This is a genomic window from Nocardia sp. NPDC005998 (genome assembly GCF_040614395.1).
Taxonomy (GTDB): Bacteria; Actinomycetota; Actinomycetes; order Mycobacteriales; family Mycobacteriaceae; genus Nocardia.
Genome location: NZ_JBEXUI010000004.1, coordinates 57,350 through 115,020, shown reverse-complemented (window position 1 = coordinate 115,020; position 57,671 = coordinate 57,350). Strand labels below are relative to the sequence as shown.

The 57,671-nt window shown below is 66.2% G+C and carries 50 protein-coding genes, 1 pseudogene and 1 riboswitch (2 of these 52 running past the window's edge); of the genes and pseudogenes, 35 read left to right on the top strand and 16 right to left on the bottom strand.

What is annotated here, in order from left to right:
• The 9 genes and pseudogenes from ABZ293_RS08910 to ABZ293_RS08870 form a co-directional block, all read left to right on the top strand.
• A pseudogene (locus tag ABZ293_RS08910) lies at positions 1 to 1,232 on the top strand (DEAD/DEAH box helicase) (its annotated part extends 133 nt beyond the left edge of the window); the annotation flags it as partial.
• A gap of 541 nt (positions 1,233 to 1,773) precedes the next feature.
• Positions 1,774 to 2,619, top strand: a complete 846-nt coding sequence (locus ABZ293_RS08905) for a DMT family transporter (protein WP_355178745.1) — start codon at positions 1,774 to 1,776, stop codon at positions 2,617 to 2,619.
• Positions 2,620 to 2,784: 165 nt separating this feature from the next.
• Entirely contained in the window at positions 2,785 to 4,221 is a 1,437-nt protein-coding gene (locus ABZ293_RS08900; protein WP_355178743.1) for a GuaB1 family IMP dehydrogenase-related protein, read from the top strand.
• Positions 4,222 to 4,766: 545 nt separating this feature from the next.
• On the top strand, positions 4,767 to 6,305 hold the full coding sequence (locus ABZ293_RS08895) for a hemolysin family protein (RefSeq protein ID WP_355178741.1): 1,539 nt from the start codon (positions 4,767 to 4,769) through the stop codon (positions 6,303 to 6,305).
• Positions 6,298 to 7,362 carry a hemolysin family protein gene (locus ABZ293_RS08890; protein WP_355178740.1) on the top strand — a complete coding sequence of 355 codons (1,065 nt, stop codon included), beginning with the start codon at positions 6,298 to 6,300 and terminating at the stop codon, positions 7,360 to 7,362. Before ABZ293_RS08895 ends, ABZ293_RS08890 begins: the two co-directional genes overlap by 8 nt.
• On the top strand, positions 7,359 to 8,291 hold the full coding sequence (locus ABZ293_RS08885) for a 3-methyladenine DNA glycosylase (RefSeq protein ID WP_355178738.1): 933 nt from the start codon (positions 7,359 to 7,361) through the stop codon (positions 8,289 to 8,291). Before ABZ293_RS08890 ends, ABZ293_RS08885 begins: the two co-directional genes overlap by 4 nt.
• Positions 8,292 to 8,435: 144 nt before the next feature.
• Positions 8,436 to 10,010 carry a hypothetical protein gene (locus ABZ293_RS08880; protein ID WP_355178736.1) on the top strand — a complete coding sequence of 525 codons (1,575 nt, stop codon included), beginning with the start codon at positions 8,436 to 8,438 and terminating at the stop codon, positions 10,008 to 10,010.
• Entirely contained in the window at positions 10,007 to 10,660 is a 654-nt protein-coding gene (locus ABZ293_RS08875) for a DUF305 domain-containing protein (protein ID WP_355178734.1), read from the top strand. Before ABZ293_RS08880 ends, ABZ293_RS08875 begins: the two co-directional genes overlap by 4 nt.
• 143 nt (positions 10,661 to 10,803) lie before the next feature.
• Positions 10,804 to 11,520 carry a hypothetical protein gene (locus ABZ293_RS08870; protein WP_355178733.1) on the top strand — a complete coding sequence of 239 codons (717 nt, stop codon included), beginning with the start codon at positions 10,804 to 10,806 and terminating at the stop codon, positions 11,518 to 11,520.
• Between the two features lie 17 nt (positions 11,521 to 11,537).
• On the opposite strand, the gene ABZ293_RS08865 is transcribed toward ABZ293_RS08870, so the two are convergent.
• Both ABZ293_RS08865 and ABZ293_RS08860 read right to left on the bottom strand, forming a co-directional pair.
• Positions 11,538 to 12,095: a hypothetical protein gene (locus tag ABZ293_RS08865; RefSeq protein ID WP_355178731.1), complete on the bottom strand. Its 558-nt coding sequence runs from the start codon at positions 12,093 to 12,095 to the stop codon at positions 11,538 to 11,540.
• 419 nt (positions 12,096 to 12,514) lie between these two features.
• Positions 12,515 to 14,698, bottom strand: a complete 2,184-nt coding sequence (locus ABZ293_RS08860) for a malate synthase G (RefSeq protein WP_355178729.1) — start codon at positions 14,696 to 14,698, stop codon at positions 12,515 to 12,517.
• 263 nt (positions 14,699 to 14,961) lie between these two features.
• On the opposite strand from ABZ293_RS08860, the gene ABZ293_RS08855 reads away from it, so the two are divergent.
• From ABZ293_RS08855 to ABZ293_RS08840, 4 genes are all read left to right on the top strand, one after another.
• Positions 14,962 to 15,711 (top strand): glucose 1-dehydrogenase, encoded by a 750-nt coding sequence (locus ABZ293_RS08855; RefSeq protein WP_354956537.1) that lies wholly within the window; start codon positions 14,962 to 14,964, stop codon positions 15,709 to 15,711.
• On the top strand, positions 15,708 to 16,757 hold the full coding sequence (locus ABZ293_RS08850) for an alcohol dehydrogenase catalytic domain-containing protein (protein ID WP_355178727.1): 1,050 nt from the start codon (positions 15,708 to 15,710) through the stop codon (positions 16,755 to 16,757). The genes ABZ293_RS08855 and ABZ293_RS08850 overlap by 4 nt, the downstream gene beginning before the upstream one ends.
• Positions 16,758 to 16,864: 107 nt before the next feature.
• Positions 16,865 to 17,491 carry a TetR/AcrR family transcriptional regulator gene (locus ABZ293_RS08845; protein WP_355179111.1) on the top strand — a complete coding sequence of 209 codons (627 nt, stop codon included), beginning with the start codon at positions 16,865 to 16,867 and terminating at the stop codon, positions 17,489 to 17,491.
• Positions 17,492 to 17,493: 2 nt separating this feature from the next.
• Entirely contained in the window at positions 17,494 to 18,783 is a 1,290-nt protein-coding gene (locus ABZ293_RS08840) for an acyl-CoA dehydrogenase family protein (RefSeq protein ID WP_355178725.1), read from the top strand.
• 5 nt (positions 18,784 to 18,788) lie between these two features.
• On the opposite strand, the gene ABZ293_RS08835 is transcribed toward ABZ293_RS08840, so the two are convergent.
• Positions 18,789 to 19,466 (bottom strand): DUF4232 domain-containing protein, encoded by a 678-nt coding sequence (locus ABZ293_RS08835; protein ID WP_355178723.1) that lies wholly within the window; start codon positions 19,464 to 19,466, stop codon positions 18,789 to 18,791.
• A 231-nt stretch (positions 19,467 to 19,697) separates the two neighbouring features.
• On the opposite strand from ABZ293_RS08835, the gene ABZ293_RS08830 reads away from it, so the two are divergent.
• Positions 19,698 to 19,916 (top strand): hypothetical protein, encoded by a 219-nt coding sequence (locus ABZ293_RS08830; protein ID WP_355178721.1) that lies wholly within the window; start codon positions 19,698 to 19,700, stop codon positions 19,914 to 19,916.
• A gap of 202 nt (positions 19,917 to 20,118) precedes the next feature.
• Here the strand turns inward: ABZ293_RS08830 and ABZ293_RS08825 are convergent, their stop codons facing one another.
• The gene (locus ABZ293_RS08825) at positions 20,119 to 20,817 is read right to left on the bottom strand and encodes a winged helix-turn-helix transcriptional regulator (RefSeq protein WP_355178719.1); all 699 of its coding nucleotides are present in this window, start codon (positions 20,815 to 20,817) and stop codon (positions 20,119 to 20,121) included.
• Between the two features lie 91 nt (positions 20,818 to 20,908).
• On the opposite strand from ABZ293_RS08825, the gene ABZ293_RS08820 reads away from it, so the two are divergent.
• The 5 genes from ABZ293_RS08820 to ABZ293_RS08800 all read left to right on the top strand — a co-directional run bounded on the left by ABZ293_RS08820 (position 20,909) and on the right by ABZ293_RS08800 (position 26,215).
• Positions 20,909 to 22,048, top strand: a complete 1,140-nt coding sequence (locus tag ABZ293_RS08820; RefSeq protein WP_355178717.1) for an acyl-CoA dehydrogenase family protein — start codon at positions 20,909 to 20,911, stop codon at positions 22,046 to 22,048.
• 403 nt (positions 22,049 to 22,451) lie between these two features.
• Positions 22,452 to 23,348: a cutinase family protein gene (locus ABZ293_RS08815; protein WP_355179110.1), complete on the top strand. Its 897-nt coding sequence runs from the start codon at positions 22,452 to 22,454 to the stop codon at positions 23,346 to 23,348.
• A gap of 239 nt (positions 23,349 to 23,587) precedes the next feature.
• Positions 23,588 to 24,133 carry an HNH endonuclease gene (locus tag ABZ293_RS08810; protein WP_355178715.1) on the top strand — a complete coding sequence of 182 codons (546 nt, stop codon included), beginning with the start codon at positions 23,588 to 23,590 and terminating at the stop codon, positions 24,131 to 24,133.
• A 27-nt stretch (positions 24,134 to 24,160) separates the two neighbouring features.
• Positions 24,161 to 24,430 (top strand): WhiB family transcriptional regulator, encoded by a 270-nt coding sequence (locus ABZ293_RS08805; RefSeq protein ID WP_355178713.1) that lies wholly within the window; start codon positions 24,161 to 24,163, stop codon positions 24,428 to 24,430.
• 120 nt (positions 24,431 to 24,550) lie between these two features.
• Complete coding sequence (locus ABZ293_RS08800) at positions 24,551 to 26,215, top strand: VWA domain-containing protein (protein ID WP_355178711.1); 1,665 nt, start codon at positions 24,551 to 24,553, stop codon at positions 26,213 to 26,215.
• Between the two features lie 102 nt (positions 26,216 to 26,317).
• Here ABZ293_RS08800 and ABZ293_RS08795 read toward each other — a convergent pair whose 3' ends face one another.
• Positions 26,318 to 27,148: a virginiamycin B lyase gene (locus tag ABZ293_RS08795; RefSeq protein ID WP_355178709.1), complete on the bottom strand. Its 831-nt coding sequence runs from the start codon at positions 27,146 to 27,148 to the stop codon at positions 26,318 to 26,320.
• Positions 27,141 to 28,628 carry an ABC-F family ATP-binding cassette domain-containing protein gene (locus ABZ293_RS08790; protein WP_355178707.1) on the bottom strand — a complete coding sequence of 496 codons (1,488 nt, stop codon included), beginning with the start codon at positions 28,626 to 28,628 and terminating at the stop codon, positions 27,141 to 27,143. Before ABZ293_RS08790 ends, ABZ293_RS08795 begins: the two co-directional genes overlap by 8 nt.
• A gap of 60 nt (positions 28,629 to 28,688) precedes the next feature.
• On the opposite strand from ABZ293_RS08790, the gene ABZ293_RS08785 reads away from it, so the two are divergent.
• The 4 genes from ABZ293_RS08785 (at position 28,689) to ABZ293_RS08770 (ending at position 31,298) form a co-directional block, all read left to right on the top strand.
• Positions 28,689 to 29,276 carry a TetR/AcrR family transcriptional regulator gene (locus ABZ293_RS08785; protein WP_355178705.1) on the top strand — a complete coding sequence of 196 codons (588 nt, stop codon included), beginning with the start codon at positions 28,689 to 28,691 and terminating at the stop codon, positions 29,274 to 29,276.
• A gap of 48 nt (positions 29,277 to 29,324) precedes the next feature.
• The gene (locus tag ABZ293_RS08780) at positions 29,325 to 30,005 is read left to right on the top strand and encodes a hypothetical protein (protein ID WP_355178703.1); all 681 of its coding nucleotides are present in this window, start codon (positions 29,325 to 29,327) and stop codon (positions 30,003 to 30,005) included.
• A 478-nt stretch (positions 30,006 to 30,483) separates the two neighbouring features.
• Positions 30,484 to 30,819: a metalloregulator ArsR/SmtB family transcription factor gene (locus ABZ293_RS08775; RefSeq protein ID WP_355178701.1), complete on the top strand. Its 336-nt coding sequence runs from the start codon at positions 30,484 to 30,486 to the stop codon at positions 30,817 to 30,819.
• Positions 30,816 to 31,298, top strand: a complete 483-nt coding sequence (locus ABZ293_RS08770; protein WP_355178699.1) for an SRPBCC family protein — start codon at positions 30,816 to 30,818, stop codon at positions 31,296 to 31,298. The genes ABZ293_RS08775 and ABZ293_RS08770 overlap by 4 nt, the downstream gene beginning before the upstream one ends.
• Before the next feature lie 53 nt (positions 31,299 to 31,351).
• On the opposite strand, the gene gcvP is transcribed toward ABZ293_RS08770, so the two are convergent.
• The 7 genes from gcvP to ABZ293_RS08735 form a co-directional block, all read right to left on the bottom strand.
• On the bottom strand, positions 31,352 to 34,156 hold the full coding sequence (gene gcvP / locus ABZ293_RS08765) for an aminomethyl-transferring glycine dehydrogenase (RefSeq protein WP_355178697.1): 2,805 nt from the start codon (positions 34,154 to 34,156) through the stop codon (positions 31,352 to 31,354).
• A 172-nt stretch (positions 34,157 to 34,328) separates the two neighbouring features.
• Positions 34,329 to 34,429: riboswitch (glycine riboswitch) on the bottom strand.
• 133 nt (positions 34,430 to 34,562) lie between these two features.
• Positions 34,563 to 35,162, bottom strand: a complete 600-nt coding sequence (locus tag ABZ293_RS08760; RefSeq protein WP_330254661.1) for a MerR family transcriptional regulator — start codon at positions 35,160 to 35,162, stop codon at positions 34,563 to 34,565.
• A 187-nt stretch (positions 35,163 to 35,349) separates the two neighbouring features.
• Positions 35,350 to 35,823, bottom strand: coding sequence for a bifunctional nuclease family protein (locus ABZ293_RS08755; protein WP_062985690.1), 474 nt, complete (start codon positions 35,821 to 35,823; stop codon positions 35,350 to 35,352).
• Between the two features lie 160 nt (positions 35,824 to 35,983).
• Positions 35,984 to 36,820, bottom strand: coding sequence for a MerR family transcriptional regulator (locus ABZ293_RS08750; protein WP_354956480.1), 837 nt, complete (start codon positions 36,818 to 36,820; stop codon positions 35,984 to 35,986).
• A 73-nt stretch (positions 36,821 to 36,893) separates the two neighbouring features.
• Positions 36,894 to 37,379 (bottom strand): FHA domain-containing protein, encoded by a 486-nt coding sequence (locus ABZ293_RS08745; protein WP_354956478.1) that lies wholly within the window; start codon positions 37,377 to 37,379, stop codon positions 36,894 to 36,896.
• Positions 37,380 to 37,549: 170 nt separating this feature from the next.
• Positions 37,550 to 37,948: a glycine cleavage system protein GcvH gene (gene gcvH / locus ABZ293_RS08740; RefSeq protein WP_354956476.1), complete on the bottom strand. Its 399-nt coding sequence runs from the start codon at positions 37,946 to 37,948 to the stop codon at positions 37,550 to 37,552.
• A gap of 116 nt (positions 37,949 to 38,064) precedes the next feature.
• A complete protein-coding gene (locus ABZ293_RS08735; RefSeq protein WP_354956535.1) occupies positions 38,065 to 38,649 on the bottom strand; it encodes a CDP-alcohol phosphatidyltransferase family protein in 585 nt (194 codons plus the stop codon).
• A gap of 293 nt (positions 38,650 to 38,942) precedes the next feature.
• Here ABZ293_RS08735 and ABZ293_RS08730 point away from each other — a divergent pair, with 293 nt between their 5' ends.
• The 5 genes from ABZ293_RS08730 to ABZ293_RS08710 all read left to right on the top strand — a co-directional run bounded on the left by ABZ293_RS08730 (position 38,943) and on the right by ABZ293_RS08710 (position 44,152).
• On the top strand, positions 38,943 to 40,637 hold the full coding sequence (locus tag ABZ293_RS08730; RefSeq protein WP_355178694.1) for a GMC family oxidoreductase: 1,695 nt from the start codon (positions 38,943 to 38,945) through the stop codon (positions 40,635 to 40,637).
• 186 nt (positions 40,638 to 40,823) lie between these two features.
• A complete protein-coding gene (locus ABZ293_RS08725; protein WP_355178692.1) occupies positions 40,824 to 42,272 on the top strand; it encodes a DUF2252 domain-containing protein in 1,449 nt (482 codons plus the stop codon).
• Positions 42,273 to 42,362: 90 nt separating this feature from the next.
• Complete coding sequence (locus ABZ293_RS08720; RefSeq protein ID WP_355178690.1) at positions 42,363 to 43,265, top strand: NERD domain-containing protein; 903 nt, start codon at positions 42,363 to 42,365, stop codon at positions 43,263 to 43,265.
• Positions 43,266 to 43,483: 218 nt separating this feature from the next.
• The gene (locus tag ABZ293_RS08715) at positions 43,484 to 43,825 is read left to right on the top strand and encodes a hypothetical protein (RefSeq protein WP_355178688.1); all 342 of its coding nucleotides are present in this window, start codon (positions 43,484 to 43,486) and stop codon (positions 43,823 to 43,825) included.
• Positions 43,826 to 44,152, top strand: coding sequence for a phosphatase PAP2 family protein (locus ABZ293_RS08710; RefSeq protein ID WP_355178686.1), 327 nt, complete (start codon positions 43,826 to 43,828; stop codon positions 44,150 to 44,152).
• Positions 44,153 to 44,170: 18 nt separating this feature from the next.
• Here the strand turns inward: ABZ293_RS08710 and ABZ293_RS08705 are convergent, their stop codons facing one another.
• Complete coding sequence (locus tag ABZ293_RS08705; RefSeq protein ID WP_355179109.1) at positions 44,171 to 46,108, bottom strand: acyl-CoA dehydrogenase; 1,938 nt, start codon at positions 46,106 to 46,108, stop codon at positions 44,171 to 44,173.
• Between the two features lie 246 nt (positions 46,109 to 46,354).
• On the opposite strand from ABZ293_RS08705, the gene ABZ293_RS08700 reads away from it, so the two are divergent.
• The 4 genes from ABZ293_RS08700 (at position 46,355) to ABZ293_RS08685 (ending at position 51,655) form a co-directional block, all read left to right on the top strand.
• A complete protein-coding gene (locus ABZ293_RS08700; protein WP_355178684.1) occupies positions 46,355 to 46,990 on the top strand; it encodes a TetR family transcriptional regulator in 636 nt (211 codons plus the stop codon).
• Positions 46,990 to 47,922, top strand: a complete 933-nt coding sequence (locus ABZ293_RS08695) for an ABC transporter ATP-binding protein (RefSeq protein WP_355178682.1) — start codon at positions 46,990 to 46,992, stop codon at positions 47,920 to 47,922. The genes ABZ293_RS08700 and ABZ293_RS08695 overlap by 1 nt, the downstream gene beginning before the upstream one ends.
• Complete coding sequence (locus ABZ293_RS08690; protein WP_355178680.1) at positions 47,919 to 49,556, top strand: ABC transporter permease; 1,638 nt, start codon at positions 47,919 to 47,921, stop codon at positions 49,554 to 49,556. The genes ABZ293_RS08695 and ABZ293_RS08690 overlap by 4 nt, the downstream gene beginning before the upstream one ends.
• Positions 49,557 to 49,732: 176 nt before the next feature.
• Positions 49,733 to 51,655 carry a VWA domain-containing protein gene (locus tag ABZ293_RS08685; protein ID WP_355178678.1) on the top strand — a complete coding sequence of 641 codons (1,923 nt, stop codon included), beginning with the start codon at positions 49,733 to 49,735 and terminating at the stop codon, positions 51,653 to 51,655.
• Between the two features lie 55 nt (positions 51,656 to 51,710).
• Here ABZ293_RS08685 and ABZ293_RS08680 read toward each other — a convergent pair whose 3' ends face one another.
• Positions 51,711 to 52,565, bottom strand: a complete 855-nt coding sequence (locus tag ABZ293_RS08680; protein ID WP_355178676.1) for a TIGR03619 family F420-dependent LLM class oxidoreductase — start codon at positions 52,563 to 52,565, stop codon at positions 51,711 to 51,713.
• Between the two features lie 178 nt (positions 52,566 to 52,743).
• On the opposite strand from ABZ293_RS08680, the gene ABZ293_RS08675 reads away from it, so the two are divergent.
• Together ABZ293_RS08675 and ABZ293_RS08670 are read left to right on the top strand one after the other, a co-directional pair.
• Entirely contained in the window at positions 52,744 to 54,306 is a 1,563-nt protein-coding gene (locus tag ABZ293_RS08675) for a threonine/serine exporter family protein (protein WP_355178674.1), read from the top strand.
• A 66-nt stretch (positions 54,307 to 54,372) separates the two neighbouring features.
• Complete coding sequence (locus tag ABZ293_RS08670; protein ID WP_355178672.1) at positions 54,373 to 55,035, top strand: biliverdin-producing heme oxygenase; 663 nt, start codon at positions 54,373 to 54,375, stop codon at positions 55,033 to 55,035.
• Positions 55,036 to 55,078: 43 nt separating this feature from the next.
• Here the strand turns inward: ABZ293_RS08670 and ABZ293_RS08665 are convergent, their stop codons facing one another.
• A complete protein-coding gene (locus ABZ293_RS08665; RefSeq protein ID WP_355178670.1) occupies positions 55,079 to 56,590 on the bottom strand; it encodes a sugar transferase in 1,512 nt (503 codons plus the stop codon).
• Positions 56,591 to 57,077: 487 nt separating this feature from the next.
• Between ABZ293_RS08665 and ABZ293_RS08660 the strand changes: the two genes are divergently transcribed.
• Positions 57,078 to 57,671, top strand: the beginning of a protein-coding gene (locus ABZ293_RS08660; RefSeq protein WP_355178668.1) for a class I SAM-dependent methyltransferase. Its footprint extends 675 nt past the window's final position; 594 of the gene's 1,269 nt are visible here — the first part of the coding sequence; the start codon lies at positions 57,078 to 57,080; its stop codon lies off the right edge, out of view.

The window sequence follows — 57,671 nt, the reverse complement described above, 5'->3', positions numbered from 1 at the left end:
GCAAGGACGTGCTCGGGCGCGGACCGACCGGCTCCGGCAAGACCCTGGCCTTCGGGCTGCCGATGCTCGCGCTGCTCACCGGTGCCCAGGCCAAGCCGGGCAAACCGCGCGGTCTGGTGCTGGTGCCGACCAGGGAACTGGCGGCCCAGATCGAGAAGGCGCTGGACAATGCGGCGTTATCGCTGGGGTTGCGGGTGGCCTCGGTGGTCGGCGGCGCACCGATCAAGCGGCAGGCCGATCGGCTCGCGCGCGGTGTCGATCTGCTCATCGCCACGCCGGGGCGCCTCGAAGATCTGATCAACCAGCGCTCCGCCGATCTGTCCGAGGTGCGGATCACCGCACTCGACGAGGCCGACCACATGGCCGATATGGGCTTCCTGCCCCAGGTCACCAAGCTGCTCGACCGAACGCCGAAAGACGGTCAGCGACTGCTGTTCTCGGCCACCCTCGACGGTGAGGTCGACAAGCTGGTCAAGCGCTACCTGCGCGCCCCGGTCACGCATTCGACCGCACCGCCGTCGGCCTCGGTCGCCACCATGTCGCACCACCTGCTGTTCCTGCGCAAGGCGGATAAGCGCGAGATCACCGCGCAGATCGCGGCGCGCGACGGGCTGACCATCATGTTCGTGCGCACCAAGCACGGTGCCGACCGGCTCGCGAAGCAGTTGCGCGGGTCCGGAATCGCCGCGGGCGCGCTGCATGGCGGTAAGGCGCAGAACAATCGCGTGCGAACCCTCGCCGCATTCGCCGACGGCACCACACCGGTGCTGGTGACCACCGATGTGGCCGCGCGCGGCATCCACATCGACGGGATTTCCCTTGTCGTACATGTCGATCCGCCCGCCGAACCGAAGGCGTATCTGCATCGCGCCGGCCGCACCGCCCGCGCCGGTGAGGACGGCGTCGTCGTCACGCTGGTCACCGAAGAGGAACGCGCCGACGTCGAGAAGATGACCCGCAAGGCGGGCGTCGATGTCGACGGCGTGCAGGTTCGTCCGGGTGATCGGCGCCTGATCCAGATCACCGGCGCAAAGCAGCCCTCGGGCGTACCGATCGTCGCGGCGAGCTCGGCGGTGACGGTGGGTGACGAAGGCGAGTTGAAGGTCGGCGCTGGTCGGCGCGGCGGGTCGAACCGCAGGTCGGGCGGTGCTGGTCGCGGTGCGGGGTCGGGTCGCGCCGGTCGTGGCGCAGGTTCCGGCGGCGCCGGTCGAAATGCGTCCGGTAACGGTCGCGGTGCGGGATCGGGTGCTGCCGGTCGCAATGCCGGGGCCGGTGGCGCCGGTCGGGGTGCAGGTGCCGGCAGTGCCGACGGTCGGGGCGCCGGTGTGGGTGGTGCGAAGAAGTCTTCGGGTCATTCGCCGAGTTCCACCGCGACGTCGAGTCGGCGTGGTGCCGGAACTTCGGGTCGAGCCGCGGGTGGGTCGACGGCCGCTTCGACCACGGGTCGGGCCGCAGGTGCGGCAACTGCGGCGCCGGGCCGCGGCGCGGGATCGGCGCGGACGGCTCCCGGACGGGCCGTGAACTCGGCATCGGCCGCGCCGGGTCGTTCCGCCGGGTCGGCGAAGGCGGGCACGGCCCGTGCCGCCGGATCGGGCTCGGCCGCGCGCGGCGTATCGGCCCATGGTGCCGGGGCGACTTCCGGTCGCGGTGTCGGCGCAGGCGGAGCGGACCGCACCGCCGCGACCAGCGGCGACACGCCCGGGCGGACACGTCGACGCGCCGGACGGCCGCAGGGGGTGCCGGCGAGCCGCAATCGCGGGGCAAACTGATCGGGTGTCGAATAACGAGGTGGGCGCGGTTGCCTGCGCCTTGATCGGGGCGCTGCTGTTCGCGCTGGCTGCGGTGGCGCAGCAGCATGCCGCCGCAGCGGTCCCGGAAGGGCAGTCGCTGATGGGTTCGCTGGTGCGCAGTCCGCGCTGGTGGGCCGGAATCGTCGGGGACGCGGGCGGTTACGCGATGCAGGTCGCGGCGCTGGCCCTGGGCCCGGTCCTGCTCGTGCAACCGATGCTGGTCAGCATGCTGATCTTTGCCCTTCCCCTCTCCGCCCGACTCAACAAACGCCGGATCGCCCCGCGCACCTGGGCGACCGCGATCGCCCTCGCGGTGGCGCTGGCGGTTTTCTTGATCGTCGGCGACCCCACCAAGGGCAATACCACTGCGCCCCTGCGGGATTGGATTCCGCCGCTGACCGCGCTACTGGCCGCGCTCGCGGTCGCGCTCGCCGTTGGTGTCAAGTCCGCCGACCCGACCCGTCGCGCCCTACTTTTCGGCGTCGTCGGCGGTGCCCTTTTCGGCCTCGCCGCCGCACTCACCTCCTACGTAACGGAATTGTTCGACGATGGCCTCGGCCATGTGCTCAGCAGCTGGCAGACCTGGGCGCTGATCGCATCCGGCGTGATCGGCCTCTATCTCCAGCAACGCGCCTACCAAGCTGGCCCGCTGGTCGCCTCCCTCCCAGCCGTCACCATCGCCGAACCCCTGGCCGCCGCCTTCATCGGCATCACCGTCCTCGACGAACGCCTCCGCACCGACAATTTGGGCCTACTCGCCATCGCCATCGCGGTAATCACCATGTGCGCGACCACAATCCAACTCTCCCGCGTCGAAGCGGCGGCCTGACACCGAAACCGAGATCGGGTCGAAGCTGTGGCGACATCTACCGAAAAGCCCGGCCACCAGCCCCATCTGATCTTGATCCCGGCGACGCGACCACGACTCGCGCATGGCGCGGCCGAATGCTGGGCGATTGCACGCGATAACGGCGCACCGGTTAGAATCGGTTAAGTGCAGTTTCTCCCTGGTCATCAGCCGCCGTACGACCTGACCTACGACGACCTCTTCCTCGTCCCGAATCGGACGGATGTCGCGTCACGGTTCGACGTGGATCTATCGACCGCAGACGGGTCCGGCACCACCATTCCCATTGTTGTCGCGAATATGACCGCGGTCGCCGGACGCCGGATGGCCGAAACGGTCGCCCGCCGCGGCGGCATCGTTGTCCTGCCCCAGGATCTCCCGATCGCTGCGGCCGCCGACACCATCGCCTTTGTGAAGAGCCGTTCGCTCACCGCCGACACTCCGGTCACTCTGGATCCGGAGCGTTCGGTGTCCGAGGCCGTCGCCCTGATGCACAAGCGCGCCCACGGCGCGGTCGTTGTCGTCGACGGCGGCAAACCGGTCGGCGTGATCACCGAGGCCTCCTGCACCGATGTCGACCGCTTCGCCCGGCTGCGCGATGTCGCGATCACCGATTTCGTCAAGGCGCCGGCCAGCACCTCGCCGCGCGATATCTTCGACCTGCTCGAGGCCGAGCACGCGCAGCTCGCCGTGCTCATCGCCGAGGACGGCGGCCTCGCGGGCGTGATGACCCGCACCGGGGCCATTCGCACCGGCATCTACCAGCCCAATGTCGATGCCGACAATAAGCTGCGGGTGGCCGCCGCGGTCGGCATCAACGGTGATGTGGCCGCCAAGGCCAAGGCACTGGTCGACTCGGGTGCGGACCTGCTCGTCATCGACACCGCGCACGGACACCAGGCCAAGATGCTCGAAACCCTCAGCGCCATTCGCGATCTCGGCCTCGGTGTGCCGCTGGTCGCGGGCAATGTGGTCTCCGCGCAGGGCACCCGGGATCTGGCCGCGGCGGGCGCGGACATCATCAAGGTCGGTGTCGGCCCCGGTGCCATGTGCACCACCAGGATGATGACCGGTGTCGGCCGTCCGCAGTTCTCCGCGGTGGCCGAATGCGCCACCGCCGCAAAGGAACTCGGCGTACACATCTGGGCCGACGGCGGCGTCCGGCACCCGCGCGATGTTGCGCTGGCATTGGCCGCTGGCGCGGCCAATGTGATGATCGGCTCCTGGTTCGCTGGCACCTACGAATCCCCCGGCGACCTGCGTGTCGATCGTGACGGCAATGCGTACAAGGAGAGCTTCGGCATGGCCTCCAAGCGTGCCGTCGCCGCCCGCACCGCGACCGACAGCGGTTTCGACCGCGCACGCAAGGCGCTGTTCGAGGAGGGCATCTCCAGCTCGCGGATGCGCCTGGATCCGGAACGCCCCAGCGTCGAGGACCTGCTCGACCACATCTGCTCCGGCGTCCGCAGCGCCTGCACCTACGCCGGTGCGCGCACCCTGCCCGATTTCCACGACAAGGCGGTGCTCGGCGTGCAGTCGGCAGCCGGATTCGCCGAGGGCCGCCCTCTTCCCAGTGGCTGGTAAACCTGCGACAACTGCACATAGCGAGAGACACCCAACGCAACCACCACGGGGCAAGGCGGTGCTCGGCGTGCAGTCGGCAGCCGGATTCGCCGAGGGCCGGCCTCTTGCCAGTGACTGGTGGACCTGCGACAACTCCAGATAGCGAGAGACACGCCCAAGACGACCATCACGGAGCGAGTCTTACGAGCGACCGTTCGCGGCCCGTCTCGCGTCCGAGCCGTCGAAGCGCATGCGACGCAGTCGCGAGTCTCGACGGCTCGGACGCGAGACACCCGGGGGCCGCGAACACGCCGCGCCGCAGGCGCGGCAAATTCAACACAGCCACCGGCCCACGCGGGCACGCGCGTGGGCCGGTAGCATAGGGGTTGCCGGTTTCCGGCACGACAAACCCCATTTGCCGAGAGGAACAAGTTGTCACCCGCGTCCGAGGGCGCCGCACAGGAGGGCTCCTCTACCGAGCCGGGTGACAAACCCGGCGCTCTCCTTCCCCCAGCAGCCCGATCCGATTCAGCTCATCGTCGTGTTTCTCGCAGGTGGTGCTGACGATGTCCGTCGTGCTCACCGTGCTCAGCCTGGTCGGGTTCATCGCCCTCACCCTTGGCACGGCACTGTTCGTCGCCGCCGAATTCTCCCTCACCGCGCTGGAACGCAGCACCGTCGAATCGCATGTGCGCACCGTCGGCGACGCCCGCTCGCGCATGGTCCGGCAGGCCCACACCACCCTGTCGTTCCAACTCTCCGGCGCTCAGCTCGGTATCACTATCACCACTCTGATCACCGGCTATATCGCCGAACCGGTGCTGGCCCGGCTGCTAACGCCGCTATTGACCGGGTTCGGCCTGGGCACGGGTGCGGCGCAGGGCATCTCACTCACAGTGGCACTCGTGCTGGCCACCTCGCTGTCGATGATCTATGGCGAACTCGTCCCGAAGAACATCGCGATCTCCAAGCCGCTCGGCACCGCGCGGGCGACCGCGGGGCCGATGATCGCCTTCTCGGTGGTGTTCAAGTGGATGATCCACTTCCTCAACGGCACGGCTAACTGGGTGGTCCGCCGCTTGGGCGTGGAACCTGCCGAGGAATTGCGCTCGGCGCGCTCCCCGCAGGAACTCGGCTCGCTGGTGCGCACGTCCGCGCTGCGCGGCGCCCTCGACCACCGCACGGCGCAGTTGGTGGACCGCTCGCTGCAATTCGGCGAGCGCAGCGCCGAAGAACTGATGACACCCCGGGTCAAGATCGAATCACTGGACCGGTCCGATACCATCGGTGACCTCATCGCGGCTGCCAGCCGCACCGGCTACTCCCGCTTCCCGGTCATCGACGGCGATCTGGACAACACCCTCGGCGTCGTGCACATCAAGCAGGCCTTCACCCATCCGGCGAATGTCCGCAAGACCATCCCGCTGTATCAGCTCGCGCGCCCGGTGCCGATCGTGCCCGCCAGCCTCGACGGTGACGAGGTACTCGAACGCGTGCGTGCCCATGGCATGCAGGTCGCCCTGGTGGTCGACGAATACGGCGGCACCGCGGGCATCGTCACCATGGAGGACCTCATCGAGGAGATCCTCGGCGATGTCCGCGACGAACACGACGAGGAAGAACGCGATGTCCGCCGGGTCGCCGACGGCTGGGACTGTTCGGGTCTGCTGCGCATCGATGAGGTCTCCCGCGCCACCGGATACGACGCCCCGGAGGGCGAGTACGAAACGCTCGGCGGTCTGGTGCTCACCCGGCTCGGCCGCATCCCGGTCACCGGTGATGAGGTGATCCTGCCGAATCCGCGTTCCTCGCACCGCCATCTGGACGACGAGGAGGGCGGCTGGATCGCCAAGGTCGAGCGGATGGACGGGCGGCGCATCGACCGGATCCGGCTGGTCCCGGTGGCTGCCGCAGCGCTCACCGCACACAATGCAGCCGCGCACAATGCCGCCGTGCAGGATGCCGCCGTGCAGGATGCCGCCGTGCAGGATGCCGCCACGCACAATGCCACTGCACACAATGCCGCCACGCACAATGCCGCTGTGCAGGATGCCGCCGCGGACAACGCCACCGTGCACAATGCCAAGGAGAACAGCCATGGGTGATCTCCTCGGTGTCCTGCTCACGGTGGTGCTGCTGGCGTGCAACGCCTTCTTCGTCGCCGCCGAATTCGCGCTGATATCGGCCCGCCGCGACCGTCTCGAGGCGCTGGCCGCACAGGGAAAGCGCCAGGCCGAAACGGTGATCCGGGCGGGTGAGAACCTGTCCATGATGCTGGCCGCTGCGCAACTCGGCATCACCATCTGCTCGATCCTGCTCGGCCGAATCGGCGAACCCGCGGTCGCGCATCTGCTGGAGGGGCCGTTCGGTCTGGTCGGCCTGCCCGAACAGCTGTTGCATCCGATCGCATTCGCCGTCGCCCTGACGATCGTGGTGATCCTGCACATCCTGTTCGGCGAGATGATTCCGAAGAATATCGCGCTGGCCGGACCGGAACGCAGTGCGCTGCTGCTGGTTCCGGTGCATCTGCAGTGGTTGCGGTTGGCGCGTCCGGTAATCGCGCTCTACAACCTGGCCGCGAACCTGTCGTTGCGCATGCTGCGGGTCGAACCCAAGGATGAACTGGATGCCACGGTCTCCAGTGTGGAGCTCGCCGAAATGATCGGTGAATCCCGTTCGGAGGGACTGCTGGACGAGGAGGAGCACCGACGCCTCACCCAGGCGCTCGGCACCTCCGATCGCGTCGTCGGCGATGTGATGGTGCCGCTGGCCACGACCCGTTCGGTGCCATTGCGCGGCAATGGCACCGAGCTCGGCGATATCGAAACCGCCGTCGCGGAAACCGGCTTCTCCCGGTACCCGGTGCGCGCGAGCGACGGTTCGCTGGTCGGCTATCTGCATGTCAAGGATGTGCTCGACAAGGTCGCCGATGAGAGCGCCGGGCCGAATACGCCCATCCCGCGCACCGATATCCGCCCGTTGCCGACCGTTGGCTCCGGCACCCCGCTGTACGAGGCGCTGGCTCGGTTGCGCCGCACCAATTCGCATCTGGGCCGGGTCGTCGACAATCGCGGCAATACGGTCGGCATTGTGGCGCTGGAGGATCTGGTGGAAGAGTTCGTCGGCACCGTGCGTGACGGGACGCACCGGGTGATCGAATGATCGTGCTGGCCGAGTCCGAGTGGCGGGCCAGGGCGGCCGTGCACCGGGCTCGGCTGGACGAACTCGTCGGGCCATATCTCGAACGCCGCGCGGCGGGTTCATCACACCCGGTGATCGACTTCCTGTTCACCTACTACGGACACAAGCCCGCGCAGCTGCGGCGGTGGCACCCGGGATTCGGCGTCGCATTGGCCGGGGCCCGAGAATACGACGGTGGCCGCGGATATCACTGCATCGAGGTACCCGAGGCACGCGTAGTCGCGGAAGGGTCCGTGGTCGAGTGGACGCTCGGGGCATCCGCATACACCGCGGACCCCGCATACCTGGCGCGACGCCGTGACACCATCGCGTTCATCGCGGACCTGTTGCGCGCCACGGCATCTCGACCCGCCCAGCTGTCCTGCTTCGGACTGCACGAATGGGCCATGGTGTACAAGACCGACGAGGTCCGCCACCAACAGGTCCCACTCCGCCTCGGCGGTACCGGCACCGATGCGGTCGTCGAATCAATGTCATTGCGCTGCACCCACTTCGACGCCTTCCGCTTCTTCACCCCGGACGCCGTCGGCCGCAATGCGGAGCCCCTCACCCGGGCCGACCAGGTCGCCCGCGAACAGCCCGGCTGCCTGCACGCCAATATGGACCTCTACAAATGGGGTTTCAAACTCACCCCGCTCCTGTCCTCCGATCTGCTCCTCGACTACTTCGAGTTCGCCTGCGCCGCGCGCGAGCTCGATATGCGCGCCAGTCCGTACGACCTCACCGCATACGGTTACGAACCGGTCCGCATCGAAACCCCGTCCGGCCGCGCCGAATACGTCCGGGCGCAGTCGGCACTTGCGGAGCGATCAACGAGACTCAGACAGTCCCTCCTCGACGTCTGCACAGCTCTGCTGGCGTACGACACTGCCGCACTCACCGCCGGCTGAGCACTACCCTGAAACACGCTGCCTACCTGCGATTTCCGCCAAACTTCCGCATCAAGTTATCGCCTGTTACTACCATTCAGTCAGTCATATTCCGTCTGAGTCGGCGCGGCCTGTGCCCATGATGAGGAAAGTTGGGATGCAACGATGCACCCGAAGCTGACACTGCGCCGTACCAGGCCGTTGGCGCTGCTCGCCACGGCGGTCGTCACCGCGATGATGCTGCCTAGCAGCGCGTCGGCCGATCTACAGTCCGATATCGCCACCGCGGTCCAGGAATTTCTCGATATCGGCCGCACCTCGGTGCCGCGGTCGGACTGCGGACCGGGATCGATGCCGGAAACCGGGCTGCAGGGCGATGTTCCGGCCGCCGACCGTGACAGTCGGCGCAGCACCCAGGGCTATGCCTGCAATATGTCGATGGTCGGCAACTACGCCGGGCGCGGGGCTGGCATCACCTCGACCAGCTTCGACCACTGCGCATATATGGGTTCATTCTTCCCCGGCGATCTGATCAGCGAGGGCCGCGGCGTCCAGGTACTGGATGTCTCCGATCCGGCGCATCCACGGCCGACGGTCACCCTGACCGAACCCGCGATGCTGGCGGGCACCTGGGAAAGCCTCAAGGTCAATGTCGAGCGTAAACTGCTGGTCGGTACTGGTGTGCCGATCGGCGAAGGCGTCGGCTACCTGTCGGTCTACGACATCTCCGATTGCGCGTATCCGAAGCTGCTCAATCCGGGTCCCGGCTCGAATCTGGCTATGCCGCTGCCGATTACCACGCACGAGGGCGGCTGGTCCCCGGATGGCCGCACCTACTGGGCCTCGGGTATCGCGCCCGGCTTCGTCAGCGCTGTCGATCTCACCGATCCGGCTGATCCGCACGTCATCTGGCAGGGCCTGACCGGTATCGAGGCACACGGCTTCGGAATCAGCCCCGACGGCAATCGGATGTATCTGTCCGCACTGGGCGGATTCACGGTGCTCGATATCAGTTCGGTCCAGCGCCGCGACCTCAACCCGCAGGTCACCCATATCGGCCGCACCTTCTGGACCGACGGATGGGCCACCCAGCACAGTGTGCCGGTGACCTATGGCGGCAAGCCGTACCTCTACACCATCGACGAAGGTGGTTCCGGCGGTGTGAAACTCATCGATATCTCCGATGACACCACCCCGAAGGTCGCCGGGAAGATCAAGCTGGAGATCAATCTGCTGCAGCATATCGACAGCAATATCGGCAGCTCCATGGGTGGTTCGGCGTTCGCCTACGAATCGCACTACTGTGCCGCGGACCGCCCGGACGATCCCACCGCGCTCGCCTGCGGCTGGATCTCCTCCGGCATCAGGGTTTTCGATATCCGCGATCCGCACAGCATCCGCGAGATCGCCTACTTCAACCCGCCCGCCCGCACCGGGCAGAACCTGAGCCTCTGGAACTCTCCGCACGCCCTCGCCTCGATCATCGGCGTGCCGTTCATGAGCGCACTTCCGGCCGCACGCGCGGTGCTCGAGGGGCAGTTCGATCCGTCGGATGCACTCACTTCGCGCACCGGCAACCTCGCCTTCGGAGATGTCTCCACCGACTGGTGCTTCTCGCCTCCGGAATGGCGCGGCGACCAGTTGTATGTCGCCTGCTCCGATAACGGATTCATGGTGCTGCAGCTCGAGAACGACGTATACACCGCACCGGCGGATCAGCGATCGACCGTCGGGTCGTGACCGTGTCCCGGTGGATCCGCGCCGCCACGTTCGCCGCACTCGCCTTCGCCCTGGTGGTGATCGGTGCGGCGCTGCGGCCGCTGGTGCTACCCGAAGCCCACCCGGCCGCACCGGTTCTCAATGCGGTGGAGATCGGATTCGCACAGGATATGACGGCACATCATCAGCAGGCGCTGATCATGGTGCAGCGCTTGGATCGCGGCGTCGAGCCGACGGTACTGCGTCTGGCACAGCAGCTCTCGGACGCACAGCGCATCGAGATCGGCACGATGCTGGGGTGGCTGCGGTTGGCCGACGCGTCACCGTTATCGCCACACCCGATGGCCTGGATGCACGCCCAGGCGGCTGCATCCCACCATCATTCGACCGCTGTTGCCGATCAGCCGAGCGGGGATGCGATGCCCGGCATGGCGAGCACCGCCGAACTCGACGTGCTCGCCGCCGCCCGCGGCCACGATGCGGAAATCCTGTTCCTGCAATTGATGTTCCGCCACCATCAGGGCGGACTCGCCATGGCCCGCGCCGCGGATCAGCTACTGATCTCCGGCCCGGTCAAGGAAGCGGCGCGGTCGATGTTCCAGAGCCAGAGCCAGGAGGTGGGCGTCATGGGTGTGCTGCTCACCCAACTCGGCGGACGACCACTGCAATAGCCGATATCACTGACGCTCGAGCCGACCCCTGCCCGATGCGGGTCGGCGGCGCGGCGCTATCTCAGAGCGGGCGTATTCCTCCGGGTCCGGACCCGGAGGTATGGTCGATCTAGATCGACAGCACAGGAAGGGCTGAGCGACACGTGATCCGGACCGAGGCAGTCACCGTCCCCGAACACGTGCACGGGTATCCCGACGTTGCCTTCGGCGGATATGTGGCGGGTCTGCTCGCCGGGCGCTGCGAGGCCGCCGAGGTGCGTGTCGACTTCCGCGCCAAGGTCCCGCTCGAGGCCCCGATGTCATTGCGACCCACCAGATCCGGTGGCCACACGCTGACCGACGCCGACGGCGCACTGCTCGCCGAATCCACACCAGCGGTGCTCACCATCGATCCCCCGCCCGCGCCGACCTGGGCCGAGGCCAAGGCGGTCACCGACGCGGCCATGGTCTCGCGCCGCATCACCGACTGCTACGGCTGCGGCGCAGCCTGCGCACCCGGCCGCGGCCTGCGCCTACTCACCTGGGACACACCGGAGCACGACCTCATTATCGCCGCTTGGACCCCCGACGCCGGGCTCGCCGACGAATCCGGCCAGCTCCCACCGGAAGTCGTCTGGTCCGCCCTCGACTGCCCGGGCGGCTGGGCCGCCATCCGCAAACAGGGCATGCGCATGGGCGGAGTAACCGCCGCCCTCACCGCGACCCAACTCCACCCCATCTACCCCGACTCCCCTTACATCTCCTACGCCTGGCCCATCACCCATCAGGGCCGCAAACACACCGTCGGCATCGCCCTCGCCACCCCGTCCGGCGACCCCTGCGCCCTGGCCGAAGCCCTCTGGATCGCACCGAAATCCTGAACCGACACAGGTAACTGTCAGGTGTTTTCGACGAAGCGGTACCACGGACCGTGGAAGGGTTCGTAGCCGATCGCACCCGGTCCGGGTGGGCCGATACTGGGGGCGCTGTCCGGGAAGTAGGCGAGGCCCTCGGAATTCGTCGCTCCGCCGGCGATGTAGAACAGGCAGCCGCCGTCGCGGCGGGTGATATAGGTGACGGCGTAGATGCCGAGGCGGGTGCGGTGGCCGGGGTTGGCGCAGGCGGCGGCCTGGTCCTCCAGGATGGGGCGAGACAGGCGCCAACCTGCGGATTCGGGGACCTCGTACCAGACAAGGGCGGCGAGGGTGGCGATGAGGATCGGGGCGGCCAGGCTGACGAGGATGGCGTGGTAGCGGATCAGGCCCAGGATCCCGAAGCACACGGCGACCCCGCCGACGACCGAAAGCCCCACCCACAGCAGCACTTTGGTCGGGAAGCTGCCCTGCGCGGCGATCTCCCAGCACAGCGCCACGCAGAGTAGCGCGATAACGGTGGTGATGACGCCCATCCAGAGCTCGAACCAGAGCGGTATCCGTCCGGGGCCGCCGCTGCTCATGTCAAGAAGATACGTCGGCGGTCCGCATTCCCGAAGGGAATCGGCGCGGCGGCCCAGAGGTCATCCCCGGGCAAAGGGAAAACCCCCGGCCGCGGCATCCGCTGTGGAGCCATGACCGGGGGTTGGTCGCACAAGATGTCAGTTCGCCGATTACAGCGGCGGGAAACCGGCCGAACCGGTGGCCATCCAGTTCCAGAACTGCGCTACACGATTGACGAGCAGGGCGACCACATCAAGGACAACGCTTCCCATAAAACTTCCTCACGTCCGACTATCCATGCAGCGCCCAGGGTAACGGACCGTTATCTGAGCCGAAACCGGTCGGCTGCCTCGCCGGGGGCCGCCCATGTGGTAAAGGAATCCCCTGCCCGGCGAGTGCCGGAGCAGGGGATTCACGAGTTATTCGGACGCGCAGCGACTTACACGCAAGCCAGCGCCTTGGCCTCGCGCCGACGCCGGTGCAGGATCGGCTCGGTGTAGCCGTTGGGCTGCTTGGTGCCTTCGAGCACCAGCTCCTTCGCGGCCTGGAACGCAATGCTGCTGGCGAAGTCCGGCGCCATCGGCCGGTAGTTCGGGTCGCCCGCATTCTGCTTGTCGACCACCGGCGCCATCCGCTCCATGCTGGCCACCACCTCATCGGCGGTAACCACACCGTGGCGCAGCCAGTTCGCCATCAGCTGGCTCGAAATACGCAGGGTCGCGCGGTCTTCCATGAGACCGATATCGCGGATATCGGGCACCTTGGAGCAGCCGACACCCTGGTCGATCCAGCGCACCACGTAGCCGAGAATGCCCTGGGAGTTATTGTCCAACTCCTGCTGCTTCTCCTCGGCTGTCCAGTTCGGATTCGCCGCGAGCGGGATCTCCAGGATCTGGTCGACGGTGGCGCGGCGGCCACCGGCGGCGATCTCCTGCTGCCGCTCGAACACGTCGACCTGGTGGTAGTGCGTCGCGTGCAGGGTGGCGGCGGTCGGCGAGGGCACCCACGCGGTATTGGCGCCAGCGCGCGGGTGGCCGATCTTCTGCTCGAGCATGTCGTGCATCAGATCTGGCATGGCCCACATGCCCTTACCGATCTGCGCCTTGCCGGGCAGGCCGGTGGCCAGACCCGTATCGACGTTCCAATCCTCGTAGGACAGGATCCACTGCTGGGTCTTCATCTCGGCCTTGCGGACCATCGGCCCGGCTTCCATGGAGGTGTGGATCTCATCGCCGGTGCGGTCCAGGAAGCCGGTGTTGATGAACACCACGCGCTCGGACGTGGCCTGGATGCAGGCGGCGAGGTTGACCGTGGTGCGGCGCTCCTCGTCCATGATGCCGACCTTGAGGGTGTTGCGGGTCAGCCCGAGCACATCCTCGATCCGGCCGAACAGCTCGTTGGTAAAGGCAACCTCGTCGGGGCCGTGCATCTTCGGCTTCACGATGTAGACCGAACCGGTGCGGCTGTTCTTCAGTTGCGTATCGCCGAGCAGGCTGTGCTTGGCGATCAGCGAGGTGATCAGGCCGTCCATGATGCCCTCGGGCACCTCATTGCCCTCGGCGTCGATGATCGCGTCGGAGGTCATCAGATGACCGACATTGCGCACGAACAGCAGCGAACGGCCGTGCAGCACCAGTTCACCGCCGCCGACCGCGGTGTAGACGCGGTCCGGGTTCATGGTGCGGGTGAAGGTCTTATCGCCCTTGGTGACCTTCTCCGCCAGCTCACCCTTCATCAGGCCGAGCCAGTTGTGGTAGCAGAGCACCTTGTCCTCGGCGTCCACCGCCGCGACCGAATCCTCGAAGTCCATGATCGTGGTGACCGCGGACTCCAGCACCACATCCTTGACACCCGCCGGATCGGTCTTGCCGATCGGCGAGGCGGGGTCGATCTGGATGTCGACGTGCAAACCGTTGTGCTGCAACAGGATCGAGGTCGGCGAGGCCGGATCACCCAGGTAGCCGACCAGTTCCGCACCATCGGCGGCCAGGGTGGTGACCTCGTCGTTGCTCAGCGTGACGGCCAGCTTGCCGCCATCGATCGCGTATTGCGTCGAGGCCAGATGCGAGCCATTGGCCAGCGGGGCCGCAGTATCGAGGAACTTGCGCGCGAATTCGATCACGCGACCGCCACGGACCGGGTTGTAGCCGGTGCCCTTCTCGCCGCCATCGGCCTCGGAGATGGCGTCGGTGCCGTAGAGCGCGTCGTAGAGCGAGCCCCAGCGCGCATTCGCGGCATTGATCGCAAAGCGGGCGTTCATCACCGGCACCACCAGCTGCGGGCCCGCGGTGGTGGCGATTTCGGCGTCCACGTTCTGGGTGGCAATCTTGAAGTCGGCCGGTGCCGCGCGCAGATAGCCGATATCGCCCAGGAAGCTCTTGTAGGCGGCCTTGTCGTAGTTCGCGCCGGGGTGTTCGGCGTGCCAGGCATCGAGCTTGCCCTGGATCTCGTCGCGTTCGGCCAGCAGGGCGCGGTTGCGCGGGGCGAGGTCATTGATGACCTGCTCGGCTCCGGCCCAGAACGCGGCGGAATCTACGCCGGTTCCGGGGAGCGCCTCGTTCTCGATGAACTCGTGGAGAACGCTCGCCACCTGGAGCCCGCCGACCTGAATCCGCTCTGTCATCTACTGCCTCACTTTTGAGAAAGCCGGGTGGGAAAAATCGCAACCAATGTTACCCGTCGGTAGTGATGTGACGGTGCGTCGGGTCGATCGCCGCGCGGCTCCGTTGTCTGCCGCCGCGCCGAACCTTGGATGCCGGTTCGTCAGCGAGTCGCGATGGGTGTCGTATGGGGATCGCCCGGACCCCTTGATTGTATCGGTCGGTCCAATTAATGTACTGACTGGAACATTTATTCGCACCGGGACCAATGGAGTGCACCGTGGCATTGCCAGAACAGCCGTTAGCGAACAAGGTCGTGCTGGTCACCGGCGGCAGCCGGGGACTCGGCCGGGAGATGGTGCGCGCCTTCGCCGCGGCCGGAGCGGATGTGGTGATCGCCAGCCGCAAACTCGACGGCTGCGTCGAACTCGCCGATGAGGTGAAGAACACATACGGGCGGCGCGCGCTGCCGGTGGCATGCAATGTCAGCGAGTGGGCCCAGTGCGACGCACTGACCGAGGCCGCATACGCGGAATTCGGCCGGGTCGATGTGCTGGTCAACAATGCCGGAATGTCGCTGCTGTATCCGAGCCTGGACCAGGTGAGCGAGGCAATGTTCGACAAGGTGATCGCGGTCAATCTCAAGGGCCCGTTCCGGCTGTCGACCTCGATCGGCACCCGGATGGCCGCCGCCGGTGGCGGCTCGATCATCAATATCTCCTCACTCGAGGCGGTGCGACCGGAACCGCTCGCGGTCCCCTATGCGGCCGCCAAGGCCGGATTGTCCAATCTCACCGGCGGTCTCGCGCAGAGCTTCGGGCCAACAGTGCGGGTCAATACGATCCAGTGCGGTCCGTTTGCCACGGATATCTCCAAGGCGTGGCCCGATGAGTTGCGGGCGGAGCTGACCCGGCATGTGGCGCTGAGGCGGGTCGGACAGCCGGAGGAGATCGTTGGCGCGGCACTGTTCTTCGCGACGGACGCCTCGGCCTATTGCACCGGCGCCACCCTGGCCCTGGACGGAGGATGGCGATGAAGGCACTGACTTACGCTGGCCCGCAACAGATCTCGTACACCGACGTACCCGATCCGGTGCTACCCGGCCGGGACGCGGCGATTGTCCGAGTATCCGCGGCCGGGATCTGCGGCAGCGATCTGCACATCTACGCCGGGCACGGCTTCACCAATGGCACCGGGTACAGCGTCGGGCACGAGGCGGTCGGGGAAATCGTCGAATTGGGTTCGGATGTTCAGGGATTCACACTTGGTGACCGGGTACTGGTATCCGCCTCGGTCGGCTGCAATCGCTGTGCGAAGTGCAAGGCCGGCATCGTGGCGGCCTGCGAACGGCATCCGCTGCCGGTCGACGCCTGCTACGGCCTCGGTGGATCCCTGGCGGGTGCACAGGCCGAATATCTCGCGGTCCCGCACGCCGAGGGAAATCTGGTGCGACTGCCCGATACGGTCAGCGACGAGGCCGCGATCGTGCTCACCGACAATGCGCCGACCGCCTGGTACGGCGCGCGCCGTGCCCGCATCGCACCCGGTGAGACGGTGGTGGTGATCGGGCTCGGACCGGTCGGGCTGATGGCCGTGCAGTCGGCGTTCGCCATGGGTGCGTCGCGGGTGCTCGGGGTGGATCTGGTCGCCGAGCGCCGCAAGCGCGCCGTCGAATTGGGTGCGGAGGTGGTCGAATCCGATGAGCCCAAGACCGTGATTCGCGAATTGCTGAGCGGCGGTGCGGATGTCGCGATCGAGGCGGTCGGTGCGGATGAGACCATCAAGCTGGCCATCAGCGCGGTCGGACATCGGGGGCGAGTCAGCGTCGTCGGCGTCAGCCATAACCGCGCCTTCCCATTCCATATGCAGCTGGCACAGGTCAAGGAACTCGAATTCCATATCGGACTGTGCTCGATCCAATACGAGTTGCCCGCGCTGCTGCGGCTCACCGCCGCCGGCCGGATGCGGCCCGAAGCCGTTGTCACACACCGGTTCCCGATGTCGGAGGGGGCACACGCCTACCGTATGTTCGCCGATCGGGCCGACGGGGTGTCCAAAGTCGTCCTGGATCCCCAAAAATGACAGCATCGCGCAGCGATTCGATGGGGGGTGGCGGCCGGGAGACGGGTGGGCCAGCATCGCGCAGCGATTCGATGGGGGGTGGCGGCCGGGAGACGGGCGGGCCCGAGATGGTTTCGCCCCGACGCCGCGGCCGTCCACCGGCCGCGGAGACCACAGCCGAAGCAACCCGAGGACGCATCGTGGCGGCCGCGGTGGAACTTTTCGCGGAGAAGGGTTTCCACGGCACTGGCGTTGCCGAAATCGGAGACCGGGCCGGGGTGCAGCGCGGCGCGCTGTACTACCACATCGGATCCAAGGAAGAACTCCTCTGGCAGATCCTGCGCGATTACATCCACTTGATGCTCACCGACGCGCAGCGGATCGCCCGCGGCACCGACGACCCGATCAGCAAGCTGCGCAAGCTGATCCACAGTCACGTCGGCTTGATCATCGAGCACCGCCGCGAGGTCGCCATCCAATTGCGCGATGTGACCGCGCTGACCGGCGACCGCGGCGAGGAGTTGCAGGAGATGCGCGACGGGGTGCAGGAGTGCTGGCAGCGCGTCATCGATGCGGGCCACGCAATGGGCGTGCTGCGCATGAACGACCACGTGGTCACCAATAGCGTGCTCGGCATGCTCAATATGGTGACCTTCTGGTATCGCCCGCACGGCGGCCACTCCCCCAGCGAGATCGCCGACATCCTCGCATCCACCGTTCTCGACGGCATCGTGACCACGACAACGAAAGGCTGACCATGGCTTGGGATTTCGAAACCGATCCGGAATATCAGCGCAAACTCGACTGGGCGGCGGAGTTCGTCCGCAGTGAGGTGGAGCCGCTCGACCTGCTCTACCCGAATCCCTATGACCGCACCAATACCGAGGCGATGGCGCTGATGCGGCCGCTGAAAGAGAAGGTGAAGGAGCAGGGGCTGTGGGCCTGCCATTTGGGACCCGAACTCGGCGGCCCCGGATATGGGCAGTTGAAACTCGCGCTGCTCAACGAGGTGCTCGGCACGTCGGTCTGGGCACCGTCGGTATTCGGTTGCCAGGCACCGGATTCCGGTAATGCGGAGATCCTTGCCCATTACGGTACGCCGGAGCAGAAGGCCAAGTACCTGGCGCCATTGCTGGCCGGTGAGATCGGCTCCTGTTATGTGATGACCGAACCGACCGGCGGCTCGGATCCGACGCTGTTCAAGACCCGGGCGGTGCGCGATGGCGACTCCTGGGTCATCAATGGCGAGAAGTGGTTCAACTCGAACGCGCAGTTCGCCAGCTTCCACATCGTCATGGTGGTCACGAATCCGGATGTCAGCCCGTATCAGGGCATGTCGATGTTCATCGTGCCCGCCGACACCCCCGGCCTGGAGATCGTCAAGAACTTCCATGTACACGGCTTCAGCGAGCACGAGGGGCACCTGCGCTTCACCGATGTCCGGGTGCCCGCCGACCATCTGCTCGGCCAGGAAGGTATGGGCTTCATCGTGGCGCAGACCCGCCTCGGTGGCGGTCGCGTACACCACGCCATGCGCACAGTCGCATTGGTACGCAAGGCCTTCGACATGATGGCCGAACGTGCCGTCTCGCGGCCCATGCGCAAGGGACCGCTCGCGGGACTGCAGATGACTCAGGAACGCATCGCGGACAGCTGGATCGAGATGGAACAGTTCCGCCTGCTCGTTTTGCGCACCGCTTGGCGCATCGATAAAGAGCAGGACTATCTGAAGGTGCGCAAGGACATTGCCGCCATCAAGGTCGCCATGCCGAAGGTCATGCACGATATCGCCCAGCGCGCACTGCATCTGCACGGCGCCATCGGCGTCAGCCAGGACCTGCCCTTCGTCGACATGATGAACTACGCCGAGGTCATGGCCATTGCCGACGGCCCGACCGAGGTGCACAAGATCACCCTCGCCAAGGAAGTCCTGAAGGACTACACCCCGGGCGACCCGGTGTATCCCAGCGGTTACCGCCCAGCGCTGCGCGAACAGGCACGCGAACTCGTCGCCCGCCGCCTGGAGCACATCGTCGGGAACCTGTAGTCCACTCAGGCTGTCGGCTCAGTGACCGGGTGGACCTGCAGTTCGCAGGTGTCGATCGTGGTCACCAGCCGAACCGTCGCGGTGGTGTTCGGCGGGGTGACCTGCAGATCGGTGTAGGTCGGGCACGGGTTCCCCGCGGCGTCGAACGCGACACCCTCGACGACCGCTTCCGCATTGTGATCGCGATCGAGCACGACGGTGGGCGGGGTGTCGGCGCCGCTCGGGAGGCCGCCCAGATAGCCACGCGGGGTTCGGGTCGCGTGCGTCAGCGGCCCGCCCGCTCCGGTATCGACGCCGGGGTATCCGGTGAGCGTGCACGGGCCGCTGGCGGTGGGGACCCAGAAGTGCAAGCGGACGCCACGGTGACCGAGCCCCGGCGACATCGGATCCGCGCCCAGGAGAACCTGGCCGTCGACGCAGGGCGGGGCGATCTGTTGGCCGCTCGTCGGCTCGCCGCTCGAGGGCCCGCCGGTCGTAGGTCGAGTTGCGGTCGAGCCGCCGGTCGACGACTGGCCCGTCGGCGGCTGACCGATTGTCGTTCGGCTGCTCGTGGGCTGGTTCGCCGACGACATCGGTGTGTGATCGCCTGCGGACTGGTTCGTGCATCCGACGAGTGCGAGCACGCCGCAGATGAACAGCAGGATGCACCGCCGTATCAGTTTCGATGCTGTCCGTTTCGACATGAAACACTTCCTTGTGCTGTCGGCCGAGGCAGCGCCGCAACAGTATTCGGTGCGGTGCCCCGATGGATATCTCCGATCGACACGCACGACCCCCCGGCCGGACGAGCTTGTCGAGCTGTTTATCGCCCACTGCCGCAGCGCGTTATCGCCACGCCCCACAACCAGCACGCGAGAGCTACCGCAATCCGATCGAGCCGGGCGGCTTACCCTGAATTATCCGGAGGTGATCGAGTGAACGTCTACGAGGTACGAAAGGTGCACAGCTGCGAGTTCTGCGGCACCGAAGACGAGACCCTCACCACCCGAACAACATTGGACGAAGCGAAGACCGCCGCCGAACACGACGCCGGTCTGGCGTTGACGTGGGAAGTCTCCGCCGACGGCAGGGGCCCGCTGTGGGCCGATCGCGAAGACGGCGTCTACCGCTACTACATCTACCAATGGTCCTGACGGTCCGCCACCCTCACCGGCGGCGGTGACGCCCCCGGGAGTCGACCGCCGCACCACACCCCCGCAACCTGCGTGGCCCGCTGCCGCACCCGCTCAACTCGAGCTGGTATCGGTGCCCGCGACGGGTACAGAGGCTCCACCCTGGACACGGCAGCGCGGCGGCGCCACGGTCCGGCGGCCCGACAGCGGACCGCGCAGCGCCTCAAGAGGCACGGGTAGCTGGGCCCCCAACCGCGGACGGATCCGAATATTCCGCAATGGGACTCAATCGCAGTACCGACGGCATCCGCCGGGTGAGCGCGGACGGCCCACTGAACATCACACGGCCCGTTCGTATTGCGTGCGAAAGCGGGATGCGGCCCAGCCAAACCTGGTAGAGCGAATCGAGATCGGAGCTGATGGTGACGTCGATCGGATAACCGGGATCGGCATCGCAGACCGAGGGGACCCCGGATTCTATGACGATCCAGTAGCGGTGGAAATCATCGGTGAACCGCACACACAGCACCTGCCGCTTACCGGGAAGCGCGGACGTATCCAGCCGCGAGTGCATCCACCACACCAGCAGACCCGCATCCAACTCATCGGACCGCGGCTCGCCGAAGGTCCAGCGCGCACCCCATTCGCCGAGGCCGAACAGGATCGGCTCCAGTTCCTGGCCAGCGGCGGTGAGCAGGTATTCGGTGCCGACCTTCTCGATCAGTCCGGCCCGCTCGAATTGGCGCAGCCGTTTGGCGAGCAGGCTGCGCGATAGCCCGGGCAGACCACGAGCCAGATCGTTGAAGCGTGTCGTGCCGATGAGCAGATCGCGCAGGATGAGCAGCGACCAGCGCTCACCGAGCACATCGAGGGCACGGGAGATCGGACAGTACTGGCCGTAACCTGCGGTCGTGCTCGTCATGGTCACCTCGCGAACCGGGGTCCATTTTCTGAACCGGGAGAGTCCACTTTCTGGACTATTCGGTTATCGCGACGGTTTCTAACTTCGAAACATGACAACTATCGCCCATGACATCACCGACACCACCACCGACTGGATCACCCTGACGCGCCGGGTAGGGGAAACCCTGCGCGCCGATGTGGCCCGGCGCGACCGCACCGGGGACATCTCCATCGAGGCCTACGACCTGCTGCGCGCCACCGGACTCTCCGCCGCGCTCGTGCCGACCGAATTCGGCGGCGGCGGCGTTTCGCACCGCGATATGGGCGAGATCCTGCGCGAACTCGGCCGCCACGACCCGTCCACCGCCGTTGCCTTCGCAATGCACACCCATCTGGTGGCCGCGCAGGTCTGGCGGCACAACCACGGCATCGATGCCTCGGCGGTACTCGGCAAGGTGGCCGCAGGCGCGATCCTGGTCAGCACCGGCGCCTCGGATTGGGTCGAATCCAACGGCCGGGCAAAGCGCGTCGACGGCGGCTTCCTGGTGAGCGCGCGCAAGGCGCCCGCCAGCGGTTGCGAGGTCGGCAATGTGGTGGTGACCAGCGTCCGTCACGGTGACGCACCGGAGGGACCCCAGGTGCTGCATTTCGCGATACCACTGGACGCCGCTGGCGTGCGCATCGAAAAGACTTGGGACACCATTGGTTTGCGCGCCAGCGGATCGCATACGGTGGTCTTCGAAGATGTCTTCGTTCCCGATGCCGCGGTGTCGCTGACCCGCCCGGCCGATGTGTGGCCTCCGGTGCTGAACGTGGTGATCGGCGCGGCCATGCCACTGGTGCTGGCGGCCTATCTCGGCATCGCCGACGCCGCGACCGAGTTGACCGCCGCACTCGTGGCCGAGCGCACCGAACCGCACACCTTCCAACTCGCGGGCGAAATGATGAACGCGCACACCACCGCCGCCGATCTGATCGCCGCCATGTTCACCGATTCGGACGATCTGCGGTTCGAGAATACCGACGCGCACGCCGCGCGCACCCTCAGCCGCAAGACCGTCGCCGCCGACGCACTCGTCGACACGGTCCGCTTAGCCATCGAAACCGTTGGCGGCGCGGGCTTTTCGCGCACCTGCGCGCTGGAGATGTGGTACCGCGACATCCACGGCTGTCTGTTCCATCCGCTGCCGCGGGCCAGGCAGACCCGGTTTACCGGGCGCGTACTGCTGGGCAATACACCGATCGGTTGACCCGACCCGCTCGGCCGGAATTCCCGAACGCGGGACGAACGCCCGTCGAGAGGGTTCAATGGATCCTCATACGAATGATGCGTGGGAGGGGAAGCCATTGGTGTCTGTCGAACCCACAATCGTGGACCAGGCGACCGATGCTGCCCGGTCCACGATGAAGGAGCCGCGCACCCTCGCCCGCGGCTCCTTCATCTCCCGGTCCACACCGGCTGCGAAAGCCGCCGCCACATCGAGCTAACAGTCGGCATTGCCGCATTCGGCGAAAATTATCCAGCCTTGCCTTGGGTCGTTCCCGCATTAACCCCTGGTCAGATCGTACGGTTGTCTCCGACGCGACAGCAGCAGTCGCGTACGGCCCATCGGCCGCTTCGTAACCAGCAACCCCGAGGTGTGGACCATGTTCATGCGCAAGATGATCGGAGCAGTGGCGGGCACCGTCATGGTGGGTGCGGCGGCCACGGTCGGCAGTGCGGGTGCGGCCACAGCCGCGCCAGGATGCCCCGACCTCTACGTCGTGGCGATACCCGGCACCTGGGAGACCTCCGACGCCAATCCCGGCGAGGGCATGCTCGCGAGCGTCACCGATAGCCTGCCGCGTAACACCCGCACCGACTATGTGACCTATGCGGCGACCGCATTCCCGTGGGAGACCGATGTTTACGGGCGCTCGAAGCGACAGGCCATCGATAATGCCCGCGGCCTGGTCACCACGATGATCCAGCAATGCGGTGCGACGAAGATCGCGCTGATCGGCTACAGCCAGGGCGCCGACGCGGCGGGCGATCTCGCCGCCGAAATCGGCACCGGCTCGAGCCCCATCCAGCCCGAGCGCATCGTCGCGGTCGGCCTCATCTCCGATCCGCGCCGCTCCCCCACCGACGCACTCGTCGGTCCGCCGGTGGACGGCGCCGGTGCGGGCGGTCCGCGCATCGGCGGCTTCGGCCTGCTCACCCCGAAGACCAGGACCATCTGCGCCGTCGGCGACCTCTACTGCGCCGCACCACCCACCGATTTCGCCACCCGCTTCGCCGGATTCCTGGCCCAGGCCTCCGATCCCGATCCGGCGCAGCTGTGGCGCTATCAGCAGGAGGCGGATGTGATCATCGACGATCTGACGGCGGCCGGGGTGGTCCCGCTGATCCAAAACCAACTTGCCGATCCGGAAATGAACGACCGCAAACAGGAATTCGAGCGGTTCTATAACTCGTTCGTGCACCAGAGCTACCCCGCCTACGTCGTGGATTCCGATGGCGCGACCGCCACCGCATGGCTGCGGCAGTGGCTGGTCGGCCTGGCCTGAAAAACCCGTCGCCAGCGGTGGGCATGCTGTGCCACCATGGATTTCGATGATGATCACCGGATACCGCGGGTGATCGAAGAGCTTCGGAAAGGAGGAGGCGGCCGTGACCATTGTCGTATCGAGCCAGCGTCGACATGACGCGCGCGTAGAGCGGGTAACCCGCCGCCTCCCGGCCGGTAACTGACCGACCGCCGCCTCCTCCCGATTCGCTCGCTCTCCCCCGAAACATGGTGATTCCCATGACGTTCCACCGTGCCACCGATCCGGTGGTGTTGACTGTCGACAACTGGATACACACCCGAGTACTGGTGCTCAATGCCAGCTACGAGGCGCTCACCGAGATCAACGCCGAACGGGCCGTGGTGCTGCTCATCGACGGCGCCGCGGAGTCGATCGCGGACCGGGATCCGCACTTCCCGATTCGGGCCGAGCACCTCGAGCTCGCGCTGCCGGAGACGATCCGCTTACTGCGGTATGTCTACCTCGACCAGGTGACACAGGTACACGACGGCAGCCGCGCGACATTGGCCGGTGCGCTGCGCCGCGACAACCACCGCTGCGGCTACTGCGCGTCCTGGGCACGCACCGTCGACCACATCCGGCCACGCAGCCGCGGTGGTCCGAACACCTGGAACAACCTCATCGCCGCCTGCGCGCCGTGCAATTCGACCAAGGCCGACCGCACGCCGGAGGAGGCGGGCATGCGGCTGCTGTGGGAGCCGAAGGCGCCCAACGATATGGCCAAGCGACAGCAGCGGATCTGGCAGCAGCTGGCCGCCACCTGAGCCGAGAGAGAAAGGAGAAGGCTCAAAATGACCGTCGAATTGGAGATCAACGCAGTTGTCGATCTGACCGACCTGCTCCCGCTCTCGGATTCCCGGGAGTGGCATCGTGCGGCCTGCCGCGGCGACCCGAATCACGAGGCGTGGTTCCCCTACCCGTCGCAGGACTTCGAATACGCGCGCGGGGTCTGCGCGGGTTGCCCGATCCGGCACGCCTGCGGTGAATTCGCCGCGCGCACCGGACAGTCCGGTGTTTGGGGCGGACACGAGTTCGATCGCGGACGGATGATCCGGCCCTAATCGGGGCCGATTCGCTCGACCGACCCGCAATCGGTCCCGACGGCCCGTCACGCCGTGCCGATGCACCCATCACCGGGAGCACCGGCACGGCAAATCACGCGTCACCATACACTGATGCCCGTGGGCACACATCGCAGCGGAACCAGGTCCCGGGGCGTCAGCAAAGGTCCGGTTATCGCAGTGATCGCCGTTCTGCTGCTGGTCGCGGCGGTCTTCGCGTTCTTACAACTCAGCGATCGCGCGGCGAATCGCGATAAGTCGGCCGCGGCCGAGTGCAAGGAAGGTCCGTCGACGCTGTTCGTCACCGTCGATCCGGAACTCGCCGACCCGGTACGCGCCGCCGCCGACCGGTACAATGCGACCGATCCGAAGGTGCGCGATCACTGCGCGAAGGTGGTGGTTACCCCGCAACCGTCCGCCGCGATCGTCGCCGGATTCACCGCCGGCAAGCCGTGGAACGGCGCGCTCGGACCGCAGCCCGGACTGTGGATCGCCGATTCGATGCGCTCCATCGAATCCATGCGCATGCCCGGCCTCATCGAGGGCACTCCGGCACCCGTCGCGCTGAGTCCCATCGTGCTCGCGGTACCCGATGAGCTACAGCACGCACTCGAACAGGCCAAGATCACTTGGGCGGATCTGCCCCGGCTGCAACAGGGTTCGCTCGACGATCTCGGACTGTCGGGCTGGGGTGGACTGCGGATGGCACTGCCCTCCGGTGACGCGACCCTCGCCGCGGCGGCTGCGGTCGGCTCGGCGGTGTCGGGTACCGATCCGCTCAGTGACGAGGCCGCACAGTCCGGTCAGGTCGTCGCCGCGATATCCGGGCTCGCCGCCAAGGCTCCGCAGGCGGCCGATACCGCGGCCGCGCTGGCCGGTCTCGGTGGTGCGAATTCGACTGTTCATGCGGTTGCCGCTACCGAACAGCAATTGAAGGCGCTCGGTGGCACTTCCACATTCCGGCCCGCGGGAACCGCACCGGTCGCCGATCATCCGGCCGCGCTGATGTCGGGAGCCTGGGTGGACAAGACGCAGAATCTGATCGCGTCGATATTCGCCGACTACCTGCGTGCGCCCCAACAGTCCGCGGCCTTCACCGCCGCGGGATTCGCCGCGGCCCCGGCGGCCGCCGCACCCGCGCCGTCACGGACCGCACTGGACAAGGTGCGTGCCACCCTGGCCAATCCTGTGCTGGGAGTGCAGGCCACGGTACTGCTCGATGTCTCGTCCTCGATGGGCACTACCGATGGATCCACTACCCGGCTCTCGAATGTCCTCGGCGCCCTACGCTCCACGGTGAATGTGATGCCACCGGACTTCGGCCTCGGTGTCTGGACCTTCGGCAAGAATCTGGACGGGACCAAGCCGTACAAGATCCAAACTCCCACCGCGGCCTTGAGCAACGAGCAGCGCACCGCACTCGATACGGCGCTGGATACGGTGCAGCCCGCCGATTCTCGCCCGGACCAGGCCTACCCGGCACTGCTGGCCGCCTATCGCGCCGCAGTCCAGGGATATACCGCCGGACGCACCAATTCGATCCTGCTGATCACCGATGGCCCCGACGACGACTCCACCCTTACCGGAGCCAAGCTGCTCACCGACCTGACCGCCGCCACCGACCCCGCCCACCCGGTCCGTATCGATGTGATCGTCATCAACGGCAATGGCACCGAAACCCTGCAAACCGCTGCCCAGCACACCGGAGGCACCTACACTCGCCTCTCGACCTCGGACGACATCAGCTTCGGAACCGCGGTGGTACATGCGCTGACGACACCGTGAGGGCTGCGGTGAGTCCTGTTGTCCCGTACGGACTTCTCCGACGCGGCGGTCGGCGCACACGGAATCCCTTGCCGCCCCGACGGTGAACCGAGGCAGGCAGACTCAACGGGTCGGCACTCGCACCAATGCGCCGGATTCCATTGCCACCCAGATGGCGCCATCGGGACCCACGGTAAGCCCGTGCGGCTCAGCACCGGGGAGTTCGTATTCGGTGATCTCACCGGTCGTGGTGATTCGCCCGAGGCGGTTGGCCGCCCATTCCGTAAACCACAGGGCGCCATCGGGTCCGGTGGTGATGGCGTGCGGGCGAGCGGCGCGGTCCGGAAGCGGGTATTCGTTGATCTTGCCATCGGTGGTGATGCGGCCGATCTGGCCCGCGGCGATCTCCACGAACCAGAGGGCGCCGTCCGGGCCAGCCGTAATGCCAACCGGCATGGCGGCTTCGGTGGGCAGCCGGTGGACGCTCAGCGTGCCCGCGGTGGTGATCCGGCCGATGGCGTTGCCCTGGTTCAGGGTGAACCACAGGGCCGCGTCCGAGCCGGATGTGATCATGGAGGGCATGCCTTCGACCGGAAAGGTCGTCACCTCGCCGCTCAGGTCGCGGCGGGCGATCCGGTTCGCCTGCAGTTCGGTGTACCACATCGCGCCATCAGGGCCGGTGGTGATGCCGTACGGCGAATCCGCTCGGAAAACAACGATTTCACCGCTCGACGTGACCCGCCCGATCCGATTCCCGCGAAACTCGGTGAACCACAGGGCATCATCCGGCCCTGTGACGATGACGGTCGGCTGTCCATCGGCCGGATCGAGCTGGATGGTCTCGACTTCGCCTGCGACACAACGCCCGATCGCGCCCTGCGATACCAGTGTGAACCACAGCGCACCGTCCGGGCCGGTCGTCAACCCGTAGGGCGCACCGGAAAGCTCAATCAATCTGTTCCACTCCGATCTGTATTCCGGCGAACCTGGCCCGCAGCGCCCGGTCGTGCGTCACGATCACCAGCGCACCGGTGTAATCACGCAGCGCGCCTTCCAATTCCTCGACCAAGGTCAGCGACAAGTGGTTGGTCGGCTCGTCGAGCAGCAGCAGGTCGTAGTCCCCCACCAGCAGTTCGGCCAGCGCCAGCCGGCGCCGCTGCCCCTCCGACAGTGCGCCCACCGCAGTATCGAGCGCGTCCCGGTGGAACAGTCCGGTCGACAGCAGCGCCGCTCGACCGTGCCCATAGGTCTCGGCCACCGTCGGCTCCGGATCGAAAACCACATTCTGGCGCAGATATCCGACGCGGCCACGCGCACTGTCGTAGATCTTGTCCAGCAGTGTCGACTTGCCAGCACCGTTCGGCCCGTGGATGAGCACCCGATCCCGCGGCCCGAGCGTCAGCGCACCGATCTCGAACGATGCGGTCCGTCCGGTCCCGAATCTACCGCGAAACCGCAACGGCTCGGGCGGCCGCCGCACCGGATCATCCCGGAGCCTGCGCAACCGCTCCGCCGTCTGCCGAACCCGCGAAGCCACCGAACTCTGCACCCGACCGGCATTGCGGTCGTAGGCCATCTTGTTGTTGTCCTTCATCGCCCGCCCCACCGCCACCCGATGTGCCGTCGTATTCGCGAACTCCTCGAGTCGCGCGATCTCCTCCTGCCATTGGGCATACGCCTGCTCCCAACGCGCCCGCGCCGCGGCCTTTTCGGCGAGGAAGCCGCTGTAACCGCCGCCGAAGCGGGTGATGCCACCGTCCTCGACCTCAACGATCACGGTCGCCATCCGGTCCAGGAATGTCCGGTCGTGCGAAACCACGACCACCGTCCCCGCATGCGTCCGCAGCCGCTCCTCCAGCCAGACCAGGGCCGCCGCATCGAGGTGATTGGTCGGCTCGTCCAGCAGTAACACCTCGGGCGAGGCAGCGAGCAGACAGGCCAGCCCGAGCCGGGCCTGCTCGCCCCCGGATAGGCTCGACAACGCACGCTCGCGTTCGATATGCGCCAGACCGAGTCCGTGCATCGACTTGTCGACCCGAGCGTCGGCCTCGTACCCACCCCGCGCCTCGAACGCCGTGAGCAATTCACCGTAGGCGGCCATATCCTCGGCTTCCGCGGCCTCGTACATCCGCTGCTCGAGCTCACGCAACTCGGCCAGCGCCAGATCGATGGCCTCAGCAACAGTGCGGCCGGGCACCGTCTGCGCCAGATGTCCGATGCCGCCCGCCGCACGCACGGTGCGCTCGCCGTCATCGAAACTCTCGATGCCTGCCAGGATCCGCAGCAAAGTCGACTTGCCAGAACCGTTTTCGCCAACAATGCCCGCCCGCTCGCCGGGCCGGATAGACAGCGTGACGCACTCGAGGACGACTCGTTGTCCATAGGACTTCGATACGCCGCGCAGAGTCAGTTGGGTGGTCAGATGGGTCTCCAATCGCTACTTGTGTAGCGTTAAGTTAACAAACCCCTCCAACTAATGCAACAGGAGTTGTCTTTGGAGACGCAGAAACGCCCCGGCGGCCGGAGCGCCCGCGTCCGCGACGCAGTGCGCCAGGCCACCCTGGCCGAGCTCACCCTGCACGGTTATTCGGGCCTGACCGTCGATAACGTCGCCCAGCGCTCCGGTGTGCACAAGACCACCGTGTACCGCCGCTGGGGCAGCCCCGAGGGACTCATCGCCGACGCCCTCGAACTCGCGGAGAACGAGCCGTGGCCGATTCCCGATACCGGCTCACTCGACGACGATCTGCGCGCCATCACCGAACTGGTGCGCACCGGATTCGCCGACCCCGACGCCGGACCGGTCGCGAGTGCGTTTATCGCTGCGGCAGTGCAGAATTCCACGGCGGCCGAGGCCCTCCGACACTTCTACGCGGCCCGACACACACAGTCCGCCGAGGTCGTTCGCCGCGCGATCGCCCGCGGCAACCTCCCCGACACCGTCGACGCCGAGGAGGTAATTCGCTTCGCCGTGGCGCCGATCTACTACCGCCTGTTCATCACTCACGAACCGGTGACCACGCAAGACACCCTCCGCGCGGCCGATGCCGCACTGGCCGCTGCGCGCGCGGGCGCGATCTGAGGGCCGATCGGGGCACAGCGGAGCACCGCGCAGTGCAATGATGACCCGGTGACTTCCTGGCTTCCGCTTCTCAGCTCGCTCATCGTCGCCGCCGCGGCGCTCATCGGCGTCCTGATCAACAACCGGACGAACCGCAACGCGATCACCGCAGCCGACGAGCGCAACCGGACCACACTCGATGCGGCACAGCGCAATATCGAGACAACCCACACCGCCGCACAACACAACATCGACAACGCCAATGCCGCCGCAGAACGCCGCGAACAGGATAAATGGCGACGCGAATCGATCCTGACCGCGATCTCCTCGGTACTGCTCGCCGCCGCCGACGTCCGCCAAACCCTGTGGGAGACCCTCGATTGGAAGGCCGAATCCGTCGAGGAGGTGGACACTTTCGGTAAGGAAGTACAGCAGAGCATCTCGGCATGCAACGGCTACATCACCCGACTGCGCGTGCTGTCGAACCCCAAAATCCCACATCGCTGCGAAGATCTCCTCCGCACCCTCACCGCAGCCCAGAGCATCACCGTGCAGCGCCTCAAGGTCGAACTCGACGAGGAGGCAACCATGGACGATGTCAACGCCATCCGCGCACTGTGGCACAAGGCAATTGCCAACACCGTCCAAGACGAACGGGCCGTCATCGACGCAACCCGCGCGGAACTAGGAATCGAAGCCCTCAGCGAGATCCCGGAACTCGAACCCGAGGCCACACCGGACCCGGCGTAAACCCGCGTGGGGCGGCTCGGATTCCGGTCGAAATACCACGACGGCCGCGCAGATCCGGCAAACCCGCTGCCCCACAGCAACATCACACACCCAACCCCCGCACCCGACCATCAGCCTCTCGGCTGCAGGTCGAAAACGAGGATGCCGTCCTCGCAAAGATGACCGCCACATGGCCACGCCCAGCGCAGCGCCGCAGCGATCCGACCTTTACCGAGCCGGGTCGCCTCGGCGCAAGCGCGGTTCGCATGCACTACGACGCTCGCGAGATGATCCGAACTCGCCCCAGCCCGCAGCCGCCCCTCGAGACTCCCGAGCACCACTGCGTCGTGTCCTCGCGCTGCGCGGTCGAGGGATTCATTGACATGTCGTGAGAACATCCCGGCTCGCGAATGTCAGACCTGGTCAGACCACGTATTCGAGAAGCCCGGAAGCGACCGCCTATAGACAGCCGCTATCGGTAAGTATAGACTTACGGTTCGTGAAGGCTTACCGAAATGCCGCGTTGGACGCGCTGGGGGATCCGACGCGGCGGGCGATCTTCGAACGGCTCGGGAAGGGGCCGTGTGCGGTTGGCGAGTTGGCCGATGCGCTGCCGGTCAGTCGGCCCGCGGTTTCCCAGCATCTGAAGGTGCTGAAGGAGGCGGGGCTGGTGGTCGACCAGGCGATGGGGACCAGGCGGGTGTATCGGCTGAACCCACAGGGAATCGATGGGCTTCGGGTGTACTTCACGCAGTTCTGGTCGACGGCGATGTCGGCCTTTCAGGACGAGGTGAACAGGCAGGCAGCCGACGCCTCGAGAAAGGACAAGCCATGACACAGCAGTTGAGCGATAAGGAAGTTCGGGTCGAGCTCGTCGTCGATGCGCCGATCGATAAGGCCTACGACGTGTTCACCATTGGGATCGATAGCTGGTGGCCGCGTGCGCATCACATCGGCAAAGGTGAACTGGCGCAGGAGGTCATCGAACCACGGGAGGGCGGGCGCTGCTTCGGCAGAGAGGCCGACGGCACCGAATGCCCTTGGGGCACGGTACTCGTCTGGGATCCGCCGCGGCATTTCGCATTCTCCTGGGAGATCGGCCTGGACTGGCAGCACGAGACGAATCCGGACCGCGCCAGCCGCGTCGATGTCACGTTCGAGCCGGTGACACCCGAGCGCACCGCGGTCACCCTGGTGCACTCCGGCTTCGAGAACCACGGCGCGGGTTGGGAATCCATGCGAGACAGCGTGCAAAGCGAGGGCGGCTGGCCCGATCTGATCAACATTTACGGCAAAGCGGTTGCCGCACAATAGATGCGGTTACCGAGCCGCACCTGCAACGGGGTCGAGGTGCGGCTCGGCAGCCGTCAGTATGCGTCCAGCGGCGGGCAGGAGCAGACCAGATTGCGGTCACCGTAGGCGCCATCGATGCGACGCACGGCTGGCCACACCTTGCCGCGCGACGGATCAATACCGTGCGGATACACCGCGATCTCCCGGCTGTACGGGTGGTCCCACTCCCCGACCAGACACGCCGCGGTATGCGGCGCACCCCGCAGCGGATTGTCATCCACCGGCCACACTCCCGCGGCGACCTGGTCGATCTCGGCCCGGATCGCGATCATCGCGCGAATGAATTCGTCCAGCTCCGCGAGGTTTTCACTTTCGGTGGGCTCCACCATCAGCGTGCCGGCGACCGGGAAGCTCATGGTCGGCGCGTGGAATCCATAGTCCGCCAAGCGCTTTGCCACATCATCCACGGTGACACCGGTCCGCTTGGTGATATCACGCAGGTCGAGAATGCACTCGTGCGCGACCATCGAGTTCTCGCCGGTATAGAGCACCGGGAAGTACTCGTTCAAGCGGCGCGCGATGTAATTGGCCGACGCGATGGCGGTCAACGTCGCCGTGCGTAGACCATCCGCACCCATCATCCGGATGTAGGCCCAGGTGATCGGCAGAATCGAGGCCGAACCGTAGCGGGCCGCCGACACCGCGTGCGAAGCCGACTCCAGCGGATCGCCCGGCAGGTACTTCGCCAGATGCGAACGCACCGCGACCGGGCCGACACCGGGACCGCCGCCGCCGTGCGGAATGCAGAAGGTCTTGTGCAGATTCAGATGGCTGACATCACCACCGAAGCGACCGGGACGGGCAAGGCCGACCAGCGCGTTCAGGTTCGCCCCGTCGACGTATACCTGGCCACCGGCGTCGTGCACCAGCGCGCACAGCTCGGCGACCTCGTGCTCATAGACACCGTGCGTCGACGGGTAGGTGATCATGATGCAGGCCAGCCGCTCCGCGTGATCGGCGATCTTGGCGCGCAGATCGTCCAGATCGACGTCGCCGTTCGCGCGGCACTTCACGACCTCCACCCGCATGCCGACCATGGTCGCCGAGGCCGCATTGGTGCCGTGCGCGCTGGAGGGAATCAGGCAGGTATCGCGGTGCGCGTCACCACGATCGAGGTGGTAGCGCCGGATCGCCAGCAGTCCGGCGTATTCACCCTGGCTGCCCGCATTCGGCTGCAGGCTCACCGAGTCGTAGCCGGTGATCGCGGACAGCCAGTTCTCCAGATCGGTGATCACCTTCAGCAGGCCGGGCGCATCCTCGACCGGCGCGTACGGATGCACGCGAGCGAAGCCGGGCCAGGTGATGGCCTCCATTTCCGCGGTCGCATTGAGCTTCATGGTGCAGGAACCGAGCGGAATCATGCTGCGGTCCAGCGCGATATCCTTATCGGAGAGCCGCCGCAGGTAGCGCAGCATCGCGGTTTCGGTGTGGTAGCTGGTGAATGCCGGGTGGGTGAGGAAGTCCGAGGTACGGGTCTCGACGGAGACCGCCGCCGCGGGCCCGCTCGCCTCGGAAGTCAGTGCGGTGCCGAAGGATTCGAGCACGGCGGCGACATGGGTCTCGGTGGTCGCCTCATCACAGGCGACACCGACGTGGTCCGCGTCGACCAGCCGCAGGTTGATACCGCTCGACTTCGCCTTCGCCACTATGGCTTCCGCGCCACCGGGCACCCGCACCAGCAGCGTATCGAAGTAATTGTCGTGCACCACGGCACCATCGAGTCCGGCGGCAATGGCCGCCGCCCGCCGATGCACGCGCCGGGCGATCTCGCGCAGTCCATCGGGTCCGTGATAGCTCGCGTACATCGCGGCCACAATCGCCAGCAGCACCTGCGCGGTACAGATATTGGAGGTCGCCTTCTCCCGGCGAATATGCTGCTCGCGGGTCTGCAGTGCGAGTCGATACGCCTGATGGCCATCGGCATCCACCGACACCCCGACGAGCCGACCCGGCAGCTGACGCGCATGCGCGGCGTGCACCGACAGATATCCGGCGTGCGGACCGCCGAACCCCATCGGCACACCGAAACGCTGTGTGGTGCCGAAACATACGTCCGCACCCTGCTCCCCCGGGGGCGTGATCAGCGTCAACGCGAGCAGATCCGCGCCGACCGCGACCAACGCGCCCCGCTCGTGCGCCGCCTCGATCACCGGCCGCCAGTCCACGATCCGACCCGAAGCGCCCGGAACCTGAACCAGCACACCGAAGTACTCGCCATCGGGCAGTTCACCGCCGGACAGATCCGCCTCGACGATCTCGATTCCCAGCGGTTCGGCGCGGGTGTGCAGCACGGTCTTGGTCTGTGGGAACAGATCATCGGAGATCAGCAGGCGCGCGGAGGTGGACTTGCCAGCCCGGCGCAACAGCGTCATCGCCTCGGCGGCGGCGGTGGCCTCGTCCAGCATGGACGCATTGGCCACCTCCATCCCGGTCAGATCCGAGACCATGGTCTGGAAGTTGAGCAGTGCCTCGAGCCGCCCCTGGCTGATCTCGGGCTGGTACGGGGTATAGGCCGTGTACCAGGCGGGATTCTCCAGCAGGCTGCGCACCAACACCGGCGGGGTCAACGTGTCGTAGTAGCCGAGCCCGATCATCGAGGTGGCGACGGTATTCGAATGCGCGAGCGCGGCCAGTTCATCGAGCACCTCGTGCTCGGTCGCGGCGGGCGGCACCACCTCGAGTCCGGAGCCGTCCAGAATGCTCGCGGGTAGTGCCGCGGTGGCGAGCTCGGCCAGGGAGCCGACGCCGACGACGTCCAGGATCCGGGCGAGTTCATCCCGGTCGGGTCCGATATGGCGGTCGGCGAATGATCGAGTCACGACAAGCTCCCAAGGTCGGGCGGGTCGACCAACGGCGGTCGACGGATACCGGCCCTCCCCCTCTGTCGTGGAGCCTGAGAGATTCGGATGCCGCGACGCAGGTGCCGAGACCCCTTTCCCCATGGGCGGGCAACCGCCGCGTTGTGCGGAGTTGCCACTTTCCAGAGACGTCGAAGCCCGTACGGTCCCTTTTGCCTGAGAGATTGACGGGGAGGTGCTGCTCCTTCGGCGCCCGAACTCTTGTGAAGTCCGGAACTCTCCCGCACGGCGGCGACGCACCGTCAGTTTATGCCGCGCGCGCAACGAATGACGCCATCGGACCCCGGATGGGCGTGTAGCGCTCATCACTTCGGCCGGACAGACGAGTGCCCGCCGCCGCAGCGACGGGCACTCGACAAATCGATCCCTAGCCGGTCTTCCGGTTCATCCGAGCCTTACGACGGAAGGACAGCTCATCCTCCGGCCGCTCGCTCGCGCTGCCGCTCACGGCCCGCTCGGCCGGGAAGTTGGCGATGGCTCCGGTCAGTTCCCGCATGGCGCCGCTGACCGCGATTCCGAAGACGCCCTGCCCACCCTGCAGTAAATCGACTACCTCCTCGGGCGAGGTGCACTCGTACACCGAGGTCCCATCGGAGAACAACGTAATGCCCGCTAGATCCTGCACGCCGCGACTGCGCAGATGGTCGACGGCGATGCGAATGTTCTGCAACGAGATGCCCGCGTCCAATAGTCGCTTCACGATCTTCAAGACGAGAATGTCCTTGAACGAATACAGGCGCTGGCTGCCCGAACCCGCAGCCCCACGGATGGACGGAACGACCAATCCGGTGCGCGCCCAGTAATCGAGCTGCCGGTAGGTGATCCCGGCCACCTGGCACGCGCTCGGTACGCGGTAGCCCACCAAATCGTCGGGCACCGAATCATCCGGGAACAGGCCTGGCTGTACCACATCCTGCGATTGCTCTGCCACTGACCACTCCCTTGCTTCGCCGACGCCTAGCCTCATCGATGACCCGGCTCCGTCACGACCAACGACCGGCCGTAACGGACGTGGCCCAACTATCGAGATTACTCCCTGTGATTCTCCCGGGAGCGGCATCGTCGGACCAAACGCGACGCGCGGTACGAGTCTCGACCTCTACTTCACCTCTAGAAGAAAGAGCTCGACCAACCCACCGCCCTGGCGCAGCGGCTCAGCTGTCGGTGGCCTTGAAGTCATCCGGCGAAACGGATTCGAGGAACTCCTTGAACTTCTCCACCTCGTCCTCGCGCTCGTCCGGCATGACCAACCCGGCCTCTTCGAGCACCGGTTCCTCGGCATAAATAGGGCAACCCACCCGCAAGGCGATCGCTACCGAATCCGACGGCCGGGCCGAGATCCGCAGATCGTTGTCGAAGACCAGATCCGCGTAGAAGGTGCCCTCCTGCAGATCGACGATCCGCACTTCCTTGAGAGTGTGCCCGAGGTCGGCGATCAGGATCTTGATCAGATCGTGGGTCAGTGGACGGATCGGGGTCACCCCCTCTTGTTCGAGCACGATCGCGGTCGCCTCGGCCTGCCCGATCCAGATCGGCAGATACCGGTCTCCAGACACCTCGCGGAGCAACAGCACGGGCTGGTTCTGTGGCTGCTCGACACGAATGCCGATAACGCGCATCTCACTCATCGCACTGCCTCCCAATGACTCGCCGGCCGCCCGGCATGACCGCTGCAGGGCTCGCCGTACCACGAGTCTAAGCGAACCGCGAGGCGTCAAGCATTCCGTGTGCACAGCCGAAATCGGCGTGTTGCCCCTCTGGAACGCAAAGCGAAACCCGCCGGAACTCTCAGCTGCCGAGCGAAGACCGCACCGAAGCCTTCACCAGACAGGTGTGCAGCGTCAGCGACAGCGCCGCGAGTTCGCGCACCGTCTCCTCCGCGCGGGCCCGCGCACCGGCGTCGCGGCTCTTGGCGATCGGGGCCGCAATCTGCGCAACCAGCGCGGCCTCACGATCCGCGGCCAGCTTGAAGGCGCGCAAATGCCGTGCCTCCAGCCCGAATTCGGCCATCGCTTTGGCGGTCTTGGCCAGCGTCACCGCGTCCGCATCGAAAAATCCCGCGGCGCCCGGCGTGATCAGATTGGCCCGAACCAGGTCGGTGAGGAATTTCTCGTCGATCTCGGCCTGGGCGAGCAGATCCGCGCGGGTGAGTCGGATTTCGTGATCGAATCGCAGCTCGTCGGGCGAGATCTCACCGGGTACGACACCGAGTTTGCGCGGCGCCGCGGTCCGGGGCGCGGTATGCGCCGAAGGTGTTGCGGTGGGCGCGGAGTCGGGCAATGAATGCCCGGCCTCCGGCGCACCGCTGCGGCCGGAGTGCGCCCGGGCGCGGGCTTCCCGCACACCGAGCGTCGCCGCACCGCTGTCGATCGCTTCGAGCTGTTCCTTGATCACCTTCAAAGGCAGGTACTGATCGCGCTGTGCGGTCAGAACGAATCTGAGCCGTTCACAGTCCGCGATCGAGAACCTGCGATAACCCGACGGTGTGCGCTCGGGTCTGATCAGCCCCTCGGCCTCGAGGAAGCGAATCTTCGAAATGGTGATGTCCGGAAAGTCCGGTCGCAGCAGGTCCAGCACGGAGCCGATCGACATGCCTCCGCGAGCCCACTGCGCCGCGCCCGTCATAGCACCGAGTCTTTCATGACACAGCGTTCTTCCCTGTCAACACCGTCGACACGCATGATCCGTGCCGCAGGAGTCACAGGCTGCCCGCACCCGCCGATGGCTCGTTCACCTGGGCCCGTGGTCCGGTGAGGAACACGAGGCGGAACTTGCCGATCTGTACCTCGTCACCGTTCTGCAGCTCCGAGGAGTCCACCGGCTCCCGGTTGACGTAGGTGCCGTTGAGGCTGCCCACATCGACCACCTGGAAGGAATCGTCGTCCTGCCGGAACTCGGCGTGCCGACGGCTGACGGTGACGTCGTCCAGGAAGATGTCACTGTCGGGATGGCGCCCCGCCGACGTGGTCGGCTGATCGAGCAGGAACCGCGAGCCCGCGTTCGGGCCTCGCTTGACGACCAAGAGGGCTGCACCGACGGGCAGACCCTCGACCCCTTGGACCGGCTGTTCGCCGGTCACCTCAGCGGAGCGCGACGCGTCGACCTCGTTCAGGAAATCCGCGCGGAAGACCGACGTCGTCTCGGCCGCGGTCTCCCCGTAACCCGGGTCTTTGTTCTCGCTCACCGTTTCTCTCCTCCTCGAACCTGATTATCCATGCAAGCAGGTGCTGCCTTCACCGCCACGACCTGGGGATCCTGACGCTAGAACACCGGCTGCCAAGCACCGGCACATCTGTTGGCTTTGACCGTACCCTGCCAGGGCGTACCCGTGCAGGTAGAACCGGGAAGGCTTGGTCAGCCCCCGATAACTCCTTGATAACCCGCGGCATCCAGCAGTGCACCGAGTGCCGCATCCGTGCTGGCCTCGTCGCTCAATTCGAGCTCGAAGATCCATCCGTCGCCGTAGGGATCACTGTTCAACGTTTCCGGCGTCGACGTCAGATCCTCGTTCACCGCAACGACTTTCGCGGCGAGCGGGGCGTAGATGTCGGAGACGCTCTTGGTCGACTCCACCTCGGCGATGCTGTCCGCCGCGGCCACGTCCTTGTCCACATCGGGCAGTTGCACGAACACAACGTCACCGAGTTGAGACTGGGCGTAGTCGGTGATACCCACCCGAACCCGGGTCGGGCCGATCCGCTGCACCCATTCGTGTTCCTCGGTGTAGCGCAGATCCTCGGGGGTCTGGGTCACAGGCCGTCCTTTCCTCGATCGGCAGATCGTTGTCGAGCGACCTGCGGGCAGTCGCCACTGATCGTTCCGAGCGACCCGCAACAGGTCGCTACGGGTGTACAAGGCAACTCTAATCGCTACTCACTGCGGTGTGGCACAGCCGGTATCGCTCGCGCGACGGCGAAAGCCTTCCATAGGTAGAGCACGCCGGTCCACACATACACCGCCGTGCCCCAGACCAGGAATGCCCCACCGAAGGCTCGGCCGAAACCTGCCAGCGCCCAGTCCATCTGACCGGCCAGCAGCCACGGCAGCGCGGACATCAAACCGAAGGTGGCCGCTTTGCCCAGGTAGATGACCTCCGGCGGGTCGAGCTCGCGGCGTTTGTACACCGAAAGAGTCAGCGCGAGGATCGCGTCCCGACCGATCAGGATCACCGCGACCCACCAGGGCAGCAGCCCGCGGATGACAAAGGCGGCCAGCGTGGTCACCAGGAACAGCCGATCCACGAACGGGTCGAGCAGCGCGCCGAGCCGCGAGGACTGGTCGAGCAGCCGGGCCAGCTTGCCGTCCAGGAAGTCGGTGACGCCGCTGGCCACCAGCAGTGCGAACGCCCAGCCGTCGGCCCGCACCACCAGCAGTAGCCACAGGAACAGTGGAACGCCGACCAGTCGCAGCACGCTCAGGACATTCGGGACGGTGAGGATGCGGTCGGCGAAGATACCGCCGACGGCCGGGTCGTCCGTATCGCCCGTGCCGGAGTCGGCGCGTCCGCCCGGTTCCGTCTTCCCCGATTCGGTTGTCACAGCCCCGTGCATACCGCACCGACCCCGGTTCACGCCATCCGGGCACGCCGGTTGCGGACAGTTTCACGCACGGGCAGGCTGGTTTTTCGAGCGACCTGCAAGCAGTCGCCAGCAGCGCGTTACGCCACACCTCAGCCGGTGACAGAATGAGTGTGAAACCATCTCATCTGGTTGCGAACAGGCTGTCGCACGGTTCAGAGAGGGAAACCATGCCCGCATTCGACTACGACGTGGTAGTGATCGGCTCCGGATTCGGCGGCAGCGTGAGCGCGCTGCGCCTCACCGAGAAGGGCTACCGGGTCGGCGTACTGGAGGCGGGTCGCCGCTGGCCCGCCGAGGATATTCCGAAGACGAATTGGAATGTGCGCAAATCGATCTGGGCCCCGCGGCTCGGTCTGACCGGACCGCAGCGGATCAGCATCCTCGGCAAATGCGCGGTCTTCTCCGGCGCTGGCGTCGGCGGTGGTTCGCTCATCTACGGCAACACCCTCTACGAGCCGCTGCCGAACTTCTACACCGATAAGCAGTGGGCTCATATCACCGACTGGAAGGCCGAACTGGCGCCGTACTACGACCAGGCCCAACGCATGCTGGGGGTGGCGCCGAATCCGCGGATGACACCGGCCGATGAGGTCATCAAGGAGATCGCCGACGATCTGGGTGTCGGCAATACCTTCCACCCGACCAATGTCGGTGTGTTCTTCAACGAGGCCGATCCCGGCACCGAGGTCGATGACCCGTACTTCGGCGGCGCGGGCCCGCGCCGGCGCGGCTGCGTGCACTGCGCGCAATGTTTCACCGGCTGCCCGAACAATGCCAAGAACACCACCACGACGAATTACCTCTACTTGGCCGAAAAAGCCGGGGCCGAAGTGCATCCGCTGACCACCGCGACCGCGGTGCGGCCGCTGTCCGGTGGCGGCTACGCGGTCGAGACCGAGCGCTCGGATCGCTGGATCCGCAAGCAGCGCAAGACTTTTACCGCCGAGCAGGTGGTATTCGCCGGTGCCGCGCTCGGCACCCAGAAGCTGCTGCACAAGATGCGCGATGAGGCCGTGCTGCCCAACCTGTCGCCGCGCCTGGGTGAACTCACCCGCAGCAACTCCGAGGCGATTCTCAATGTGGTGAGCCGCTCACGCCGCGATTTCGCCGAGGGCATCGCGATCACCTCCTCCATCCATCCGGAGGCCGATACCCATATCGAGGTATGCCATTACGGCAAGGGGCAGAACGCACTGTTCCCGATGTCGGTGCCGATCGTGGACGGCGGCGCATTCCGATTCCTGCGTTTCCTGCTGGCGATCGTGTTGCATCCGCTGGTATTCCTGCGCAGCCTCAATGCCCGCCACGCCTCGGAGAAGTCGGTGATCCTGCTGGTCATGCAGTCGCTGGACAATTCGCTGACCTCCTATCGCAGGCGCGGGAAGTTGAAGACCGAACAGGGCACCGGCGAACCGAATCCGACCTGGATTCCGCTGGCCCACGATATCGGCCGCCGATTCGGCGCCAAGGTCAACGGCGATACCCACGGCCTGATCATGGATGTGCTGAACATCCCGGCCACCGCGCATTACATCGGTGGCTGCGTGATCGGCGCGGGTCCCGAGGCCGGTGTCGTCGACCCGTATCAGCGGGTATTCGGGCACCCGGGGCTGCATATTGCCGACGGTTCCGCGGTCACGGCGAACCTCGGGGTCAATCCGTCGCTGACCATCACCGCACAGGCCGAGCGCGCGATGGCGTTCTGGCCCAATAAGAACGAGGCCGATCCGCGTCCGGAACTCGGTTCGCAGTACCGGCGGATCTCCCCTGTCGCGCCGAAACATCCCGCGGTGCCAGCGGCCGCACCCGGTGCGTTGCGGTTGCCGATCACGCCCGCTGATCCGGTCGTCCCCGCGACCTGACCGAGCTGACGCGCGCGGAGCGAGTCTTACGAGCGACCGTTCGCGGCCCGTCTCGCGTCCGCGCGAAGGCGCGGCCATCAACTCGGCCGAGTGGCCGAAGCGCATGCTCGGCATGCGCGAGTCTCGGCCGCTCGGACGCGAGGCTCACCCGTCGCCCGACCAACCCCCTCATCGAATCGCTACGCGATGCTGGATATTCGGGGCCGCGAACGCGCCGCGCCGCAGGTGCGGCAAAATGTCACAGTGTTGGACGGTGGTATCAATCTTCGCTCGTACGTCCCTGCCGAGGAGGTGCGCGCCCGCGGTCGCGCACTCCGGCAGCGGGTTCCGGTCACCGCGCGGGACCGGGCGGCCACCGGATCCGGGCGGCCGGATGTGCTGGAATTCCTCGCGGCCAGCAATGCCGGCCGGTTGCCGCATCTGGTGCCGCTGCGGATCGGCCGGATGATCGCCTCGCCGTTCACCTTCTATCGCGGCGCGGCCGGTCTGATGGCCGCCGATCTCGCGGGCAGTCCGGACAGCGGTCTGTCCGCACAGCTCTGTGGTGACGCACACGCCGCAAATTTCGGCCTCTACGGCACGCCGCGCGGCGAAATCGTCATGGACATCAATGATTTCGACGAAACCATTGTCGGCCCGTGGGAATGGGATCTGGAGCGGCTGGCCGCCAGCCTGGTCCTGGCGGGCCGCGAAGGTGGTGCAGCGGAAGACGATTGCGTGCGAGCCGCCCGTGATGCCGCGCGGTCATATCGGCTCACCATCGATCATCTCGCCAGCCAACCGTTCATGGAGTCCTGGAGCGCACTGCCGGATGAGTCGATCCTGAGTCGGGCCAGGGCCGATGATCTGCTCGACGACTTCAAGAAGGCCGCGAAGAAGGCGCGCAAGAACACCAGCGCCAAGGTGGTCGAGAAGTGGACCGAACATCTCGAGGATCACCAGACCGGGATCAGCAGGCACCGATTCGTTAGCGACCCACCGATTCTCACACCCGTCGACGATAAGATTGCCGAGGAGATCATCGACGGCCTCGAACGCTATGGCGACACCTTGCGCGAGTCCCGGCGCAATCTGCTGGCCCGATTCGCGGTGTCCGATATCGCCTTTCGCATCGTCGGCACCGGCAGCGTCGGCCTGCACAGCTATGTCGCGCTGCTGCACGGCAACGACGGTGAAGCGCTGGTGCTGCAGCTCAAGCAGGCCGATCCCTCCGCCTTGCGACCGTTCCTGCCGGTGTCGGCGCCGCGGCACGAGGGGGAACGAATTGTGCAGGGCGCCAGACTGGTTCAGTCCGAGAGCGATATCCTGCTGGGGTGGACCACATTGCGCTTGGCAACCGGTGAATTGCCGTTCACGGTGCGACAATTCCGCAATATGAAGGGCAGTATCGACCCGACGGAGCTGTCATCGGAGGATCTCGACGATTACGGCAGGCTGGCCGGTGCGCTGCTGGCCCGCGCGCATTCGCGCTCCCTCGATCCGCGGCTGCTCGCCGGGTACCTCGACGGCGATGCGGCTTTCGAGGACGCCATTGCGCGCTTCGCCATCCGCTATGCCGATCGGACCGAGTCCGACCACGCCGCATTGGTCGAGGCGGTGCGGGCTGGAAAGATCGCAGTGGAACATCCGCAGTAACACGCCGCATCTGGTCGCAGGCGCGGCGAACCGGGCCATGTTGTCCGTATCCTTGCCACCATCGAGTGACGACGTGAAGGGCGGTCGCGAATGCTCGTGCGAGTACAGAACCCGGCAGGCACCAATGCTGAGCGGGCGCTGATCGACTGGCTGCGCACCTGGAAGGATCCGGCCAGCCCGCACGGGGTCGCCACGGTCAATTGCAGTCTGTTCCACAATGATCGGCTGCATCAGTTCGACGCCGTGGTCTGGACCCCGACCAGTTGTGTGGTGATCGAGGCCGAGGCACTGGTGGCACGCCAGGACGGGGTGCTGGAGGTGCCGCTCAGCGGCCCGTGGACGATCTCCGGCCAGCCCATCGCCATCGAGGCCCGCGATCGCCGTACCCCGCTGGACAAATCGCGCGAACACACACTCGCGCTGCAGAACTGGCTGGCCGCGCGTGGTCTCGGCCAGCGCGCGGTGCACGGTGTCGCGCTGATCGTTCCGCTGCGCGGCGCCGAGCTTTCGGTGAAGCAGGAGTGGAGCGATCCGAGTTTCGACGTGATCCTCGGCACCGACCCCGATCGGCTGCGACACTATTTCGAGACGCTGGCCGACTCCGAGAAGAACATCCACCTGTGGACCGCCAACGATGTCGCGGTGGCCTTCCGCAGCCTCGGCATCCTGCCCTATCTGCCCGCCCCACAGGATCTGATCAACGAGGGTTTCCTCGGCCCGATCGATGTCTCCCTCTGGCACGGCGGTCCGCAGCAGGCGCAGGCAGAGGCGTATGCCGCGGAACTCGCGGAGGCCGAGAAGAACGCCGACGCACCGGCCGTCGTCATCGAGGCGCCCTGGTACAGCCCGTGGAAGCTGTATCCGCGGCAGGCGGGCGATATGGACCTCGGACGCGCGTTCATGCGCATCGCCCTGGCGACGGGCATGATCGTCGCTTTCGCATGGGTGATCTGGTTCGTGATCACCGCGGTATTGACTTACGGGCCGGGGTGACGTCGCGCCGGTCCGATGGCGGTCGGCTGCTCCTCGATCGGCTGTGCGCCGGGTCCGCGTCCGCGCATCGGTGCGCGGGCGTTCGACCACGCCGAGCGGCCGCTGCCCCGACGCGTCCAGCACCGCATGGGTCCTGATCGCGTTCGATCCGTACGGAAACGCTCGCAGGTGCGCCCGCGACCGGCGCCGTCGGTACGCGGGTGCCCTATCGTCGAGCGGTGATCGTGGCGTGGAAGGTGGCCGGGTGGCTCGGCCGGGTCCGAGCGAACCTCGTCGCGCTGTGCGTGGTGTTCATCGGTATCGGCATCGCGGTTACGCTGCCGCTTACCTTTCCCCGCGATGGCGGTTCCACCGATCTCGATCGCGCGCTTGCCGAGCCGATCCATTCGGCGATGGACGACCGTCCCGGCATCTACCAGGCGCTGGTGATCCCGAGCAATGGCTACATTCTGATCCCGCTACTGCTCGCGGCCGCCGCCTGGTTCGGCTATCGGGGGCAGTGGCGGCGCGCCGCGGCGATGGTGGTACTTCCGGAGGTTGTAGTCGGGATCAACAGCTGAGTGCTCAAACCACTCTGGGATCGACCGCTGCACGACTATCTCGCGTATCCGAGCGGGCATACGGTGCATCTGGTCGCGATCGCGACCACATTCGTGCTGCTGACCGACTCGATGCGAGCACGGGTGCGCACCGTCGTGATCGCCACCGTCGCGCTGCTCTGCGCGGCGGTCGGCATGATCGGACTCGGCTACCACCTGCCCACCGATATCCTCGGCGGGACAGCTGCAGCGATCGCACTGGTCACCGCGTGCGGGCGCCCGGCCGACCGCCTGCTCGAACCGACCGGACGGATTCGCCCGGCCGCTCGCCGCCGTTCTCAGCGCTGATTGCGGTGTGCCGCACCGCTATATGGTCGTCCGGATGGCCGTCCGATCGAAGACGCTGGCATCATCGAGCAGCGCCGCCCGCAGCATGCTCTCCGGCACACCCATGCCCTCGACCAGGGTGAGCGCGTCCGGGCGCAGCCGGTCGACGAGTTCATTGACGCCGCGGCGCACCGCCTTCGCGCGATCGACCGACATGAACCGGTGCATGATGAACCAGGCCTGGTTCTCCTCGAGCATCGAGTAGACGTAGAGGTCGCAGACGGTTTCGGCGAGTTCGCGCGCCGCCGGATCCGCGATGCCGGCAATGCCTTCGATGAACTCCTCGAGAATCAGCCGGTCGATATGCGCGGTACCCGCGGCCAGGATGTGGTCCTGCGCGTTATTGAATGCCTCGAACGGAGTGGTGTCCTTGGCGCGGGCCCGCAGCCGGTGCCCTGCGGTGCGAACCAGATAGTCCTCACGGTCGGCGAACAGTTGCAGCTGCACCGAGCGGCGGGACAGGTCGCCGTCGTCGACGCTATCGTCGCCGCGGTCGCGCAGCGTCTGGATCAGTTGGCGCACACCGGACCGCTTGCGCACCACATCACCGGCCATCGTCGCGGCGAACCGCACCCAGCCGAGCGCGTCCAGATCGCGGATCTCATCGGAATAGGCGGTCAGCAGTTCCTTGGCCACCAGCTGGGTCAGCACCACATTGTCACCCTCGAAGGTGGTGAACACATCGGTATCGGCCTTGAGCGTGACCAGGCGGTTCTCGGTGAGATAGCCCGCGCCGCCGCAGGCTTCGCGGCATTCCTGGATGGCGCGGGTCGCGAATCTGGTCTGCGCCACCTTGAGTCCGGCGGCCCGCTTCTCCAGGGCGCGCTGCGCGCCGGGATCGAGATCCTGACCGGTCTGCACCAGATGCATCCGGCGGACCAGATCATTCTGGGCGAATGCGAGTGCATACGACCGGGCGATCAATGGCAGCAGCCGCCGCTGATGACTGCGGTAGTCCAGCAGCAGGGTCTCCTGACCGCTGTCCGGATCGGAGAACTGGCGACGCTTCAGCGCATACCGCGTCGCAATGCTCAACGCCACCCGCGCACCGGCCGCCGCCGCACCGCCGACGCTGACCCGCCCGCGCACCAAAGTGCCGAGCGTGGTGAAGAATCGGCGGCTCGGATTCTCGATATCGGAGCTGTAGGTGCCGTCCGGTGCGACATCGGCATACCGGTTGAGCAGGTTCTCGCGCGGAATGCGGACCTGATCGAAGACGATGCGTCCGTTGTCGACGCCGGGCAGACCGCCCTTGAGGCCATCGTCGTAGGTGGTCACGCCGGGCAGATCGGCGCCGTGCGCATCGCGGATCGGCACCAGGAAGCAGTGCACGCCCTGGCTCGTCCCCTGGGTGATCAGCTGCGCGAAAACCGCGGCCATCCTGGCATGTTCGGCCGCGCCGCCGATGTAGTCCTTGCGCGCCGACGGCGTCGGCGACTGCACGACGAACTCCTGGGTCGCCGGATCGTAGGTCGCGGTCGTCTCCAGATTCGCGACATCGCTGCCGTGTCCGGATTCGGTCATCGCGAAACAGCCGAGCAGATCCAGTGAGATCAGCCGCTCGACCACATCGCGATGCCGTTCGGTCCCGAGGTTTTCCACGGCACCGCCGAACAACCCCCACTGCACTCCCGATTTCACCCATAGCGACAGGTCGGCATAGGCCAGCATCTCCAGCCCGACCACGGCCGCGCCCGGCTCCCCCGTGCCTCCGTGCTCGCGCCGGAAACCGGCCTCCGCGTATCCCATCGTCGCGATGACCCGCATCTGCTCGAGCACCCGGGCTCGGGCCGCGCGGTAGTCGAGATAGGGGTCGCCGGAAAACCGGTCGTCGGCCAGCTGCACCCGGGCTTCGGCGCGCACCGCACGCCATGGGCCGTCGAGTGCATCGCGCAGGTGGTCCGATGTCGAGCGAATCTCGGTGTCAACCATGGGACCGACACTAGCGTTTCACCGACGTCCAGCGACCGGTTCGCACCGATGACATATCACCCCCAGTGACTGCCTCCAACGCTCTGACCAGCGGATTCGGTAGTCACAAATATCGTGACACGACATCTTCGCCGAACTCTTGCCTTGCGGTTGAACGCGCGTTTAATATACTAAACATGTGTTCAACCAGAGAGCCGTACCGAAAGGATCCGCCGAACTAGGAGGCGCCGCGTGACGCCGACCCCGAATTCGGATCTCACCACCGCCGCCCGCATACGCGATATTGCGATCGAGATGTTCGGTGACAACGGATTCCAGGTCGGAGTGCGTGCGATCGCCACAGCGGCCGGTGTCTCCCCGGGACTGGTCAACCATCACTTCGGCTCCAAGGACGGCCTGCGGGCCGCCTGCGATGAGCGGGTGCTGGAGTTGATCCGGGACCAGAAGTGGAAGACCGCCACCGAGACGAACGTCGCGAAAAGCATGCTCACCGCGATGTCCGAGATCGAGGCATACGGCCCGCTGGTCGCCTATATGGTGCGCAGCCTGCAGGCAGGGGGACCGTTGGCCGAATCCCTACTCGAGCACATGATCTCGGACGCCGAGGAGTACATCCGGGCAGGCGTCGAGGCGGGCACCATCAAGCCGAGTCGCGATCCGGCCGCGCGCGCCAGATATCTGACGATGGTCAACGTCGGCGCGACCGTCCTGTACTTCACCCTGCTGCAACAACGCGGCGAAAAGATCAACTACCGCAAGCTCGTTCGCACCATGACCGAAGAGTTCATGATGCCCGCCGCGGAGCTCTACGCCCAGGGATTCCTAACCGACCCAACGATCTTGGACATACTCACCAAGGAGACCTGATGTCCGACATCATCGAAGTTCGCGATCTGCACAAGAACTTCGGCCACTTCGCTGCCCTCAATGGGCTCGATCTCGCGGTAAGCGATGGCGAAATCCATGGCTTCCTCGGCCCGAACGGCGCAGGGAAGTCGACCACCATCCGTATCCTGCTCGGGATCCTGCGCGCCAGCTCCGGCGAGGTCCGGCTGCTCGGGGGCGACCCGTGGACCGATGCGGTCGAGCTGCATCGCGAAATCGCTTATGTACCAGGAGATGTCACACTGTGGCCGTCACTGTCCGGTGGTGAGACCATCGACCTGCTCGCCAGGATGCGCGGGGAAATCAATCCGCAGCGTCGCACCGAACTCATCGAGCGCTTCGACCTGGATCCGCGTAAGAAGGCGCGCACCTACTCGAAGGGCAACCGACAGAAGGTCGCATTGATCTCCGCGCTCGCCTCTGATGTGCGTCTGCTGCTGCTCGATGAACCGACCTCGGGCCTGGATCCATTGATGGAGCAGGTCTTTCGCGAATGCGTCGACGAGGCCAAACAGCGCGGCACCACGGTCCTGCTCTCCAGCCATATCCTCTCCGAGGTGGAGGTGCTGTGCGACCGGGTGACCATCATCCGGGCCGGGCGCACGGTGGAAAGCGGGTCGCTATCGGATATGCGGCATCTGTCGCGCACCTCCATCACCGCCGAATTGCTCGGCGACCCGGGCGACCTCAGCCGTGTCCCGGGTGTCGAGGACATCGAACGCGACGGTTCGACGCTGCGCTGCCAGGTCGACGGTGAACATCTCGGTGCGCTGATCCGGATCCTCGGCGATGTCGGAGTACGCAGCCTCACCAGTGCACCGCCGACGCTGGAGGAGCTGTTCCTACGGCACTACCACGTCGACGGCGCGACCTCCGAGCAGGCGAGCGCGACCATGCAGAAGGTGGGATCATGACAACCGCAACCGTGGGCGGCAGGCATTACGCCGCGCCCGCAGCGCGCGGGTCGGCCAACTTCGCCGGTACCGCCCAGATGCTGCGACTGTTCCTGCGGCGCGACCGAATCGTATTGCCGCTGTGGGTGTTTGCCTTCGGACTGCTGCCCGCCTTCTATGTCGGCAGCGCCAAGGCCGTCTACACCACGCAGGCCGACCTCGATCATGCGGCGAAGTCGGTCATGGAAAGCCCGGCGCTCGTTGCCATGTACGGGCCGGTCTTCAGCACCGACCTCGGCTCGGTCGGACTGTGGAAGGCCGGGCCGTTCTACGCGATGATCGCGATCGCGACGATCCTCACCGTCATCCGGCACACCCGGGTCGAGGAGGAGACCGGTCGCGCGGAGTTGGTGGGCGCCACCAGCATCGGCCGCTACGCGGGGTTGACCGCCGCCATGATCCTGACGGCGACCGGCTGTCTGACCGTCGCCGTGCTGAGCGCCCTTGCGCTCTACGGCAGTGACCTGCCCGCCGCCGGATCGCTGGCCTACGGTGCGACGCTCGGTGGTTCCGGTCTGGCCTGGGCCGGGGTCGCGGCCATCGCGGCACAGGTGAGCGTGGGTGCACGGGTCGCGCGCGGGGTGGCGTTCGGCGCGCTCGGCGCGGCCTTCGCAGTGCGCGCGGTCGGCGATGCGGGAAATGGTGTGCTGTCGTGGTTTTCGCCGCTCGGCTGGTGCATCAATATGCGGCCGTATGCGGATGAGCGCTGGTGGATACTGATCCCACTGCTCACCGTCGCCGTTGTGACCACCGCAGCCGCGTATATGCTTCTGCGGCAACGAGATACGGGCTCGGGCCTGCTCGCCGAGCGGCCCGGCGCGCCGGTCGCGGCGCCCACGCTGTCCGGTCCATCGGGGCTGGCGTGGCGGCTGCAGCGCGGCTCGCTGCTGGCCTGGTCCATCGGCTTCCTGCTGTACGGATCGCTGATGGGCGGCGCCATCAACAGCGTCGGCGACATGCTCGAGAACAGTAAGCAGATCCGCGATGTGATCAACCGGATGGGCGGCACGGATGTGCTGCAGAATTCCTTCATCACCTTCGCCCTCAGCATGTTGGCCATCGCGGCATCGGCCTACTCCATCTCGGCCGTGCTGCGGCTGCACGAGGAGGAGTCGAGCCAGCGTGCCGAGGCCACCCTGGCCGGATCGGTGAGCCGAGTGCGCTACGCGCTCAGCCACATCGGCATCGCACTGGTCGGCCCCGTGGTACTGCTGCTCATCGCGGGCGCGGCGGTCGGCATCATCTACGGGATATCGGACGGCAATCTCGCGGGCAAGCTCGGTGACTGCCTCGGCGCGGCGGCGGTTCAAGTGCCCGCCGTGTGGGTGCTCACAGGCATCGCCGTGACGATCTACGGTCTCGCGCCGCGCTACACCCCGGTCGCCTGGGGCGTACTCAGCACGATGATCGCCATCTTCGTCATCGGCTCCCTCGACGGACTGCCGCAGTGGGTCCGCGACCTGGTCCCCTTCGTCCATCCGCCGAAGCTCCCCGGTGCGCCCTTCGAGGCCACCCCGATCCTGTGGCTACTCGGGGTCGCGGTCGCATTGCTCGCGGTCGGGATCGCGGCCTTCCGCCGCCGCGACCTGCGCTGACCGAATAGATACTGCCCCGTCACAAGTTACAGCTCGTGACGGGGCTGCTTTCTTGCTGCCGCGTGGCCCGCCGGTTCGGACGACCGGCTATGTCGACGCGCGTCTCGAGAATGGGAACAACGGCATTCGATGGGTAACCTCTGCTGCTTATCGGAGCGAAACAAGCAGATGAGGCAATGTCGATATTCTCCCAACACGTTATCCGACTCACCGCGGCGACCGCCGCAACGTTGCTCGGACTCGCCGTGGCCGCGTTACCCGCACAGGCACAGCAGGGCCCGCAATCACCGCAATATGCGCCGACCATGTTGATCCTGGATGCCTCCGGTTCCATGCAGCGACCGGATCCGGCGGGCACCATGATGGACGCGGCCAAGAATGCCGTCCGTTCGTTCGTCGGCACCGCACCCGCCGAATCCAAAGTGGGACTGACCGTTTACGGCACGAGTACCGGAAACAGCGAGGCGGAGAAGACATCCGGCTGCCGTGACGTGCAAGTCCTGCACAAACCTGAGACTCTCGACCGGACCGCATTGACCAGCGCGGTCGACGGGATCAAGGCCAGCGGCTGGACCCCTATGGGTACCGCACTGCGCCAAGCCGCCGACGCCCTCCCGAAGTCCGGTCCGCGCTCCATCGTGTTGGTTTCCGATGGCGACGACACCTGCTCCCCACCAGATCCGTGCGAGGTGGCACGAGAATTGAAGCAGCAGGGTCTCGACCTGGTCGTGCACGCGATCGGGTTCGCCGTGGACGCCAAGGCCCGCGCCCAACTCACCTGCATGGCCCAGGCAACCGGCGGCACGTACAACGACGCTGCCGACGGTCCCGCACTCGAGCGCACCCTGCCACGCGTGAGCTCCGCCGCACTGCGCAACTACAAGGCGGTCGGCACACCGATTACAGGCACCGGAAAATACGACACCGCTCCGGTGGCCTCCCCTGGTCAGTATTTGGACACCCTCGGTCAGAAGGAAAAGCGCTATTGGGCAGTCGATGTCCCGGCCGGAGCGACCGCGTACTTCAGCGGCACCCTGTCCTTCCCGCGCCTGCCCAATATTTCCTCGACCGAGGATATGAACACGCTGCAGCTGCGGATCTACGACGCCGATGGCCAGGATTGCAATGTCTTCGAATCCGAGCAGGCGACCAGTTCCAGCGACGGCGTCGCGCTCACAGTGGCCAAGGCGTTCGACGGCGCGACCAAGCAATCCACTGGCGGCAGCTCCGATAAGTGCAAGGGCGGTGGCCGCTACTACTTCCAGCTGACCTGGGACAGAGTGTCGGCCGGTGTGCCGGAACGACTTCCGATCGAGCTGCTGGTCGGTATCGAACCCGCGGTGACCGATGCCGGTCAGGTCGCGGTCGCGCCGTTGACGGCTTTCACCGAGCCGAGCGGCACGGGCACCCCCGTCTCTGGCGGCCCGTCCTTCACCGCGGCCAGCACCCTCACCGGCAGCGGCCGCTACACCGACACCATCCGGCAGGGTGAGTTCGTGTTCTATCGAGTGAAGCTGGATTGGGGCCAAGGGTTGGCGTATCGAGTCCACTACGGCGGCAACGGCCGGCACGGCGTCGACAACATCGCGAATGTCCGCACCACCCTCTACAACCCGATCCGTGAGGCGATCGACTCGGACTTCTCCTCCTACACCGGCAGCGACACCGTACTACCGACGAATACGGCGATGGCCACCGTGCCGATTCGGTACAGCAACCGCAAATCCGATGTGCTCGATACCCGCAACGAGGCGGTGGCGGGCTGGTACTACATCGCGGTCAAGCTCGGCTCGAGCTTCACTGACAAGGGCGACAACCAGCCGGTTTCAGTGCAGTTGGATCTTACCGTGACCGGCGCCACGGAAAGCGGCCCGACGTACGCGACCGCCGTCGGCGATGGGGTTTTCGGCGAGAACTCCGCCGGCCCGAAGTCGCCGACCAGCCGCACACCCGGCTCCGCCGCCGCGCCTGCGGAATCGACGGCGTCCGAATCGAATTCGTCGACGGGCACGATCGTGGTCGCCCTTCTCTGCGTCGCGGTCATCGGCGCGGCCGGTGTGCTCATCGGACTCCTCGTCGCGCGGTGGCGACGCGTCTAGTGCTGCGCGAAAGCCCGCTGACACCGTGGTGTCAGCGGGCTTTCGGGCTCCGCGCTCAGGCCGCCGCTGCGATACCCAGCTTCCCAGCCAGGCGAGTCAAGTACGCGCGCACGTCATCGGCATCACGGTCCGGCAGCCCGAAAACCGCCTCGGTAATACCCAATTCGGCCCATTGCGCGAGCTGCGCCGCATCATGGCGTCCGGCCAGTGCGATGATCTCCGGACTGCCCTCGCGCTCGTGCTCGCGCCAAACCCGGTGCAGCAGTTCGATCTTCTCGCCGAGCCCGTCCTCGGTGGGGGTGGTGAGCCAGCCGTCGGCGTTCTTGGCCAGCCAGGTGAACGACTGCTCGGTCCCGGCCGCGCCGAGGATCACCGGAATCCGTTTCTGCACCGGCTTGGGCCAGGACCAGCTCGGTCCGAAGTTCACGAACTGACCCGCGAAGCTGGCCTCCTCATCGGACCAGAGGGCGCGCATGGCATCGAGGTGTTCCCGCAGCACCGTCCTGCGCTTGTTCGCGGGAACCCCGTGATGCGCCATTTCGTCAGTGTTCCAACCGAATCCGACGCCGAGGCTGACCCGGCCGCCGGACAGATGGTCCAGGGAGGCGAGGGTCTTGGCGAGGGTGATCGGATGGTGTTCGGCGGGCAGTGCGACCGCGGTGGACAGCGTGATCCGACTGGTGACGGCCGCCGCGGTGGCCAGCGCGACCCAGGGGTCCAGCGTGCGCAGATAGCGGTCATCGGGCAGGCTGGCATCCCCGGTGCGCGGATGCGCGGCCGCCCTGATCACCGGGATATGGGTGTGTTCGGGCACGTAGAACGCGTCGAATCCGGCCTGCTCGGCGGCCGCGGCCGCATCGGCGGGCGTTATGCCCCGGTCACTGGTGAACAACACAATTCCGTACCGCACCGTACTCGCTCCCATTCGCTCGCGACTGCTGCCCGGCCGCTCGAAGTATCAGCAAATTAGAACAAGTTCTATCACTTTTGCCAGCTCCGACCAAGTGTCCGGACAACCGTCTGGCAATCGATGTACTCCGCGACCACAGCTGATGCGACATCGGCGCCGGATGACTACGGTCACGCACATGGGTCTGGAAACACTCTCAGGAGGAGACGACGCCGCAACCCCGGACGACCCCCTGGGCAAGCGGCCCCGACTGCGTTTCTTCCGAGCACCTCGCATCCCCGTCGTCAAACAGGCGGTCGACCTGCTGGTCGCCGACCGTCCGGCCACCGCGGACACCATTGTGGCCGCGCCGACACCGCTGCAGCCGATCGATCTGACCGACGACGCCCGGGTCGCGGAGGTCCTCGACCTAGCGGTGCGGGTCGGAGAGGTCGTGCTCGCCTCGGGTACCGGTGTCGTCGATACGACCACCCAGGTTCGCTTCATCGCTGCCACCTACGGCCTGTCCCGCTGCGATATCGATGTCACCTACGACGCGATCAGGATCTGGGCCGACCGCGGCCCGCAGCTGCCACCGGCCAGCACCATGCGCGTGGTGAAGTATCGGTCCCTGGACTTCACCCGCCTCGCCGCGGTCGACCGCCTCACCCGCCGCATCCGCAATGAGGTCGTGTCGCCGGAGGATGCCCGGGCGCAGCTCGATGCGATCACCTCGGCACCGCATCCGTACCACCGTTGGATCGCCACCTTCGGCTGGTCACTGCTTGCCGCATCGATCGCGGCGCTGCTCGGCGGCGGCTGGCTCGTCGCCGCGGTGAGTTTCGGCACCACGCTGGCGATCGATCGCGCCAATCGCGTCCTGAATCGCTACGGGCTGCCGTTCTTCTTCCAGCATGTGGTGGGCGGCGCGATCGCGGCGACACCGGCGCTGCTGCTGGCGACACTCGCGGCGACCGTCCATATCGATGTCGACCCGACGCTGATCATCGCCGCCGGAATCACCGTGCTGCTCAGTGGTTTGCAACTGGTCGGCGCGGTGCAGGACGGAATAACCGGCGCACCGATCACCGCGACCGCGCGCATGCTCGAGGTGCTGATGATGACCGGCGGCATCATCGCGGGCATCGCACTGGCACTGCGGGTCGGAGAGCTTGCGGGTGCCACGGTGCCGCCGGTCTATCTCACCTCCGGCCGTGATATCACCGATCTGCCGATCAAGATCGCCGCCGGTGCGGTGGCCGCGCTGACCTTCGCACTCGCCTGCTACGCCGAGCGCCGGGCACTGGCCGCCGCCGCGCTCGGTGGCGCGGCGGGCACGATCTGCTTTCTGCTGGTGCAGCATCTCGGCTTCGGCCCGGTGATCTCCTCCGCGGTCGCCGCGACACTGGTCGGCCTGGCCGGTGGTCTGATGGCACGCCGGTCACTGACTCCCCCGCTGGTCGTCGCGGTCGCGGGCATTACTCCGCTGCTACCGGGTCTGAAGGTGTACCGCGGACTCTACGCACTGCTCAATGACGAGTTGCTGATCGGAGCCAATCAGGTGCTCGCCGCGGTCGGCGTCGGCTGCGCGCTGGCCGCGGGGGTGACCCTCGGCGAATGGATCGACCGGACCGTGCGCAGGCCGCGCATTACGAGCCGGTTCGGCTCGATCCGCAGGCCGGTCATCGTGCGCCGACGCCGCCCGCCGCGCCATCCCCTACGTCGGGACACGAGTCGATCTCGAGAGACGCACCGGGAGTGAGCCGGTATGGTTGTACCGGCTGGTAAGGGTGCCCAAGGCGCTGAGCGATAGCGAGGTGGTTCAGGAATGTCGGACACCGTCCCGTTCTCCACGGCGATCCGCACCGCCACCGCACAACAGCATGAAGAGGCCGAGAACTCCTCGTTCATCAGTGACATGCTCGGCGGCTCGCTCGGCATCGATTCCTATCATCGCTACACCACCCAGCTCTGGTTCATCTACCGCGCGCTCGAGGGCCGCTGGGAAACGCTCGCCGATGATCCGGTCGCGGGCCCGTTCATTCGACCGGAACTGGCCCGCACCGCGGAACTCCAGCGCGACCTCGCCCATCTCATCGGCCCGCACTGGCGCGACTCGCTCGAAGCACTGCCCGCCACCGCCGCCTACGCCGAGCGTATCGATGAGTGCGCCCGTGCTTGGCCCGCCGGATATATCGCCCATCACTACACCCGATATCTCGGCGATCTCTCCGGCGGCCAGGTCATCCGCGGCACCGCCGAAAAGCTCTGGAACCTGCCGCATCGCGGCGACGGCGTCCGCTTCTACGTCTTCGACGGCGTCGGCAATCCGGCCGCCTTCAAACGCGAATACCGCGCACTGCTCGACCAACTGCCGCTCGATGATCTCGAGCGCCGTCGCGTACTCGACGAGGGACAGCAGGCCTTCGCACTCAATACCGCGGTCTTCGCCGAACTCGCCGCCGAATTCCCGGCCCGCCGCCCCTCCTGAGGGGATACGCGCTCGCCCCAGGCGATTCGCCCCCGGGGCGTGATCAGTAGGCCCCCTCGCCGCGCGCGACAGCGCCGATGGTCTTGGCGATCAACAACAGATCCAGAATCATGGACCAGTTTTCGACATAGGACAGATCCAGGCGCACCGAATCCTCCAGCGAAAGATTGGATCGTCCGCTCACCTGCCACAGGCCGGTCACGCCCGGCTTCACCAGCAGCCTGCGCCGCATATCGCCGTCGTAGGTGTCGACCTCGCGCTGCACCTGCGGGCGCGGCCCGACCACGCTCATCTCACCGCGCAGCACATTCAGGAACTGCGGCAGCTCGTCCAGGCTGAACTTGCGAATGATCTTGCCGATCGGGGTGATTCGCGGATCGTCTTTCATCTTGAAGAACACCGGATTGCCGCCATGAGATTCGATGAGTGCCGCGACCTGACGGTCCGCGTCGAAGTACATGCTGCGGAACTTGATCATCTGGAACGGCTTGCCGCCGCGGCCGATTCGTTCCGAACGGTAGAAGACCGGCCCGGGACTGGTCAGTTTGACCAGGATCGCGATGGCGAGCAGCGCGGGCAGGATGGCGAGCAGCACCCCACCGGCGAAGCACACATCGAATACCGCCTTACCGGTCGACTTCGCGCGGTCGTACTGCGGTTTCGCGATGTGCTGCATCGGCATGCCCGCGACCTGGCGGTTCGTCAACCGGGTGCCCGCGATATCGACGACACCTGGCGCGACGATCAGCTCTACACCGAGCGGGTCCAGATCCCAAGCCATCCGGCGCAATTCGACCGGCCCGAGATGATCGGTCGCCGTCACCGCGACGGTATCGGCACCGCTGCGGCGCACCGCGTCGAGTACCGAGCGGTCGTCGCCGACCACCGAAAACGATTTTCCCGACGCCCGGATCGCGTATTCGGTGGCATCGGTGCCGCCATCCGGAAGGCACACCCCGACAACCCGATACCCGGAGGCCGGATCGCGGGAGAATGCGGCCGCCATCGCCTGCGCCGCCTCCGCACAGCCGACCACCAGCACCGAGGTCCGGTACTCGCCGACGCTGCGCCGCTGCCGGGTGTGCAGCCGCCACAGCAATCGGCTCGACATCAATCCGAATAGACCGAGCGGCAGCGCTATCGCGAGATATCCACGCGCGAACTCGATCTGCAATATCAGCGACATGATCGCCAATGCCCCGAACAGCCGCAGGGTGGCCGAAACCAACCGGCGGTATTCTTCTGCCCCACTCCCGACCACCTGGGGCGATCGGGTATTGCACGCGGCCAGGAAGGCGAGCCAGGTGAGCGCGAGCAATACCGAAACCACGGTATAGCCGACCTCGTACGGCATGGGCCATGCCAGCGGGGGCGCGACGGGGCCGCCGAATCGGATCAGCTGCGCCAGGCCGATCGACGCGGCGATTACCGCGAAATCCGTTGTGGCCAAGCGCCTTACATACTCTGCCTGCCAGCGTTCGCGCTCCGAGCGCGGCAGTGTTCGGGACGGACCCGTGACGTCCAGGTCGTCATCATCGGTGAGCTCGAAGCTCATTGAACACGCACCTCCCCCTGGGAGTATTTGTTGCCCCCGATCCCCGTCGACCGGTCCCCTCGACGCAATCCGGCCGCCCGGGGTGTTCCTTCAGTCGGCGGTCAGAACGCGATTGTTACAGAACACAATCCCATTCATCCACCGAACAGAAAGGGCCGCAGCGTATTCCACGCAGTAGCCAACATTCGGACGGTCGGTTTTTTGGGACCCGTGATCGAAAGGCAACATGCAGAAAGTCGGCAGGTGGCGCACCCGCAGCCCGGCCATCCAGAAGTGATAGTGGGGGATCCACCCCCCATCGAACTGTTTGCCACTCGAATGCCACCCCCCGGAATAGCCCCAAAATCGTCCGGAAACCGCTACCCTCCAATCGATTTGGGGGGCAATACGCAAGCGATTCGTTGTAACGTCTCACTTGATCGCAGCGACGTGCTGGGCATGCCGGTTATTCGCCGGATGACCCACGCGGCAGGAGGCAGGGGCCAGGATGCGTTGTCGACTTTGTGAATCCGAGCGTCTTTCGAGCGTGCTCGACCTCGGGGCCACACCGCCGTGTGAGAAGTTTCTGGCGGCGGACGAACTCGATCTTCCGGAGCCGACCTACCCGCTACATCTGCGAATTTGCGATGACTGCCTACTGTTGCAGATCCCCGCATTGATCACACCAGAGGAAACCTTTACCGAGTACGCATATTTCGCATCATATTCCGATAGTTGGGTCGAACATGCCGAAGTTTTCGTTTCCGAGGCCGTCGAAAGATTGAGCCTGCAACCCGATTCGTTCGTGGTCGAGGTCGCGAGCAATGACGGCTACCTGCTGCGCCACGTCGTCGCCGCGGGCATACCGTGCCTCGGCATCGAGCCCTCGGTGAATGTCGGTGCGGCCGCTCGCAAGATCGGCGTGCCGACCGAAACGGCGTTTCTCGATGAGGAATTCGCCAAGCGGATCCGCGGCCAGCACGGGCCCGCGAATCTGGTGGTCGCCAACAATGTCTACGCGCACGTCCCCGACCTGCGCGGTTTCACCCGCGCACTGCGCGAGCTGATGGCCGATGACGGCTGGCTCTCGATCGAGGTGCAC

Bases quoted from the DNA above. Each gene is read 5' to 3' on its own strand.
- ABZ293_RS08810 (WP_355178715.1), top strand. From the start codon at position 23,588: ATGACGTTCCACCGTGCCACCGATCCGGTGGTGTTGACTGTCGACAAC.
- ABZ293_RS08840 (WP_355178725.1), top strand. From the start codon at position 17,494: ATGGCTTGGGATTTCGAAACCGATCCGGAATATCAGCGCAAACTCGAC.
- ABZ293_RS08825 (WP_355178719.1), bottom strand. From the start codon at position 20,817: ATGACGAGCACGACCGCAGGTTACGGCCAGTACTGTCCGATCTCCCGT.
- ABZ293_RS08895 (WP_355178741.1), top strand. From the start codon at position 4,767: ATGTCCGTCGTGCTCACCGTGCTCAGCCTGGTCGGGTTCATCGCCCTC.
- ABZ293_RS08750 (WP_354956480.1), bottom strand. From the start codon at position 36,820: ATGACGGGCGCGGCGCAGTGGGCTCGCGGAGGCATGTCGATCGGCTCC.
- ABZ293_RS08805 (WP_355178713.1), top strand. From the start codon at position 24,161: ATGACCGTCGAATTGGAGATCAACGCAGTTGTCGATCTGACCGACCTG.
- ABZ293_RS08760 (WP_330254661.1), bottom strand. From the start codon at position 35,162: ATGAGGCTAGGCGTCGGCGAAGCAAGGGAGTGGTCAGTGGCAGAGCAA.
- ABZ293_RS08845 (WP_355179111.1), top strand. From the start codon at position 16,865: ATGGTTTCGCCCCGACGCCGCGGCCGTCCACCGGCCGCGGAGACCACA.
- ABZ293_RS08860 (WP_355178729.1), bottom strand. From the start codon at position 14,698: ATGACAGAGCGGATTCAGGTCGGCGGGCTCCAGGTGGCGAGCGTTCTC.
- ABZ293_RS08670 (WP_355178672.1), top strand. From the start codon at position 54,373: ATGTCGGACACCGTCCCGTTCTCCACGGCGATCCGCACCGCCACCGCA.
- ABZ293_RS08690 (WP_355178680.1), top strand. From the start codon at position 47,919: ATGACAACCGCAACCGTGGGCGGCAGGCATTACGCCGCGCCCGCAGCG.
- ABZ293_RS08885 (WP_355178738.1), top strand. From the start codon at position 7,359: ATGATCGTGCTGGCCGAGTCCGAGTGGCGGGCCAGGGCGGCCGTGCAC.
- ABZ293_RS08755 (WP_062985690.1), bottom strand. From the start codon at position 35,823: ATGAGTGAGATGCGCGTTATCGGCATTCGTGTCGAGCAGCCACAGAAC.
- ABZ293_RS08815 (WP_355179110.1), top strand. From the start codon at position 22,452: ATGCGCAAGATGATCGGAGCAGTGGCGGGCACCGTCATGGTGGGTGCG.
- ABZ293_RS08675 (WP_355178674.1), top strand. From the start codon at position 52,744: ATGGGTCTGGAAACACTCTCAGGAGGAGACGACGCCGCAACCCCGGAC.
- ABZ293_RS08890 (WP_355178740.1), top strand. From the start codon at position 6,298: ATGGGTGATCTCCTCGGTGTCCTGCTCACGGTGGTGCTGCTGGCGTGC.
- ABZ293_RS08880 (WP_355178736.1), top strand. From the start codon at position 8,436: ATGCACCCGAAGCTGACACTGCGCCGTACCAGGCCGTTGGCGCTGCTC.
- ABZ293_RS08730 (WP_355178694.1), top strand. From the start codon at position 38,943: ATGCCCGCATTCGACTACGACGTGGTAGTGATCGGCTCCGGATTCGGC.
- ABZ293_RS08685 (WP_355178678.1), top strand. From the start codon at position 49,733: ATGTCGATATTCTCCCAACACGTTATCCGACTCACCGCGGCGACCGCC.
- ABZ293_RS08865 (WP_355178731.1), bottom strand. From the start codon at position 12,095: ATGAGCAGCGGCGGCCCCGGACGGATACCGCTCTGGTTCGAGCTCTGG.
- ABZ293_RS08665 (WP_355178670.1), bottom strand. From the start codon at position 56,590: ATGAGCTTCGAGCTCACCGATGATGACGACCTGGACGTCACGGGTCCG.
- ABZ293_RS08770 (WP_355178699.1), top strand. From the start codon at position 30,816: ATGACACAGCAGTTGAGCGATAAGGAAGTTCGGGTCGAGCTCGTCGTC.
- ABZ293_RS08850 (WP_355178727.1), top strand. From the start codon at position 15,708: ATGAAGGCACTGACTTACGCTGGCCCGCAACAGATCTCGTACACCGAC.
- ABZ293_RS08695 (WP_355178682.1), top strand. From the start codon at position 46,990: ATGTCCGACATCATCGAAGTTCGCGATCTGCACAAGAACTTCGGCCAC.
- ABZ293_RS08725 (WP_355178692.1), top strand. From the start codon at position 40,824: ATGCTGGATATTCGGGGCCGCGAACGCGCCGCGCCGCAGGTGCGGCAA.
- ABZ293_RS08820 (WP_355178717.1), top strand. From the start codon at position 20,909: ATGACAACTATCGCCCATGACATCACCGACACCACCACCGACTGGATC.
- ABZ293_RS08835 (WP_355178723.1), bottom strand. From the start codon at position 19,466: ATGTCGAAACGGACAGCATCGAAACTGATACGGCGGTGCATCCTGCTG.
- ABZ293_RS08720 (WP_355178690.1), top strand. From the start codon at position 42,363: ATGCTCGTGCGAGTACAGAACCCGGCAGGCACCAATGCTGAGCGGGCG.